The following is a 57,671-nucleotide window of genomic DNA, read 5'->3' as shown; positions in this document are numbered from 1 at the left end:
AGCCGGTGCGGACGAAGAATTCGGCGATCGGGCCGGTGAACATCACGTCATGGCTCAGCGTGTAGACCGGACGGTCGTAGCCGAACTTCTCGTAGAAGCCGGTGGCGAAGACCGGGACATCCATCGGGAACAACCCACCGGAGTGGTTGGACACCACCAGCGCCCCGCCCGGCGGGAAGGTGTCCAGTCCGCGCACCTCCGCTCGGTGATAGCCCTTGATCAGCGGGCGCAGCCAGCCGATTACCCGTTCGGTGAGGCCGGGATCCCATTTCGAGGTCTCGGTCGGTTCTTCGGTTGCAGTCACCGGTCCCCCTGAAATTGGGCGCGGATTTGGTTGTGATGGTAGCTCAATGCGGTTCGCCGAAAATTAATAGGATCGCAGCGTGCGCGACGACGTGCTGGGGATGACCGCGACGACGCTGAGCCCGATTCGCGGCAGCGGCCAGCCCGGCGAAATTCTCGTGGCCGTGCGCGGTGCTACCGAGACCTATATTGCATTTGCCGACGAACCGATCGCCAAAGATGAGACCGTACTCATTGTCAGTGTTCGTCCGGGTCGGCAAGTGGACGTGGTGCTCTGGCCGGCGGAGCCGACGACGCCAAAACTCTGAGAGGAAATCGCATGCTTGGTTACCACGTTCCCGAGCCGGACGAGGCGATGTTGATCAGCGGGGCCCGGTCGCGGGGAGACGAGCCATTCCGGGTGGTGATCGGCCACGGCAAGTGGGTGATGCCGTTCTTCCGCCGGGTCAGCTTCTTGTCGCTGGCCATGTACGAGGCCGAGATCGAGGAGCGCTGCGTCACCGGGCAGGGCATTCTGCTGGACGTCCGGGCGGTGATCGCGTTCAAGGTGGCCAACGACACCGCGTCGATTGTCAATGCGGCGCAACGGTTCTTGTCTGAGCAAGAACAGGAGATGTCGACGCTGACCGGCCGGATCTTCTCCGGACATCTGCGCTCGATCGTCGGCTCGATGACGGTCGAGGAGATCATCCGGGAACGGCAGAAGCTCGCCGACGAGGTGTTGACGGCATCCAAGATCGAGATGGGAAACATTGGGCTGCTTGTGGATTCGTTCCAGATCCAGTCGATTGACGACGGGAACCTCGGCTATATCGCCGCGCTCGCCGCACCGCACAACGCCGCCGTGCAGCGTGACGCACAGATCGCCCAAGCGCAGGCCCGTCAGGCGGCGGCCGAAGCAGAGCAGGCGTCGCTGCGCGAACAAGCGAAGTATCAGCGAGAGACCGAGATCACGCAGGCGGAGTACAAGAAGGACATCGACCGTGCGAATGCCGAAGCGGCACAGGCGGCTCCGCTGGCTCAGGCACGAGCCCAGCAAGAGGTGATGGAAGAGCAGCGCCGACTTGCACAAAAGCGAGCCGATTTGCGCGAGCAGGAGTTGCAGGCAGAGGTGGTCAAACCCGCTGAGGCCGAGGCGGAGCGGGTGCGGATCATGGCCCAGGCCGACGCCGACCGCACCAGGATCGCGGCCGAAGCGGCGGCGTCCAATAACCGGATCGCGTTGGATCAGCAACTGATCGAACAGCTTCCGCTACTGGTGTCCGAAGCCGCGAAGGGACTCGCAGGAGCGCGGCTGACCGTGCTCAACGGTCCGGAGGGGATCAGTGAGATGGTCAGCGGTGTCGTCGCGCAGGGGCTGTCGATCCTGGGCACGCTGAAGGAGAACCTAGGCTCGACCAACAACCCCGACGAGAACGGCCAGGGCGAGCTGCAGGCCAACCCGGCTCCGCCGGTGAACTGACCGCGTAACTGGGCGCGCATCGGCCGGTGGATACCATCGCTGCGGACCGTCACCGGAAAAGAAGGAGCGTCACACCGCCGTGAGCACCGACACCGACAGCAACCCCGAACCCGAAGTCCTCGTCGAACAGCGCGACCGGATCCTGATCATCACGATCAACCGCCCCAAGGCCAAGAACGCCGTCAACGCCGCGGTCAGTAATGGCCTGGCCGCTGCGATGGACCGGCTGGACGGCGATGCCGGCCTGTCGGTGGCGATCCTGACCGGGGCGGGCGGCTCCTTCTGCGCCGGCATGGATCTGAAGGCGTTCGCGCGCGGCGAGAACGTCGTCGCCGAGGGCCGCGGGCTGGGCTTTACCGAGCGGCCGCCGGCCAAGCCGCTGATCGCCGCCGTGGAAGGCTACGCGTTGGCCGGCGGGACCGAGCTGGCGTTGGCTACCGACCTGATCGTGGCGTCGAGGGACGCGGCGTTTGGGATCCCCGAGGTGAAACGCGGACTGGTCGCCGGCGGCGGCGGGCTGCTGCGGCTGCCGCGACGTATCCCGTATGCGATCGCCATGGAGCTGGCGCTGACCGGGGAGAACCTGCCGGCCGAGCGCGCGCACGCATTGGGCCTGGTCAATGTGCTGACCGAACCCGGCAAGGCGCTGGACGCGGCGATCGAGCTGGCCGAGAAGATCACCGCCAACGGCCCGCTGGCGGTGGCTGCCACCAAGCGGATCATCGTGGAGTCCCAGGGCTGGAGCCCGGACACCATGTTCGCCGAGCAGGCCAAGATCCTGATGCCGGTGTTCGCCTCCAACGATGCCAAAGAGGGTGCGATCGCGTTCGCCGAGAAGCGGCCGCCGAAGTGGACCGGGACCTGAGCCGCCACTGCCGGCATGGACCTCGCCGCGTTTCTCGCCCGCATCGACTACACCGGGCCAACCGAACCCACGCTGGAGACGCTCAGCGGACTGGTGGCCAACCACGGCCGCTGCATTCCGTTCGAGAATCTCGATCCGCTGCTCGGTGTGCCGATAACCGACCTCAGCCCGGACGGTCTGACCGACAAGCTGATCCACCGGCACCGGGGCGGCTACTGCTTCGAGCACAACAACCTGATGCGATATGTATTGGAGCACTTGGGTTTTGAGGTTGATTCACTGGCGGCAAGGGTGGTGTGGATGAGCGCCGCCGGGGTGGACGGACCACCCACCGCGCAGGATCACCAGGCGCTGGCCGTGCGCATCCCCGGCATCGAGGACGCATTCCTGGTCGACGTCGGATTCGGCGGGCAGACCCCCTCGTCGCCGCTGCGACTGGTGGCCGGGCCGAGCCAGCCGACGCGCCATGAGCCGTACCGGCTGCGCAACCACGGCGGCGGGTATGTGGTGGAGGCGCTGGTCCGTGAGGTCTGGCAACCGCTGTACACGTTCACCACCGAGCCGCGGCCGTTGATCGACCTCAAGGTGGGTAGCTGGTACGCGTCGACCTATCCCGAGTCGCCCTTCGTCAACGGGCTGGTCGCCGCGCTCGTTACCGACGATGCGCGATGGAACCTGAGTGGCCGCAAGCTGGCGATCCATTCGGACGGCAGAACTGAGCGCATCCGGTTCGAAACGGCCGCTGAGGTGGTCGACGCGTTGGCGAATCGGTTCGGAATCGACCTGTCCGGCCTCGGCGATGTCGAAGCCCGCGTGGCCGAGGTGCTCGCCGCAGAGCAATAGTTGCATCATCTAAACTGGCATGACACTTTCGGTGACATCTGTAACGGGCCGACACCTAGAACGTTCAAGGACTGAGCTTTGAGTATTTCGTTACTCCTCGAGATGGCGGTGTCGAGCAACCCCGAGCGGACGGCGGTGGTCTCGAACGACGTTCGCTTGACCACCCAGCAGCTCAGCGACCTTGCCGACGGCGGTGCCGGGGTGATTGCGGCTTCGGATGCCGCGCACGTGGTCTACGTGGGCGTCGGCGGGGCGATGTTGCCGCTGCTGATCTTCGCCTCGGCGCGTGCGGGCCGGGCGTTTACGCCGATCAACTACCGGCTGTCCGCCGAGGGCATCCAGGCGCTGATTCAGCGGCTGCCCGAACCGCTGGTGATTGCCGACGGCCGTTACCGCGAAATGCTCGGAGACTCACATGGGCGGGTGGTGGATTCCGAGGATTTCTTGGCCCAGGCTCGTGGTGCAGAACCGGCGGCGGAGTTTCCCGACCCCGAGTCGACGGCGATCGTGCTGTTCACCTCCGGTACCACGTCGGTGCCCAAGGCGGTCGAGCTCTCGCACAACAACCTGACCAGCTACGTGACGGGAACGGTGGAGTTCGAGTCGGCCGAGCCCACGGATGCGGCGCTGATCTGCGTGCCGCCCTACCACATCGCCGGGGTCAGCGCGGCGCTGTCGAATCTGTATGCGGGCCGAAAGATGGTGTACCTACCGGTCTTTGACGCCGAGGAGTGGGTGCGGCTGATCAATGCCGAGCATGTCACCACCGCAACGGTGGTGCCGACCATGCTGGACCGGATCGTCACCGTACTGGAAAGCGGCCACCATGAGCTGCCGTCGCTGCGCAACCTGGCCTACGGCGGATCGAAGGTGAGCTTGCCGCTGGTGCGCCGTGCACTGGAGCTGCTGCCCAACGTGGGCTTCGTCAACGCCTATGGCCTGACCGAAACCAGTTCGACGATCGCCGTGCTGACCCCCGACGACCATCGGGCGGCACAGGCGGCGTCGGATCCCGCGATCGCCAGGCGGCTGGGATCGGTCGGTCAGCCGGTGGAGGGGATCGAGGTGCAGATCCGCGACGAGACCGGTGCCGTGCTACCGGCGGGGGAGACCGGTGAGCTGTTCGTCCGCGGCGAGCAGGTTTCCGGGCGCTACGCCGGGATCGGCTCGGTGCTCGACGAGCAGGGCTGGTTCTGCACCAAGGACCTCGCCACGCTCGACGAAGGCGGCTACCTGTTCATCAGCGGGCGCAGCGACGACACCATCATCCGCGGCGGTGAAAACATCGCGCCGGCCGAGCTGGAGGATGTGCTGATCGAACACCCGCACGTGCGCGACGTCGCCGTCGTCGGCGTCGACGATCCGCAATGGGGCCAGGCGATCGTGGCGGTGGTCGTGCCCGCCCCCGGCGTCGCGCCGGACCCTGATGAACTGCGTGAGCATGTCCGCAAAAGCTTGCGGGGGTCTCGTACCCCCGACCGGGTGGTGTTCCGCGACGAGCTGCCCACTAACGCGACAGGCAAAGTGCTTCGTCGTGAAATCATTGAAGATCTAGAAACTTTAGGATCGAAATCATGATCAAGAACGGGACCCGTTTGGCCAGCCAGGTGTGCGACACCCAGGTCATCGTCGTCCGCAGTGCTGACAGCCTCGACGACCTGCGCTGCGGCGGCGCGCCGATGGTGCCGCTGGGCGGTGAGCGTTCCGGCGAGCTGGATCCGGCGTTCGCCGACGGCAATGTGATGGGCAAGCGTTACGTCGACGAGACGGGCGCGGAGGTGCTGGTGACGAAAGCCGGCGCGGGAACCCTGACGATCGGTCAGACCGCGCTGAGCCTCAAAGAGGCCAAGCCGCTGCCGGCCAGCGACTGAATCATGACCGGTGGCCGGGGACTCCGTCGCGGTGGACGAATTCCCTTGCCTTGACCAGGAATTCGAGTTGGTCGGCGACCTTGCGTAGCGGGTCGGTGCTGTGAGTCGACCGGCAGAGCACCACGGCGCCTTCCAGTGCGGCGATCGACATCACCGCGAGCGAATCCGCATCCGGCTCGGGTAGCCCTTCGGCGACGAACGCGCGTGCCAGCGCTGTGCGCCAGCCCGCAAAGATCTGACCGGCCTCGGCAGTGAGCCCGAGTTCGTCACCGGGACAGCCGATTGCCGCAGCCACCACGGGGCAGCCTGCACTGAAGTCGCTTTCGGCCAGCAGGCCCTCCCAGAACGCGACGAACCGCCGCAACAGCGCCATCGCGCCCCGCTCGGCGGCGTCGTTGATGTCGGCGGTGATCGCATCGCCGGCAAACCGCAGGGCTTCGGTCAGGATCTGATTGCGCCCTTCGGGGAAGTGGTAGTACACCGACCCGCGGGGGGCGCCGCTGCGGCTGAGAACCTCATCGATGGTCACCCCGGCTGCGCCGCGCTCGCGCATCACCTCGGCCGCGGCGACCAGCATCTTGGTGCGTGTTCCGCCGCGCTTGGTGTGTTTGGTGGCTGTGGCAATGGACATGCTGGCTCCCCCGGTGACTTCCCTCAGGCGGCGTCGTGCCGCCACTGCGGAATGCGCCAGTGCATGCCGCGCGGGCGGAAGCGTACCGACCGCAGCGGGGGGTGGGGCAGGTTGGGAAGTTCACGGGTGAAGCGGTGACGGGCGAAGTTCAGCTCGAGGACCCACATGATGTTCTCCTGCCTCATGCGCGTGATGCAGCCCATGATTATGCAGAAAAGCATAGAACAACATAGGGTTTCTAGCAAATTTGGCTAAGACGAGCTGCTTCAGACCGTGAAATCGCAGGTCGAATGGCCGTAAGTGATGACGTGGGCGCAAATTTTTATGTCTTATTGCATAGAACTTACGCCTGCGGTTGACTTGCGCGATGACCGACGACTCGACCTTAACAACGGTGTCGCTCGAGCGGGATGGCCACGTGCTGCTGATCGGGCTCAACCGGCCAGAAAAGCGCAACGCGTTCAACCGAGCGATGCTCGCCGACCTGGCTCGCGCCTACGCGGTGCTCGAGTCCGACGCGACCGCACGCGCAGGTGTGCTGTTCGCCCACGGCGACCACTTCACCGGCGGCTTGGACCTGGTCGACGTCGCACCGGCCATCGCCGGCGGCGAATCGCCCATCCCCGACGACGGACGCGACCCGTGGCGCCTCGACGGGCCGTGGACCACGCCGCTGGTGGCCGCCGCGCATGGTTGGTGCATGACGCTGGGCATCGAGCTGCTGCTGGCCGCGGACATTCGCGTTGCCGCGGCGGGCACCCGGTTTGCGCAACTGGAAGTGCAGCGCGGCATCTATCCGTTCGGCGGCGCGACCATCCGGCTGACCCGCGACGGCGGGTGGGGCAACGCGATGCGCTGGCTGCTCACCGGCGACGAGTTCGACGCCGCGGAGGCACACCGCATCGGTCTGGTCCAGGAAGTAGCCCCCGATGCGACCGCTGCCCTGGCCCGGGCGCGCGAGATCGCGCACACCATCGCCGATCGCGCTGCGCCGCTGGGCGTGCAGGCCACCCTGCGATCGGCGCACCTTGCGCTCCACCAAGGCGAAGCGGCCGCGATCGAGCGGCTGCGACCCGAAATGACCGCGTTGTTCGGCACCGCCGACGCCGCCGAAGGCGTGCAGTCGTTCGTCGAGCGGCGCCAGGCACGCTTTGAAGGCCGCTAGCTTCGCCAAACATCGCTGCACAGGGTTTTTGGGATTACAGTCGCCGGCAAGGACATACCCCGTCCGGTAGGAGGCTTGGCCATGACCACGAGCGCTGGAGTCACCTCACCGGTGGCAGACGACGTGCAGATCGTGCGCCGCCTCCTCGCTCACATCGACGCGGGGACGACCGATGAAGGCGAGGTATGGCGAGAACCAGTCCAAAATTACCTTGACCCAAAACGATTCGCGGACGAGCTGCGTATGCTGCGCTCGTTTCCCAGCGTGTTCATTCCCTCGGCGGCCATCCCGAACCCGGGCGACCACGTCGAACGTGTCTGCTTCAGTACGCCACTGTTCGCGGTGCGGGGGCGCGATCGGCGGGCACGGGTTTTCCGCAATGCGTGTCGTCATCGCGGGATGGCTCTCGTTGCGGGCACGGGTTGCGCTCATGCGTTGGTGTGTCGTTACCACGGCTGGACTTATCGTCTCGACGGCTCACTGGCCCACGTCCCGCACGCAGACGCATTCCCGGGTCTGGACCCCGCCACCCGGGGCCTTGTCGAAGTCACCAGCACGGAGGCCGATGGCCTCATCGTGATCGGTGCCCTGAACCCCGACGCGGCGTTGCAAGCGCATGCGCAGGATGCGATGACAGCGCTGACCGAAGGCAGTGCGTGGCGCGACAAGCTGGTGCCGGCCAACCGCCTCGTCGCCGAGGCGTCGGTGGTGCTGGCGATCAATTGGAAGGTGCTTGTCGAGCAGTTCCTGGAGGGTTACCACATCCGCTCAACGCACCACGAGACATTCTTCCCGTTGCAGTATGACGACCTCAACGTCGTGGAAATGTTCGGCTCGAACAGCCGAATCACGTTCCCGTACCGCAACATTGAACGGCTCCGTGATCGGCCGGAGTCGACGTGGACGATCGGGCGACGCGTGACATTCGTTTATCAGCTGTTTCCGAACGTGATGTTGGCGACCTTTCCGGATCGGACATTTGTGATCGTCGTCGATCCGATCGACATCGACCACTCCAGAATCACTACCTACACCGTCACCACGCCCGAGAACGCGGCCGAACAACACGACGGCGCACCGTCGGGGCCCACCCCGCTCGACCGAGGCGTGGTGGAGGACAACGAAATGTCGCTGGGCGTGCAGCTCGGCTTGCAGGCCGGCGCGAATGAGTTCGTGGAGTTCGGACGGCACGAAAGCGCCATCGGCCACTTCCACAGCACGTTAGATCAACGGCTCGCGCTGTTGACCAATTAACGCCGTACCCCTTCGCCGAGACGGGCGCGCAGATCCTTTTCGAAAGCGACGATCTCCGGGTTGAGCCTCTCTGTCCGCAGGCGCTGCAGGTTCGGATAGCCCGCGTCGCGTTCGGCGTCCCACTCGTCGGCGAACTTCCCTGACTCGATGTCGGCCAGCAGCTCGCGCATCACCGCGGGGATGTCGAGGCCGTCGTAGCGACCCGCTCGCGACATCTGACCGTACTGGCTGGTCGGCGAGTGGTAGCGCATCTGTCCGGCATAACCTTCCAGCCGCAGCAGGCGGTAGTTGCGCTCGACCTCACCCGAGAGCATGAGCTCGGTCATGATCGCCTCAATCGGGATGCCGGCCTGCGACATCAGCTCGACGAAGCTCCTCGAGACCCGGCCCAACGCCGGTGCTAACACCTGCTCCACCGCGAGGTCCAGGACGGCCTCTTGGCGCGGTGTCATCTCGATGGCACCTTGCCGCAAGCCCCCGACAGCGTGTCCGATGCCCAGCGTGCGCGCCAACGCCGTCCCGGTGTTGTCCTTGTGGATTCCAAGCGCGGTGATGAAACCGACGCCTTCGGTGTAGCACTCGCGGACCTCGCGACCGAGCATCCGGGGGGCGACCATGCCGACGTCGCAGTCGGGGTCGATCCGGTCGAACGCCGCGACGTAACCCGAGGCCAGCACCCACAGCGCATCGGGTTTGGGCGTGATCGGCAGTCCGGGGATGACGTCGTCGGGAACCAGCGTGCAGATCACGTCGCACTCGCCGGCCGCCTCGATCTCATGCGCGGCGAAACCCTCGGCCTCGGCATGGTCCCGGGAGTCGTCGGCACGGGTGAAGACCTCCACCGCGAGACCCGAATCACGCAGATTCAGCGCCCACGAGCGGCCCTGGTTGCCGTACCCGACGACGGCAACCCGCTGTCCGTCCAGCGCCGACAGGTCAGCGTCGGACTCGTAGTAGATCTTCGTCATCAGCTGTCGATGGTGTGGCCCATCGGCATCAGCACGCTCTTCTGCTGGGTGAAGTGCTCGACGCCCTCCGGACCGTTCTCCCGGCCGATGCCGGAGTTCTTGTAGCCGCCGAACGGACAGCACGGGTCGAAGGCGTACCAGTTGATGGCGTAGGTGCCGGTGCGGATCTGCTCCGAGATCTCAATGCCCCGTGGCACATTGGTGGTCCACACACTGCCCGCCAGACCGTACACCGAGTCGTTGGCGATCTTGATTGCGTCTTCCTCGGTGTCGTAGGGGATGATGGAAAGCACCGGCCCGAAGATTTCCTCCTGGGCGATCGTCATCTTGTTGTCGACGTCGGCGAACACCGTGGGTTGCACAAAGAAGCCGTTGTCCAGACCATCGGGTCGTCCGCCGCCGCACACCAGCCGGGCGCCCTCCTCGACGCCCTTGGCGATGTAGCCCTCGACCCGGGCGCGCTGCTTCTCGCTGATCAGCGACCCGATCTGGGCGGCCGGGTCCGACGGCGGCCCGACCGGCAGTGCCTTCACGAAGTTGCTTACCGCGTCGACGATCTCGTCGTACCGCGAGCGTGGAGCCAGAATGCGAGTCTGGGCCACGCAGGCCTGCCCGGTGTTCATGATCCCGGAGAACACCAACATCGGGACGGCCGACGCCAGGTCGACGTCATCGAGCACGATGGCCGCTGATTTGCCGCCGAGCTCCAAGGTGCACGGCTTTAGCATCTCTGCGGCGCGTCGGCCGATCTCCTTGCCGACGCTGGAACTGCCGGTGAAGGTGAAAAGGTCGATGTCGCGGTTGGACGTCAGCGCCTGTCCGGTCTCGACTCCGCCGGGCACTATCGACAGCACACCCTCGGGCAGGCCGACTTCGGCGAATACTTCCGCCAAAGCGTTTGCGGTCAGCGGTGTTTCGGCGGCCGGCTTCAGCACGACCGTGCAGCCGGCCAGCAGTGCCGGGCCCAGCTTGTTGACAGCCAAGAACAGCGGCACGTTCCAGGCGACGATCGCACCCACCACGCCGACGGGCTCGCGATACACGATGCTTTGCCCGTAGCCGCCGTTGCGGATGTCTCTCCACTTGACCTGCTCGACGGCGGGGCCGGCGAAGAAGTTCAGCGCCCCGATCGAGCTCATCCAGTGCATCGTTTCGATGGTGGTCGGCGGTTGACCGGTCTCGCTCGCCAGGAGCTCGGTGAACAGGTCCTTGCGCTGCTCCATCAACTTCAGTGCGTCGGCGAGCAGGGCCGCGCGCTGTTTGGGTGGCGTGGTCGGCCAGGGGCCGCTGTCGAACGCTGCGCGGGCCGCGGCGACCGCGGCGTCGACGTCGGCTGCCCCGGCCAGTGGCACCTTGCCGACGTACTCCCCGGTGGCCGGGCAGTGCACCTCGATGACTTCGGAGGTCGACGGTTCAGTCCACTTCCCGCCGATGAACAGCTTGTCGTATTCGGTCTTGATGTCGCTCATGGCAGCCGCTCCTCCTCATCGCTCCGGTTCCCGCAGGCGGGCGGTGCTCCCACGGCATCGCCGCCGGCGGTCATGGCCGCCACCCTACCCAGCTGGCGGCAAAACGAGAACACGTTTCAGTCAAGTGACGCCCGCGGTTGCAGCACCAGCACCAGATTGCTCACCAGGAACTCGCGCAGGATCGGGATCGACGTCAGCCACCAGGCCCATCGAGGGTGGTAACGCGGGAATGCGGCGATGAGTGCACCGGTGCTGGCCGCCCAGTCCAGACCATCGGCCGCGGAAACCGCGAACAACGACGAACCGTAGTTGTTCTTCGCCGGGTGGCCATGCCTGCGGGCATAGCGCGCGGCGGCGCGGGCTCCGCCCAGGTAGTGGGTGAGCCCCAGCTCATGTCCGCCGAACGGCCCCAGCCACACGGTGTACGACAACACCGCCAACCCGCCCGGCCGGGTCACCCGCAGCATCTCGGCGCCCAGTTGCCACGGCCGCGGAACATGCTCGGCGACGTTGGATGACAGGCAGATGTCGACCGAGGCGTCGGCGATCGGCAGCGCCATCCCGGAGGCCCGGATGAATGCGCCGCCACCGGGCCGGGCCGGGGCGGGCCCAACCGCGTGCAGCTCGTCGGGATCGGGTTCGACTCCGATGTAGCGAACCCCGACGTCGGTGAACGCCGTCGCGAAATACCCGGGCCCGCCGCCGACGTCGAGCAGCGTCTGACCGGCCGGTGGACGGCCATGGACGGCCTGCCACAAATCGCAGATCATCGCCGCGGTGTCGGCGGCCAGCATCCCGTAGAACCGGGCGGGCCGGGTTTGCTCGTAGCGAAACTCCGTGAGCAGCCGCACCGAGCGGGACAGCGTCGCCCGCCGGGCGAACACATCGGTCACGGCCATCGCTTAAACCCTACGGCTGGGCCCTCCGGCCGGGCTCCTTCTCATCGCCTGCGGGCGCTGCATCGTCGCCCGGCTGGGTCTTTTGGCCGGGCTCCTTCTCATCGCCTGCGGGCGCTGCATCGTCGCCCGGCTGGGTCTTTTGGCCGGGCTCCTTCTCATCGCCCTGCGGGCGCTGCATCGTCGCCCGGCTGGGTCTTTTGGCCGGGCTCCTTCTCATCGCCCTGCGGGCGCTGCATCGTCGCCCGGCTAGGCTGGACCGCGATGTCCGCTCTGCGCTCCGTCCTGCTGCTGTGCTGGCGTGACACCGGCCACCCCCAAGGGGGCGGCAGCGAGACTTATCTGCAGCGCATCGGCGCGCAACTGGCCGCATCGGGCATCGCGGTCACGTTGCGCACCGCCCGTTATCCCGGTGCGGCCCGTCGCGAAGTGATCGACGGAGTTCGGGTCAGCCGCGCCGGCGGCCGGTATTCGGTGTATGTGTGGGCGCTGTTGGCGATGGCGGCGGCCAGGCTGGGGCTGGGCCCGCTGCGCGGGGCGCGCCCCGATGTCGTGATTGATACCCAGAACGGGTTGCCGTTTTTGGCGCGGCTGCTCTACGGGCGGCGAGTAGCGCTGCTGGTACACCACTGCCACCGCGAGCAGTGGCCAGTGGCCGGCCCGATCATGGGCCGAGTGGGGTGGTTCATCGAGTCGTGGCTGTCGCCGCGGCTGCACCGGCGCAATCAGTACGTGACGGTGTCGTTGCCGTCGGCCCGCGACCTGGTCGCACTCGGCGTGGCTAACGAGCGAATCGCCGTGGTACGCAACGGCCTTGACGAGGCTCCCGCAGCGTCGCTGCGTGGGCCGCGCTCGCCCACACCGCGTGTGGTGGTGCTGTCGAGGCTGGTGCCGCACAAGCAGATCGAGGACGCATTGGACGCCGTCGCCGTGCTGCGGCCACGGATGCCAGGTGTGCATCTGGACATCGTCGGCGGCGGCTGGTGGCATCAGCGGCTGGTCGACCATGCCCTGCGGCTGGGCATCAGCGACGCGGTGACCTTCCACGGACACATCGACGATGTCGCCAAGCACCATGTGATGCAACAGTCTTGGGTGCACCTATTGCCGTCGCGCAAAGAAGGCTGGGGTCTGGCGGTGATCGAGGCGGCGCAGCACGCGGTGCCCACCGTCGGCTACCGCTCGTCGGGCGGGCTGGCCGACTCGATCATCGACGGGGTGACCGGCATCCTGGTCGACGACCTGACCGAGCTGGTGGATCGGCTCGAGCAACTGCTGTGTGATCCGGTGCTGCGCGATCAACTCGGCGGCAAGGCGCAGGCACGCAGTGCTGAATTCTCTTGGCCGCAAAGCGCCGACGCGATGCGTACCGTTTTGGAATCGGTGCTGGCCGGCGACCGGATCAGCGGCGTGGTGTAGTTCCGGAACTCGTACGCTAGCGCGCAGGATCGGGACTGAACGGACGAGAGTACCTGGCCAGCAATCCTCTCGTTAATGGACATTGATAGAGCAATGAATCTTGCGTACATCAGCGCCTTGATGCCCGGTGAACGAGGGTAAGTGCCGCAGTGAGAATGGTGTCGATGAAGCACCCAGTTTTCGGCGGAACCCAAGGCAGACTGCGGTCGCGTCACTTCTTGTCGCGAGGTAATCGGCAGCCGGTACTACCCGAAATCAGCGCAGCCTTCTGCGTTCCCAATCTTATGGATGTGCCCGTCTCATTGAAGAATTCGACATCATGATTGTCGGGGGAATCACGAAATACCTGGATGCTGTTAGCGCCAAGCTTGGCGGCAGCATCGCGTGCGATCTCAAACACAGGTTTCCAACTGTTTTCGGGAATGGGGATGTCGGATACATAGTTCGGCATGAGCACCAGTTGACCGTCGGACTGCTCGTAGGGGGGGGTACAGCCTGCACGGCTAGGCTCGCGATGCCATGTCCATACTAGCGACGGTACAAGCGATGAAGCTTTCGCGCCGATTTGCTCGATGGTTTCCTTGAGTTGCGCCTCTGTCTCCTCTAGCGACGGCATCATTTTTAGTCTGGCAGTCGCGTTGGCGGCTTCGGCAGGATCTGTTGGCTGATAAGGGTTTTTCATGTGACATCCTGTTATAACAAGTGCGATGAGGACAATCGCAGCCTGTAGAAGGCTGGGGACGCGGCGGGGATGTTTTTTCATCGGTTAGTAATTAGTTTCCGCTAATCGGCGTGAGCCCGGCGATGACCGCCGCGATGTTGTATCCGCTGGTCCGGGGCTGGTGGTTTTCGCCTTGCTGGGGATATTGGCTGTGTGCGTGCGGGCCGCTCACACCTTCCAAGTTGCGGCCGTCGGGCACAGTGGTAGGACCAGTGGCCAGGTGAATGAAGTTGGGGTTGGTGGCCGGGTTGGGACCGAAGTTGCCGAATTCAGCGTCCGCGTAGGACCCGAGAATCGGGATGCCCTGGGCGATGGCCCTGACGTCATACACCTTTTGGATGGGATCGTCGGGGGCTTCCATGGCATAAACGTGGCCAGGTTGCAGGTGCAGCTGGGCTGGCGTGGAGGCTTCGATGCCGGGCGAGCCATAGAAAAGGGCGTCGCTGACCCCGTGGTCTCCAGGCTCTTGAAGGGCTAGCCCGGTCGTTAATGAGCCATATGAATGCCCGATCGCGGTCAGATGCGCTGGCGCACCCTGATGGGTGGCTGCCAACCCGTCATAGAAGCGGGCCAAGTCGTGCGCCCCAGCACGGGCCAGGTCGTCGTGGCTGACATCCCATACGCCCGCGGCCGATGCGCCGAGGTGATCCCAGCCTGGGACCTGCGGTGTGTCATAGCCGATCCAGGCAATTGTCGCGACAGACTCGTCGCCTCGACCCGCCAAGTCAAGCTGCTTGCCGGCTTCAGCTCGAGCGTGCGCTGCTTCATCCGCCATGGTGTTGATGCCCCCGTGCACGGTGGTGTTGAGGCCGGGTGTGGTGACCGAGACGTGGGTGGCGGTGTCGGGGTTGCCGACCGCAATCGCTGCGTGCACCTGGCGCCCGCTTTCAGTGTCCAGCAGCATTAGTTTGCGATCGGGGCTAGCTTTGATGGCTTTGTCGACTGCTTGCAGGTCGGGAAGGCATCTTGCACCGTTTTGGGCGGCGTCGTATTGGCGTTGCCAGGCCTCATAGGCTTGCCGATCGGCGAAAATCGCGCCCGGCTCGTTCGGGTGTGGAATGTTTTTGCCCTGCGCCCAGTCGGGGTGCTGGTTTCTCAGCGCATCGGCTTGCGCGGCAGCAACCTTAGCGCGGCCCAACTGGTCAGCGAGGTTGAGCCGATTGTAGTGGTCGTAGCCCAGATGGTCCGGCGGGTCGCACGGCATCCCAGGGTGGTTGCCGATGTTGTGGTTTCGGCTATACAGCCAGTCCTTTTCTTCCTTGCTGAGTTTGTCCCACAAGTCATGGAATTGAGTGGGATCGTCCGGAAGCGGTCCCGACAAAACCGCCCGCACATCGGGACGGTCCTCGAATGGTCCGGTCGCGTCGTGGCCGGCCGTACTGATTGCGCGGGCCAGATCCGCGTCGGCAGTGTTGGCGTCGGCGAGCACTTTTGTGATCCGCGTTTCCAGTTCGGCCTGATGCTGTTGGTTGGTGGGGTGGTCCATGTCCAGCGAGTCACCGGGGGTGACGGTCCCGGTGGCCCGGTCGATCTTGAACCCCCACGCGTCAGCGTCGCGGTCGATACCGCTCAAGGTGTCTTTAACGCTTTGGATTTCATCGGCAGATTTGCCGATCGCCGCGCCGACGGCCTGCATCTCATCGGCGTGCGCCGCAAGATGGGTGCTCAGCTTGTCCAGCGACGCCCGCGCGGCGTCCCCGCTGCTGCCCTGCCAGCTGGCAATAAGGGGCAACCGGCTCAGGCCGGTCTTGACCTCATGAGCACTGGCGCCGCGTTTGCCCAAGGCGGTCGACACCTGGCGAAGACACCCCACGTCCCAACGGTCAACATCGGCGAGGCTGACCGTCATCAGAGTTGGTCGTTGATAATGTCCGCGCTATGGCCATCGACCGCCTGGTACCGGTTCCTGGCCGCCCGAAAGGTCTGCTCGTGACCGGCGATGCTGTCGCATAGCTGCTCGGTCGTGGATTGCCATTCAGCGAGTTTGGCTTGCAGCGCGGCAGCAGAGGCACCGACCCAACCGGTTTGCGCGGCTTCAATGTCGCTATCCGCCTCGGCGTGGGCCGCCCGCAGATCGGCGTGATGCACACTCATGTGATCGGCCGATACGTGCAGATCAAGCGGATCAACTTTCAACGGTTCAGGCACGCTGCACCTTCCTTTGTTTGCCCAGGACAGCATAACTGCACCTAAAGCAGCGACGATGCACAAAATTGGTCGGCTCAATGCGTTCAGCGGCGCCAGTGATAGCAATAACGACAGGCATGGCCGACCACTGCGAAGTGTGCGAATTGTGACCGGCACTTTGGCTGCTCTGTTTGTTCCATATCGACGTGGACGCTTGCGCGAAGCGCTCAAACTCGAACAGGTTGTCGCGGTGGCGCAATCAATCCGGGGCGGTGATGCGCTTGCGGATCCACTTGGGCCCCTCATAAATCGCAAGGTGTCCCACATCTAGTGATGAGAACCCTCGTCAACGATCGGTGCCGGTGCGCACATTCTCACCGGTACGTCGACTCCAACCGGCGACCACCGCCCCCGCCGCAGCGCCGACGAGCATCGCCAGCCACACCAGATGCGCGACCAGCACGCTGCGCCGATGACCGGCAGCGGCGGTGCCGCCTTGCCCGCCGACGCGATAGAGAATGAGATCGGTGCCGTGGTGCACAACCGGAAGTCTCGTGAGAGTCTTTGCAGCAGAATCAAACTCGCCGGGCGTGCCGCGCTCGACCACCAGCCAGCCAACCCCGGCATCGGCCAGCGCGCGGGCATCTGCTCCCGACAGCAGCAACCGCTGCACGGCACGACCATGCGCGCCTTCGCCCGGAACGGTCACCCCGGAAACGGTGAGGTCGCCGGTGGTCAGCACGTCGGCGCGCAGCCAGCGCGGCAGCGGATCCAGCACCGGCTGTTCTCCCGACCACCAAAAGCGGCGCATGGTCCCCGCGGGCAGAACCGCCACGGTCGCCGGGCGTTGGTTGATCGCCGCCGCGACCGCCGGCCAATCGCTCGGATAGTGCACCGGATGGACCTTTCCCCAGACACCCCAGGCCAAATCCGGCAGCGTGAGCATCACTGCGGCGCAGCAGATCAGCGCCGCGGCCACCGGGCGCAACCAACGCCGCAGCGCCGGCACCGCGCTCGCGCCCGCCAGCACATAACCGGGCATCGCCAGCGCCACCCACTTCTGCGCGTCGCGGACGATGCCCAGTCCCGGTACCGCGTCGAGCACACTGTGCAGCACCGACTGACCCACCCCGGTGGCCAGCAACGCCGGCACCACAATCGACACCGCCGCCAGCACCAGCAGTGGCCTGGCCATCGGGCGCCGCAGCGCGGTGGCCAGCCCAGCTACCACGATGCCGAGCAGCACCACCGTGCCAACGAGCGCGAAAAGCGTTGTCCGGGATGGCGGTACCGCGTCGGCATTCCAGATGCCGCCCAGCCCGGCCAGGCTGCCCAGCGTGCCCAGTTCGGGCTCGGCGCGGGCGGCGAACGCGGCGATCGCCGGCGCCTGAGCCCAGTTCTGGGCGGTCAGCGACGAGCCCAGCGCCGCGGCGACCAGCCACGGCAGCGCGGACAGGACCGCGCATCCCAGCGCGGCGGCGGCGCACAGCCAGCGCGGGCGAGGCCACAGCGCGCAGGCCAGCGCCACCGTCGCCGCCAGCAGCAGGCCGCTGGGCGTCAGGCCGGCCAACGCGATCCAGAATGCCAACGCGAAAAGCCGCCGCCAACACCATGCCGACCGCAATGACAGCATCGTCGTCGCCACCCACGGCAGACAGCCGTATCCGACCAGCAGGCTCCAATGCCCCTGCAGCAACCGTTCAGCGACATACGGATTCCAGATCGCCACCGTGGTCGCGACGAACTGGCCACCCGCCCCGGCTTCCGGCACCACGAGGGCGGCTAACCGCGTCGCACCCCAGCCCGCCAGCCAAAGACCAACTACCAGCAGTGTTTTCACCACGACGCCACCGTCGATGACATGAGAGGCCAGCGCCACGGCGAAGTCTTGCGGTGTCGCCCGCGGCGCCGATTCCGATAGACCCAGCGCGCTATCGGACAGATAGGAGCGCGGTGTGGACACCGCGTCGCGCAGCAGCAGATAGCCGGGGCGCAGCAGCGGCGCCACCACCAACACCGCCAGCAGCAGCGCGTACCCCGGGCGGGACCACCGCAGCACCCGGCGGCCTGGGCCGGCCACAGCTGGGCGAACTAGACGGACGGCCCCGACTCAGGCGGACCTGATTCGGGTGGACCAGCTTGCGGCGGACCGGTATCCGTGCCGAGGTTGGGCGGCGGGGTGGGCAATTTCTCGGTTTTCGCTTCGGCACCGGGCACCGGCTCTGTCGGCGGCTCGCGGCCACCGAAGATGCCGTGATCGGCGGTGTCGCCGGGGCCGAGCACCGCCGCCTCGGTGCGCAGGCTGAACGATCCCAACAGCACCCCACTGAGCAAAGCGATCAAACCGGCCGCGGTGAAGGTGATCGGCAGCACCCGCGACCACAGCGCCAACCGGTCGCGCTCGTCACGCGCGGCGTTCACCTGCTCTTCGATCGTCTCTTCGGTGGAGGTCACCTTGTAGTCGGCCAGCGTAACCTCGGGCTTCAGCGGGTCGCGGGCGAAGTAATGATTGGCGTGCTCTTCTTCTTTGACGATGGTGCCCGACTCCGGGTCCACCCAGAAGGTCCGCTGCGCCGCGTAGTAACGGGTCAGGGTGATCTTCTCGTCGGGATCGCCTTCCAGTCCCCACCTTCCGGCGGTCTCGGTGGCTTTGCTGTCCTCGTCATGGGCGTACAGCGAGGGGTATTTCACCGGGTCGGACAACTTGCCGTCGTTGTCATAGCCGACGTTTTGGGTGAACTTGTACGTGGTCAAGCCGTTGACGTCTTCTTCGCCGACGTAATTGGCGTCAAAAGCCTTTTGCGCGATCGGGTCGAAATACGGATAAGTTTGCTTTTCGGTGTGGAAAGGGAAGCGGTAGGACAACCCGTCGTGCGGCAGCGCGATGTTGGTGGGCGGGCTGTCGTCGTTGATGGTGCGCGGCTTTTGCACGGCGCCACCGGGATGGGTGTCGTCGGAGACGGCCATCGCGGTTTTGCGGTTGAGCGTCACGGTGTCGACGATCGCCAGCAGCAGCCCACTGTCCTTTTGCATGTCGGTGCGCCGCACCGAGCTGCCGACCTGCAGGGTGACGACGTCAGCATTGGCCGGTGATTCGACGCTGACCTGCTTCTGGGACACCAGCGGCACGTTCTTGTTGACGACGATGCGATCGCTGGACAACGAGCCGGCGTCGACGGCCGATCCGCTGCCTTCGCTGACCAGAGAGGTGTCGACGTCGAGCGGAATTTTGGCGATCCTGCTGGTGGTGTACGTCCACAGCAGTAGCGCGGCGATCAGCAGCGCGGCCCCGAGACCCATGATCCCGCATGCAGCGATCCGCAACATGACTGCTCGGTTCACGTGCTCGTGACCTCCTTCTGGTCCCATCAGGATCTTGGCCGCCGAACCCGGCCCAACCGGTAGCAAAGCAAACCCGTCTGACCCTAACAGCAGAATTTAAGGTGCCGGCTTATGTCTGCGCGGCCCGCAAATCCGGTGTACCCGATTCGTCCGGGCAACCCGTCACGGGCAGACTGTCGGCTATGACGCGCGGCAACGACGGTGATGCCCTTGATGCCGGCGAAGCCGCGATCGAGGAGTGGCGCCATGACCCCTAACCAGCAGGTGGGTGGGACCCGGTCCTTCCTGCCCGCCGTCGAGGGCATGCGCGCATGCGCGGCCATGGGCGTGGTCGTCACGCACGTCGCATTCCAGACCGGGCATTCCCACGGGGTCGACGGGCGGCTGTTCGGGCGCTTCGATCTGGCGGTCGCGGTGTTCTTCACGCTGTCGGGATTCTTGTTGTGGCGCGGGCATGCCGCAGCCGCCCGAGACCTGGGACCCAGCCCGTCGACCGGTCACTATCTGCGCTCGCGGGTGGTGCGCATCATGCCGGCATATGTAGTGGCCGTCGTGGTGATCTTGACCCTGCTGCCCGACGCTTCGCACGCGAGCCTGACGGTGTGGCTGGCCAATCTGTCGCTGACCCAGGTCTATGTGCCGCTGACGCTGACCGCCGGGCTGACGCAGATGTGGAGCCTGTCGGTGGAGGTCACGTTCTATCTGGCCCTGCCTGTCCTTGCGCTGCTGGCCGTCCGGTTGCCGGTTCGGGCGCGGGTGCCGGTGATCGCCGGCCTGGCAATTGCCAGCCTGTTTTGGGGATGGATCCCATTCCACGCGCCATCCGGGCTCAACCCGTTGAACTGGCCGCCGGCGTTCTTCTCCTGGTTCGCAGCCGGGATGCTGCTCGCCGAGTGGGTGCACAGCCCGCTCGGGTGGCCGCATCGACTGGCGCGCCACCGCGTGCTGATGGCGGTTGTCGCCGTGGCCGCCTACCTGGTGGCCGCTTCGCCGCTCGCCGGTCCGCCGGGGCTGACACCGAGCACCGCCGCAGAGTTCACCGTCAAGGCGGCCATGGGCGCGCTGGTCGCCGTCGCGCTGGTCGCGCCGTTGGTGTTGGACCGGCCGGACACCCCCCATCGGCTGCTGGGCAGCGCCCCGATGGTGACCCTGGGACGCTGGTCCTACGGCATCTTCATCTGGCACCTTGCGGCGCTGACCATGGTGTTTCCGGTGATCGGCGAGTTCTCGTTCCAGGGCCACATGCCGCAGGTGTTGCTGCTGACGTTGTTTTTCGCCATCGCGATCGCCGCCGTGAGCTACGCGCTGGTCGAGTCACCGTGCCGAGAAGCGTTGCGACGCTGGGAGACCCGCAGGCGGGAGCCTCGCGAGGTCAGCCAGCGCCAAGCGGACGCAATCGCGCCATGATCTCGTCGCGTACCGCCGAGCGGCGTGCCTTGCCGGCGTCGTCGCGTAACGGGGTGTCCACGAACTCGACCATGTGCGGCACCTTGTAGCCGGCAATGCGTTCCGCCAGAAACGCCTTCACCGCCTCTTCGTCGAGGGATGATCCGGCGATCGGCTGGACGAGAGCGTACGGCACTTGACCCAGGTCATCGTGCGGCACGCCAACCGCCAAGCAGGACAACACTTCTGGATGCGCCGACAGAGCGTTCTCGATCTCGGCGGGGTAGACGTTGCGGCCGCCCACGGTGAACATGTCGACGCGACGGTCCGACAGGTAAAGGAAACCGTCTTCGTCGAAATATCCCAAATCGCCGAGCGAGTCCCATCCGTCGCGGTTTTTCGCGGTGACCCCGACATATCGGTAGGTCGGTGGGCTGCCCGGGCTGGGCCGCATGTAAATCTCGCCGACCACCCCCGGCGGGCGCTCCCGGCCGTCGTCGTCGAGCACCTTCATCTCCCCGGTGACCACCACTCCGACCGACCCGCGGTGGGTCAGCCATTGGTCGCCCGAGATGAACGTCAATGCCTGAAGTTCGGTGCCGCCGTAGAGCTCCCACACTTTCTCCGGACCGAGCAGATCGATCCACGCCTCCTTGACCGCCGGCGGGCACGGTGCCGCCAGGTGCCAGAACCGTCGGATGGACGACAGGTCGTACGACTGCGGGTCGGCGTGGTAGACCGGCAGCACCCGTTGCATGATCGTCGGCACCGTCATCAGGAACGTGACGCGATGGTCGGTGATCAGCCGCAGGAATTGCTCGGGGTCGAACCGGCTCATCAGCACCAGATGGTGGCGCATCAGCAAAGCCAGTGTCGCGGTGGTGAATCCGGTGTTGTGTGACAGCGGCACCGGGACCAGCGTGGTGTCACCTTCCTGCGCGCCCAGCGGATAACCGATGGCCGGCGGTATCCGGCTGTCGCCGCCGGCTTCGATCAGCTTGGGCCGCCCGGTGCTGCCGCCCGATCCCATCGCCTTCCACACCGGCGACACCGCTTCCGGTAACGCACCATCCGACAGCGCCGGTTCGGGAGTGAAACCTGCTGGTACGTTCGCTATTTCGGGGTGATCGCCGCCCACTAGCAGAGCGGGCTGTCGCAAGTCCAGCAGGCCCTGTAATTCCGCGTGCGGCAACCGCGCCGACAGTGGTTGGGGCACCGCACCCAATTTCCAGCACGCCACGGCGGCCTGAATGCACTCAATGGAGTTCGGCAGCACGATGGTCACATAGTCGCCGATGCCCACACCTCGTTCGGCGTACGCACGGGCCAGCCGGTTCGTCGAGGCGTCGAGCTCAGCGCGGGTGAGGGTCATGCCGTCACAGGTGACCGCGGGCTCGTCGGGAGCGATGGCTGCAAGCTGCGAGATCTGAGTCCCGATGGGCGGGATCGGCTCAGCCTGGGTCATTCGTAGGCACCCGTCCTTTCGAAGATGCGCCGTGGGTTGTCGACGAGCATCGTGTGCAACTGCTCGTCGGTGACGCCGCGCTCCTTCAGCGCCGGGATCACGTCGTTGTGGATGTGCAGGTAATGCCAGTTGGGCGCGACCACCGGCAACAGCTCCTCGGGCAGCGCGTCGAAATAGCAGTTGGCGTCATGGGATAACACCATCTTGTCGGCGTGACCGCGCTCGCACATCTGCGCCACGATGTTGACCCGGTCCTCGAACGGCGAGATCACGTCGATACCGAACCGGTCCATGCCGAGGTAGGAGCCGGCGGCGATGAGCTCCTCGAGGTAGCCGACGTCGGTGCTGTCACCGGAATGGCCGATGATCACCCGGCTCAGGTCGACGCCCTCCTCTTCGAAGATGCGCTGCTGTTCCAGGCCGCGCCGCAGACCTGCGTGGGTGTGCGTCGAGATCGGCACCCCGGTACGTTTGTGCGCCTGCGCGACGGCACGCAGCACCCGCTCCACCCCGGGAGTGATACCGGGTTCATCGGTGGCGCACTTGAGGATTGCCGCCTTGATACCGGTATCGGCGATGCCCTGTTCGATATCGCGGACGAACATGTCGGTCATGATCTCCGGGCCGTCCAGCTGGGTTCCCGGTCCCTGGTAGTGGAACCGGAACGGCACATCGTTGTAGGTGTAGAGCCCGGTTGCCACCACGATGTTGAGTTCGGTGGCGGCCGCGACACGCGCGATGCGCGGGATGTAGCGGCCCAGCCCGATGACGGTGAGGTCGACGATGGTGTCCACCCCGCGCGCCTTGAGTTCGTTGAGCCTGGTGATGGCGTCGGCCACGCGTTGTTCCTCGTCGCCCCAGGCTTCGGGATAGTTCTGGGCGACCTCGGTGGTCATGATGAACACGTGTTCGTGCATCAGCGTGACCCCGAGATCGGCCGTATCGATTGGTCCACGTGCGGTATTCAGTTGCGACACGCACCCGATGCTAAGGGGCGGACTCGATTACCGACAGGGTGTTGTCACTGTTAGTGGTGTAGGCGGTGTGAGTGCTGGGATCGACGGCCACCCGCTCCGGCTGTTCGCCGACGGTGATCGTGGTGGCGACCGCGCGGCGGGTGGTGTCGATGACCGACACCGTGTTGTCGTCGCTGTTGATGGTGTACGCGGTGTCGGCGCCGGGGTCGACGGCCACCCCGCGCGGACCGTTGCCGACTTTGATCGTGCCGGTGACCGCGCGACTGGTGGTGTCGATGACGAACACGGCGTTGTCGCTGTTGGCCACGTAAGCGGTGTGGATCCGGGGGTCGACGGCGACCCCGCGATTGCCGGAGCCGACTTTGATCGTGGTGGCGACGACACGCCGGGGACCGTCGATGACCGATACGGCGTTGTCGCTGTTGGCCACGTAGGCGGTGTGGGTGGTCGGATCGACCGCCATGCCGTAGGGGTTGATGCCGACCGGGATGGTGGCGACCACGGTGTTGGTGGTCAGGTCGATCACCGAAACGCTGTTGTCCCAGTTGTTGGCCACGTATGCGGTGTGGGTGGTCGAATCGATAGCCACGCCCCACGGGTTGGTGCCGACCGGGATCGTGGCCCGCACAGTGCCGTTGGTGGCGTCGACGACCGATACCGTGTCGTCGCGGTTGTTGGTGACGCAGACGGTGTGCGTGGTCGGGTCGACGGCCACGCCCTGCGGGTGTTGCCCGACGGGGATGGCGCCGGTCACGGTGCGGTTGGCGGTGTCGACCACCGACAGCGTGTTGTCGCCGTAGTTGGCCACGTAGGCGGTGTGCGTGGTCGGATCGACCGCTACTCCCTGCGGGTGTTTGCCGACCGGAATGGTGGCGGTGATGGTGCTCGAGATGGTGGCAACGGGCGGCTCGCCGTGCCGGTGGTGGATCCAATACGCGCCCCCGGCGACGGCCGCCAGCGTGACGACGCCGGCCGTGGCGACCAGCGCGGTCCTGCCGCGTCGCGCGGTTCGCGGCGGTGCCGGTGCCGCGCCGGCGGCGGGGCTTGCCGTGACGGGGCGCGGTGCCGGAGCCAACGCCTGGCGGGCGGCCTCGGCGAGCTCAGCGGCACTGGCGTAGCGGTCCTCGGGAGATTTCGCCAAGCCGCGGGACATGACGTCGTCGAATCGGGGCCGGACATCGGAGCCCTGTTGGCTGGGCCGGGGAATCGGGGCGGTCAGGTGGGCGGCGATCAGGGCGGTCCGGTCGTCAGTCGGGTACGGCGGTGCACCGGTGAGGCATTCGTAAAGCACGCAGGCCAGCGCGTAAATGTCGGCGCGGTGGTCGCTCTCTTCGTCGGTGAACCGTTCGGGCGCCATGTAGGCGAACGTGCCGACGGTGGTGCCGGCCGTCGTGATTTTGGCGTCGGTGGCGGCGTTGGCCAGCCCGAAGTCGGTCAGGCAGGCGAAATCCTTTGGCGTGAGCAAGATGTTGGCGGGTTTGACGTCGCGGTGGACGATCTGTTCGGCGTGCGCGGCATCGAGGGCCGAAGCGATTTGGCCGACGATCGATACCGCCCGCTGCGGCTCCAGTGGACCACTCTCGTCGATCACGGTGCGCAGGTCGGTGCCGCGGATCAGCCGCATGTCGATGAACAGTTGGCCGTCGATCTCCCCGTAGTCGTGGATCGGCACCACGTGCGGGTCGCTGAGCCTGCCGGCGGTGCTGGCCTCCCGAAACAACCGCTGCCGGAACACCGGGTCGGCGGAAAAGGACTGCGGCAACAGTTTGAGCGCTACGGTCCGATTCTTGTTGGTGTCGAAGGCCTCGTATACCTCACCGAACCCGCCGCGGCTCAGCAGGCGCTTCAGCAGGTACGGGCCGAACTGCGATGCGGCGTGGGGTCCCTCAGCCGTGCCGCCGGCTGGCGGCTCCTCCACCAACAGCACCTCCCCGGCGATCGCGAGCTCCTCGCGGTTGGAGTCTAGGCGTCGAGCGCTACGCAGGCGTCAGTATTGGCCCGCGACTGGAAACGGTCTTGAGAAGTGAGCTGGCTCACACTAGAGTGACCAGTGGTCATCGCAGCGAGGAGGCGGTATGCCGACGGTTACCTGGTCGCGCGTCGACCCGGCTCGACGGGCGGCCGTGGTGGAAGCCGCCGAGGCCGAGTTCGGCGCGCACGGTTTCTCCGGCGGCAGCCTGAACGTCATCGCCCGCCGCGCCGGAGTCGCCAAGGGCAGCCTGTTTCAGTACTTCGCCGACAAGCGCGACCTGTATGCGTTCATCGCCGACGTCGGCAGCCAGCGCGTGCGCTCCTACATGGAGAACCGCATCCGTGAACTCGACCCCAGCAGACCGTTTTTCGATTTCCTCACCGACCTGCTCGACGATTGGGTCGCCTACTTCGCCGATCACCCCCGGGAACGTTCGCTACATGCGGCGGCCAGCCTCGAAGTCGACACCGATGCCCGTATCAGCGTGCGGTCCGTCATTCACCGCCATTACCTGGAAGTGCTGCGCCCGTTGGTGCGTGACGCGCATACCCGCGGCGATCTGCGGGCGGATTGTGATATCGACGCGCTGTTGTCGCTGCTGCTGTTGATCTTTCCGCATCTCGCGCTGGCGCCGTACGTGCGCGGCATGGATCCGGTCCTCGGGCTCGATGACCCCACCCCAGAGCAGCCTGCGCTGGCCGTGCGCAGGCTCGTCGCCGTCTTGGCAGCCGCATTCGCCGGATTGCCGCAAACGCACCGCAATGATCAAAAGGAGGTCACCGCGCCATGACACGCACGAGTTCAGGTTCAATGGTCAAAGGCGGACTCAACTGGGACAGCTTGCCGCTCAAGCTGTTCGCCGGCGGCAACGCGAAGTTCTGGAATCCGGCCGACATCGACTTCTCCCGCGACCGCGCGGACTGGGAAAAGCTGACCGACGTCGAACGCCACTACGCCACCAGGCTGTGCGCCGAATTCATCGCCGGCGAGGAAGCGGTGACCGAGGACATTCAGCCGTTCATGAGCGCAATGCGCGCCGAAGGACGGCTGGGCGACGAAATGTATTTGACCCAGTTCGCATTCGAGGAAGCCAAGCACGTGCAGGTGTTCCGGATGTGGCTCGACGCGGTCGGCGTCACCGAAGACCTGCATCCCTTCTTGGACGACATCCCCACCTACCGCACGATCTTCTACGAGGAATTGCCGGACTGCCTCAACGCGTTGTCGGTCGATCCGTCACCGGCGGCCCAGGTCCGCGCGTCGGTCACCTACAACCACATGGTCGAGGGCATGTTGGCGCTGACCGGCTACTTCGGCTGGCACAAGATCTGTGTGGAGCGCGGCATCCTTCCCGGCATGCAGGAGCTGGTCCGCCGCATCGGTGACGACGAGCGGCGCCACATGGCGTGGGGCACCTTCACCTGCCGGCGCCACGTCGCCGCCGACGACGCCAACTGGGACGTCTTCGAAACCCGCATGAACGAGTTGATGCCGCTCGGGTTGCGCCTGATCGAAGAAGGCTTCTCCCTTTACGACCCGATGCCGTTCGACCTTTCCACCGAAGAGTTCATGCAGTACGCCAGCGACAAGGGGATGCGGCGTTTCGGCACGATCTCCAGTGCGCGCGGACGCCCGGTCGAGGAGATCGACCTCGACTACTCGCCGGTGCAGCTGGAAGACACCTTCGCCGACGAGGACCAGAAGGCGCTGGCCGGGGTCTCCGCGTAGCGCACCTCCCGCACCCCGCGCCGAGCGTGGGCCTTAAGTACGGGAATGGCGTGAAATTCGTGCATAAGGCCCACACTCGGCGGGTCCGACGTCGGCTACTTGCCGCCGTCGGCAGAGCCCACCCACACCGTCTTGGCGTTGCAGAATTCGCGAATGCCGTGGCCGGCCAGCTCGCGGCCGTAGCCGGACCGTTTGATGCCGCCGAACGGCAGCTCGGGGTAAGACACCGTCATCCCGTTGATGAAGACCTGTCCGGCCTCGATGTCGTCGATGAAGCGCTGCTGCTCCGCCTCGTCGCGGGTCCAGGCGTTGGAGCCCAGCCCGAAGGTGGTGGCGTTGGCGATCTCGATGGCCTCGTCGATGTCGGCGACGCGGTACACCGAGGCGACCGGGCCGAACACCTCCTCGTAGAAGATCGGCATGTCCCGGCTGATGTCGGTGATCACCGTCGGTGGGTAGAACCAGCCGGGACGGTCGAGACGCTTTCCGCCGCACCGGATCACCGCACCGGCGGCGACGGCCTCGTCGACCAGCTTCTCGACGTCGGCGCGGCCGGATTCGGTGGCCAGCGGGCCGACGTCGGTGTCCGGGTCGGTCGGGTCGCCGACCCGCAGCGCGGCCATCTTGTCGACGAACTTGGCCAAGAACTCGTCGTAGACGTCGGCGTGCACGATGAATCGCTTCGCCGCGATGCACGACTGGCCGTTGTTTTGCACCCGCGCGGTCACCGCGGTCGACACCGCCGCGTCGAGGTCCGCCGACGGCATCACGATGAACGGGTCGCTACCGCCGAGTTCGAGCACGGTGGGCTTGATCTCATCGCCGGCGATCGCAGCGACCGACTGTCCGGCCGGCTCGCTTCCGGTCAGCGTGGCCGCGGCCACCCGGGGATCGCGCAGGATGGTCTCCACCGCGCTGGACGGGACCAGCAGCGTCTGGAAGCAGCCGTCGGGGAAACCGCCGCGACGGATCACGTCGGACAGGTACAAGGCGGTCTGCGGCACGTTGGAGGCGTGCTTGAGAATTCCGACGTTGCCGGCCATCAGCGCGGGCGCGGCGAACCGCACGGCCTGCCACAGCGGGAAGTTCCACGGCATCACCGCAAGCACCACGCCCAGCGGCTGATAGCGGGTGTAGGCCTTTTTCGCGCCGACCTTGCCCGCGTCAGCCGGCTCGTCGGCCAGCAGCTTCTCGGCATGCTCGGCGTAGAACCGAAAACCCTTGGCGCACTTCAAGACTTCTGCCTTCGCCGACGCCAGCGTCTTGCCCATCTCCAGCGTCATCATCGCCGCGACGTCGTCGGCTTCGGCCTCCAGCAGGTCAGCGGTCGCGTTGGTCCACTCCGCGCGCTGGGCGTAGCTGGTGCGGCGGTAGTCGGCGAACCGGTCGTGCGCGCGGGCGATCGCGGCGTCGATTTCCTCGTCCGTCGCCGCGGTGAAGGTCTTGACCGTCTCTCCGGTAGCCGGGTTGATCGTGGCGATGGGCACGCTGCCCTCCTTTTGCTGCGCGGGGTGTCGCATTCCAGACTGCCACTATGGTGGCCAGTGTGAGCACAGCCGCCGAGTTGATGGTGAAATGCCTGGAAAACGAGGGTGTCTCCGTTGTCTTCGGGCTACCCGGTGAGGAGAACATCCGATTCGTGCAGGCGCTCGCCGGCTCCGATATCCGCTATGTGCTCACCCGCCACGAGCAGGCGGCGGCGTTCATGGCCGAGATGTATGGGCGGGTCACCGGCCGGGCCGCGGTGGTGTCGGCCACGCTGGGCCCCGGCGCCATCAACATGCAGCTCGGGGTCGCCGACGCCACCACCAACAGCACGCCGCTGGTCGCGATCTCCGCCCAGGTGGGCCACGATCGTGAATACAAGGAATCGCACCAATACGTCGACCTGGTGTCGATGTTCGCGCCGATCACCCGCTGGGCCGACGGCGTTCCCACCGCCCGCGCCATCCCGGAGATGTTCCGTAAGGCCTTCAAGCTGGCCGAAACCGAGCGGCCGGCTGCCGTTTACCTCGCGGTGCCAGAACACATCGACGCTGACGAAACCGACTACGACTTGGCGCCGCTGCCGCGCAATGTGGTGCGCGCCGAGTCGCCCTCGCCCAGCCAGGTCCAGCGGGCGGTCGAGATCTTGCGCGCCGCGAAGCGGCCGGTGCTGCTGAGCGGGCACGGCGCTGCCCGCAACGACGCGACCGCGGCCCTGGTCCGGTTCTCCGAGACGCTCGGCATCCCGGTCGCCAACACCTTCCACGGCAAGGGCGTGATGCCCGACGATCACCCCAACACCATCGGGACGATCGGGTTCATGCGGCACGACTATGTCAACTTCGGGTTCGACAACGCAGATGTCGTGATCGCGGTCGGCTATGAGCTGCAGGAGTTCGATCCGGTCCAGATCAATCCCAACGCCGACAAGAAGATCATCCACGTTCACCGGTTTCCAGCCGAGGTGGACATGCACTATTCGGTCGACGTAGGCATCATCGGTGACATCAGCGCATCGTTGGACGCGCTCACCGACGCGTTGGCGGGCCAGCACTTCGCCAGTGACGGCGCCGCTCCGGGACGTCATCTGCTGGCCGAGGAATGCGCCCGCGGACAACAGGATTCGCGTTTTCCGCTGGCGCCGCAGCGGTTGGTGGCCGATATCCGCGCCGCGTTGGGCCGCGACGACGTCGTGCTAATGGACACCGGCGCCACCAAGATGTGGATGGCGCGGTTGTACCCGACGTATCAACGCAACACCTGTCTGATCTCAAATGGATTGTCCACCATGTCTTTTGCGCTTCCCGGAGCGCTGGGGGTCAAGCTGGCCCGGCCGGAGGCCAAGGTATTGGCGGTGGTCGGCGACGGCGCGTTTTTGATGAACTCTCAGGAGATCGAGACCGCTGTGCGGGAGCGAATCCCGCTGGTGGTGCTTATCTGGGATGACGGCGGTTACGGCCTGATCGAGTGGAAGATGGATCTCGAACTCGGCGACCATTACTACGTCAAGTTCAACAATCCAGATGTGGTCAGTTACGCCGAAAGCTTCGGCGCCAAGGGATACCGCATCACCAGCGCCGACGAACTGCTGCCGACGCTGAAAGCCGCGCTCGACGACGACGGTGTCTCGCTGATCTCCTGCCCGGTGGACTACTCGGAGAACCTGCGACTGACTGAGCGGCTGGGCCAACTGGACGGCACGCTGTAGCGGTACCACCTAAAACACACAGAAAGACAACATCATGACCACCACACTCAGTGACACCACGGTCCTATTGGACGAGCTGGCCGGCCGGGTCGACGCCGCCAACCCGGATTCCCGCCTCGAGGTGACCAACGCGATGACGGGACAACTCCTGGGCAGCGTCCCGCGCTGCACCAGCGATGACGTGATCGCCGCGGCCGAACGTGGTCGCGCCGTTCAGCGCGACTGGGCCAATCGGCCGATCCGCGAACGTGCGGCCGTGCTGCGGCGCTTCCACGATCTGGTGTTGCAACACCAAGACGAGGTTCTCGATCTCATTCAACTCGAGAACGGCAAGGCGCGCCGGCACGCGTTCGAGGAGGTCATGGACGTCTGCGTGACCGCCCGCTACTACGCCAACACCGCCGAAGGCTACCTGCGTCCCAAGCGCCGCCAAGGGGTGCAGCTGGTGCTGACGCAGGTGACCGAACTGCACCACCCCAAGGGGCTGGTCGGCATCATCTCGCCGTGGAACTACCCGCTGACTCTGGGGATCAGTGACGCGATCCCGGCGATCGTCGCCGGCAACGCCGTATTGGCCAAACCCGATCAGCAGACCCCGTTTTCGGCGCTGTGGGCGGTCCGAATGCTCGAGAAGGCCGGCATGCCAGCGGGTTTGGTGCAGGTGGTCACAGGTTCTGGTGCCGAGTTGGGCACGCCGATCATCGAGCAGTCCGATTACCTGATGTTCACCGGCTCAACCGCGACGGGCCGCACCGTCGCTGCGCAGGCCGGTCAGCAGCTGATCGACTGCTCGATGGAGTTGGGCGGCAAGAATGCGTTGCTGGTGCTCGACGACGCCGATGTCGACAAGACGGTGTCCGGCGCTGTGCGGGCCGCGTTCTCCAACGCCGGGCAGCTGTGTATCTCGGTGGAGCGGATCTATGTGCCCGGTTCGTTGTGGGATGATTTCGCGAAACGCTACGCGGAAGCTGCTAAAGCACTGAAACTGTCTGCGGAACTTGACTATTCGGCCGACATGGGGTCGTTGATCTCGGAGAAGCAACTCGAGACGGTTCGTCGTCACGTCGACGACGCGGTGAGCAAGGGTGCCGAGGTGCTGGCCGGTGGCCGGGCCCGTCCCGACATCGGCCCGTATTTTTACGAGCCGACAATCCTGTCCGGGGTGCGCGAAGGCATGACCGCGTTCGCTGACGAGACGTTCGGGCCGGTGGTTTCGCTCTACCGCGTCGACAGCGAGGAGGAGGCCATCGCGAAGGCCAACGACAGTGACTACGGCCTCAACTTCAGCGTCTGGACGTCGAATGCCAAGCGCGGCCGGGACGTCGCGGCCCGGCTACAAGCCGGCACCGTCAACGTCAACGAGGCCTATGCGGCGGCCTGGGGGTCGGTGGACGCCCCGATGGGTGGCATGAAGGCATCTGGTCTGGGGCGCCGGCACGGCGAGCACGGCATTCTCAAATACACTGAGTCCCAGACGATTGCGGTCGAGCGACTGCTGCCTGTCGGAGTGCCGCCGGGGCTGCATCCCCGCCGCTATGCGCGGATCATGTCCCGCGGCCTGCGCTTGTTGAAGCACATGCCGGGAGTCAAGTGACCTCAGTGTTGTTTGACGACGGAACGTGGTGCCGTCCGCCACAGGCGCCGACCGTCGGGTTGCGGCTTGGGCGGCTCGAGTAACAGCACTGCGCGGTTGTCGAGTAATACCGGGCGGACCCAGTCACCGAGTTCGATGAGCTCGCCCGGCTTGGGCTGTTGACGTGCTCCGTCGCGGGCGAGGTCGATGGGTGTCAGCGCATGTAGGTCGTCGATGGTGGCCTCGTAGGGGAGCTCTTCGATGCCCGGCAGGGTGATGAACAGCCCGTCGTTGCCCGACAGTTGCAGCCCGATCGCCGCTAGCGCGCCGAGTACCCCGTCCTGGGTGCCGCCGTGTCCGGATAGATGCACGCCGAGCTCGGCGGCAAGTTCACGGGCTTGTCCGGCGTGCAGCACTTCTTGCTTCGCGCGATATCCGAACTCCACTAGCATCTCGGCGTTTTCGCCGAGCAGCCCGGGGATGGCCACGGCGAGACCGGGATCGGCGTCCGCTGGACAGACTCGTTCGAGGAACTGACCGGCCAGCTCGATGATCTGTGCCGCGACGGCGTCGGGATTGTCCTCGGGGCTGCGCCAGGCCAGGCATGCGCTGGAATTGTGTGAAGTATAGGGGATTCGGTCGTCGACCAGGAGCTGATGCCGAGTAGCTCCGGCGGCTGTACCGAGGTTTGCCGCGGCGAGTTCGCGCAGCAGGGCACGGGCGCGCCGCCCCGTTCCGGGGCTCCACTGGTTGTCGGTGTCGTCGATACCGATCAGCACGTCGACGCCCGACAGGGCGGAGCAGCTATGCGCCATGGGTTCCTTCATATCAACTCAAGTACATTCGGTTGCATGACCGAGCGCCCCGAAGTCCCATGGGCCGAGTAACAACGCGCCGGCGCGTCAGTCACCTCACGTCGGGTCGTGCTGCCGAGCGACCCGAAACCCTTGCGGTCGAGGAACCACTGGAGATCCGGCTCAACGGCAGCCCGTTGACGGTTACGATGCGCACGCCAGGATCGGATTTCGAACTGGCGCAAGGGTTTTTGCTTTCTGAGGGCGTGATCGCACGTCGTGACGACTTGCTGACCGTGCGGTATTGTCGCGGTGCAGAAGCGGGCAACCTCAACACCTACAACGTGCTCGACGTCACATTGGCCCCCGGCGTGCCGATGCCCGAGGTGGGTGTCGCCCGTAACTTCTACACCACATCCTCGTGTGGTGTCTGCGGTAAGGGCTCGTTGGAAGCGGTGGAATTGGTCAGCCGGTACTGTCCGGGTGACGATCCGGTGCACGTCGATGCCGCGGCGCTGACGGGCATGCCCGAGAAGTTGCGCACGGCCCAGGATGTCTTCGCCAGTACGGGCGGTCTGCACGCAGCCGCGTTGTTCGACGCGGACGCGACCATGCTGGTGGTCCGCGAGGACATCGGCCGTCACAACGCGGTGGACAAGGTGATCGGCTGGGCGGTCGAGCAGGACCGGATACCGCTGACCGGCACGGTGCTGTTGGTCAGCGGACGCGCCTCGTTCGAGTTGACCCAGAAGGCCGTCATGGCTGGAATCCCGGTGCTGGCAGCCGTTTCGGCGCCGTCGTCGCTCGCAGTCGATCTCGCCGGCCAGTCCGGCCTGACGCTGGTGGCTTTCCTGCGGGGGGATTCCATGAACGTCTACAGCCGCCCCGACCGTATCGGCTAACAGTTGCCGGTCCCGCTGCCCGGGCCACCCGGACCTCCCACACCGGGTCCGCCGCCGCAGCCGCCGCCCCCGCTGCCGGGTGTGATACCGTCGGTGCCGTTGGCGCCGCCGTTACCCGATCCCAGCGCGGCGCTGCCGCCGTGGCCGCCCCCGCCGCCGGCTCCGCCGGCCGAGTCGGCCACGTCGGTCGTCCCGTTACCGCCGGCCCCGCCGTCGCCGCCGTTGCCGCCGTCGCCGCCCGCGAAACCGTCTCCGCCGTGCCCGCCGGACACCACCGCCGCCGCGCCGTCCCCGCCGTCGCCGAACAGGAATCCGCCGTCGCCGAGGTCGCCGAACAGCCCGGTGCTGCCGAACACCGACGTGTTGGAACCGGTGAAGTCGTCGAGGCCGTTGCCGATCAGCTCGCGGCCGAACCACTCGACGAACGGCTGGTTGATGCCGGCAAGGAATTCCGCGTTCGCCGGATCCTCGATAAAGCTCTGGCCGGCGGCGTGAATCTGGGTCCACAGGTCCGTCATCGAATCTGCCGGCAGCGCCGCGGCCAGCAGCGGCTCCGGTGAACCGGCCGAACTGTCGAGCAGGCTGTCCGGAACGGTGAACGTGCCCGACATCAAATCCACGATGGGATCGACGATCAGGTCGAACAGGTCCGCATCGGCGGTGGCCGGCGGCGAGACGCCGAACGCCAGGAACGCGCCGGCGGCCGCGCCGACAGCGACCCCGCGGCGGGCCGCCTTGGTCGCGGTCGATCGACGACGCTGCCGGGTGCGGCCACGACGGGGCATTTCGCTGTCTCCTTATCGGCGCGCGAGTACTCCTCGGTGCCCGTCAAGGTACTAGCTCTGATTCTGACCCGCGGATGCTATCCCGAATTTCCTCCGCTTCTGCGGAGAATTTAACCATCTAGCGTCCGGATTGTAGCTTTTCGAGCGCAACCGGGCGCAGGTAGGCGCCTTCGAGGGTGCGATGCCACCACGCCCGATCGCGCAGCAGTTCTCGCCAGGTGGTGAAGCGGTAGCGGTAGAGCTGGGCCCGCACGAATTTCGGCGGCGACTCGCCGAAGGGGTTGTGCTTGAGCAGCCGCAGCGTCGCCGGGTCGTTTTCCAGCAATCGCACCAGCAGCGCGCGCAACCATGGGTAGGCGTAGTGCGGGGAGATCGCCGCGAACCACATCAGCCAGTCCAGCCTCAGGTGATACGGCGCCCATTGCGGCGGCAGCCGACGTACCGATCCCGGCTTGCCTTTGAACTCGTATTCCTTCCACACCGTGTGCTCGGTGATCGTCGGCTCGTCGGTGCCTTCGAGCACCACCTCCCGGCGAACGCGGCTGATGCTGCCGAAGGCGCCGTAGGTGTTGATCAGGTGATAAGGGTTGAACGACATGTTCATTCGCTGCCGACGAGACAGCATGTTGCGCGCCGGCCAATAGCTCAGGAACAGCGACAGCGCGGCGAACGCAATCACCAACCCGGCGAACCAGTTCGGCGCGTCCGTCATCGCGGGCGGTTGCGGGATCGGCACTACCGCTGCCCACCAGGACGTGTCGATCACGCTGGCGCCCAACACAATTGTCAGCCAGTTGAGCCAGGCGAAATTACCGGAGGCGACCAGCCACAGCTGGGTGATGACGATGATCGTCCCCGCCACGCTTGCCACCGGCTGCGGGGCGAACAACCCGAACGGCACCACGAGCTGCGCGAAATGGTTGCCGGCCACCTCAATTCGGTGCAGCGGTTTGGGCAGGTGGTGGAAGAACCAGCTCAGCGGTCCCGGCATCGGTTGCGTCTCGTGGTGGTAATACAGGCACGTCAGGTCGCGCCAGCAGCGATCCCCGCGCAGCTTGATCAGGCCCGCGCCGAACTCGAGCCGGAACAGCAGCAGCCGCGCCAGCCACATCGTCAACACCGGCGGTGTGATGTGCTCGTTGCCCAGAAAGATCGCCAGGAACCCGGCCTCCAGCAGCAGCGACTCCCATCCGAACGAATACCAGGTCTGCCCGACGTTGACGATCGAGAGGTAAAGGACCCACAGCAGCAGCCACATCAGCATTGCGGCCCATAACGGCACCAGACCCGTAACGCCGGCCACGATCGCCGCGGCCAATGCCGCGCCGAACCACGCGACGGCGGCGAAAAACCGGTCGGAGTAGTGCGCGTGAAAGATGCTGGGCGCTCGCCGAAAAGAGACTCCGGCCAAGTACTTCGGCACCGGCATCATGCCGTGCTCACCGATCAGTGCGCGGAATTGCCGCGCCGCGGCGATGAACGCGACCACATAGATGGCTGCGATGCCGCGCTCGAGTATTAGCCTGCCCAGCCAATATTCAGGTGCGCCGAACCATTCCATGTTCGCACTCCCGGCGACGGTGGACGTCTATTCTCGCGCTTCGCCTGGTTGCAATACCACCACCGACGCTACTAGCGCGGCCAACGAGATCAGTGCAAGCAGCTGCACCACGGCAGAGTGTCCGGCATATCCGCCGACCGATCGCCACGGGTGCCGCGACAACGCGGCCCCAGCGGCAATCAGCCCGCCGGCGCTGAGCGCGACGGACACCATGTCGCGTCGCCTGGCCCACTGCAGGGCGAATGCGGCGCCGAACGCCACGACACCCGCCGCGCCGGCGATCACCGCGCCGGCCGCCAGCACCGGCACCACCGCCCACCGGCCGGGCGTCCAGGGCGGAGCCGGTGCATCCTGGCGCGGTTTTCGCCTGGCCGGCCACAGCGCCAGCAACGCCAGCAGCGGCAGCAGCGCCAGACCCCCGGCCAGCGCGACCCGGTAGGCAAAGTTGGGCGCGAACGTCAGCGTGATGACGCCCGAGGTCCCGGCCGGTACCACCCAGCCCTGTTGCCAGCCGTTGACGGCAACCGGCTCGAGTCGGTCGCCGGCGCTGGTGCGCGCCACCCAGCCGCGGTTGATGCTTTCCGGCACCACCAACACCCGCGAGGCTGATGCCGGGGCCACCCGCACCTGCCGATGCGCCGGCCCCCATTCGCCGGTATCGACGGGAACCGTTGTGGCACCGGATATTTCGGATTCCGACAATTCGGCGCCGTCGACAATGAACTGTTCGCCGGGGCTGATCAACAGTTCCTGCTGACCGGCCGGCAGCTCGATCGGCCGGTCCTCGCAGGGCTGGGCGATCACCGGGTCGCCGTTCAGCAGCGCGGCCACCGTGGTGGTGATCGCGGTGTGCACAAACCGGCCGGCGATCGCGACGACCGGGCCGCGCTCGCAGCCCACGGTGACCTCCCGCGCGCCGTTGCGGGCGGCGTCGGCGGGCGCAATCGGGTGGCCGTCGCTGTCGAGCACAGCGATCTCGGCCAGCCCCGGTGGCTTGAGCTGATCGAACCCCAGCGCGGTGCGATCGATGACGTCGTCCCAGTCGAGCAAACTGACGGTGAGGGTGTCGGTGACTCTCGGGTGCAGCCGCACCGTTTGTGCGGACCCGTCGTTCGAGCTGAGTTCCCGCACCTGCGGGCCGTCGCCGAGGTCTATGGCGACCAGGGTCGGGTGCGCGGGCACCGCCGACCCGCTGGGCACCAGCCGCAGCCCGGCCACCTCGGCCGGTCGGGGCAGCGTCAAGGTCAACGTGGGTGGCGTCTTGTGCTGCACCACCCGCTGCGGCGCCGTCCAGGCGGTGCCCGGATCGCCGTCGGTGGCCGCATACGCCGAGCCCAGGACATCGATCAGATCCGAGTCGCCGCGGGCCCGGGTGGTGTCCGGCTCGGCGACCAGGTCGGCCAGCTTGGGGCCCTGCCGAGCCCGCACCCACACCGTCGGCGTCACCGACACCGGCCGCGGCACGCTCAGGGTGCGGCTGAAGGTGGCCGGGGTTTCCGGGGCGAGCGCCATCGACGCCGCGCACCGGACGTCGTGCGGGCCGCGGGCGCAGCCGGGCCGGCCCAGCATCTCCGGTCCCAGGTCCCAGCCCGCCACCGCGCCGCCGGGAGGCGCGGGAACCAGCGCGCTGTGCCGCAGGTCGATCGGGTGAGCGAAGCCGGACGCGTCGTACTGGGTGAACGACAGGTCGGTGATGCCGAACTGCACACCGGCCGACCCGTCGCTGGTGCCGACCGCGGTGATTCGCACCCACGGTGTTTCGCCGTAGGGCAGCGCCGCGGTGAGGGGCTTGCCGGCCTCGTCGAACCGCAGCGTGGTGGTGCCGTTGACGGTCGATATCTCGATGCGGCGAACCTGCGCGCCGACGGCGGTGGCGCTGGGCGTCAGCGTGATGGCGGCGTTGGTCACCGGATGGTCGAAATCCACCTGGAGCCACTGCCCGACGGCCGACTGCAGCCCGTTGGAGACCCACGCGGTCGATGAGTCGCCGTCGATCGCGGCGGCGGGTGAGCTCCCCGGCGCGACGTCGGGCAGCGCGGTCGCATCGGACGACGAGCTGGAGGCGGTGAGCCGCCCGCCGATCCAGCCGCCGTAGACGGTTTCGGCGCCCGGGGTGGGGTAGTCGGGCACCCGGTTGAAGGTGTGCCGGGCGTCGCCGGCGGCGCGGATGGCCGAGGAATGGTTGTCGACGCGGCCGTAGTCGGTTTCCCGCGCGACCGGGGTGTCGCTGACGGTGACCTCGGGCGTGGGCAGCCCGGCGCGCTCGGCGTCGGCGGCCAGCAGCACCGGGCCCAGCGCCGGGCGGCCCTGCAGTCGCCGTCGCTCGTCGAGGCGCAGCAACACCTCGGGCCCGCCGGCGACGCGGGGCAGCCGGTCGAGGTCGGCCAGGTACGGCGTGCCCGGATCCGCGGCGTTCACCCGGTAGATCTCGACCGCCGGATATCTCGGTCGCAGTTCACTGTCGCTGACAAACCCCGCCACCGGGCCGGGGCCGACCGGCGCACCGAACTGCGCCACCTTTTCCAGCCGCGGCGACCCCGCGATGGCGCGGCGCACCAGAATCGGGCGGGCCGAGCGCGACGTCTCCGGGTCCAGATCGTTGCGCAACGCGATGTATGAAATCCCTTGGCGGGCAAGGGTATCGGCTAGGCCCGCGGATGGCCGGCCGGCAGCGAGCAGGCGTTGCACCGAATCGAGCGCCCGGATGGCCGGCGGCGGGATCAGCGGGATCGAGTCACGCACCCCCCATGGGCGCTCGCCCAATACCTGCAAGGGTTCGTCGTGGCTGGTACCCCACACCTGGGTGGCGAACGGCGCGCCGGGGACCACCAGCACCCGCCCACCGGTGTTGTGCTGGTCGAGCCAGCTCGCGGCGTCGTGCCAATACTGCGGGATGGCGCGGAACGTGCCGGGCGGGGTGAGCCGACCAGTCCATGCCAGCGACGTGCCGACGATCAACGCGGTCAGCACGACGATCCCGGCGGCGACGCGTCTGTCGCGTTCCGGGTGCGCGAACGCCTGGATCCATTCCCGGGCCGGGGCACTACCGGGCAGCGGGATCCGGCTCAGCAGCTGCGCCAGACCGAGCACCAGCGGGATGCGGATCAGTGATTCCAGCTTGTGCACATTGCGCAGCGGCGCGCCGGCGGCGTCCAAAAACGCCTGTACCTGATGGGCCACCGGCGACCCCAGCCGACCCGAATAACCGGCGGCGATCAACACCACCCCGACCAGCAGCATGCTCACCAGCCGGCCCCGGGCGGGCATCGCGCGCATGGCCAGACCTGCCAGACCCGCCGCGGCCACCAGGCTGGTGGCCAGGATGGCCACCGTGCCGGTGACCAGCGGCGCGCCCGCGGTCGCGGTCGGTGCGACGAACGGTGTCCAGCTGTCGGTGCCGCGCAGCACCTCCACCAGCGACGACCATTGTGTTGTGACGCCCGAGGATTCGATGAAATCCAGAAACGGCGGGCTGATCCGGGCCATCAGGATCAGCGCGGCGAGCCACCACGTCATGGCCAACACCAGCGCGACCAACCACCAGGCGGTGTAGCGCCACCACATCCGGGTCGGCCGGTGACAGGCCCACCAGATCACGGCGGGCAGGCAGCCTGCCAGCGTCGCAATCGCGTTGACCGCGCCCATCAGCGCCACCGCCAGCCCGGCCTGCCCGGCCAGCCGCCGCACCGACCTGCCGGGTTCGGCGCGCAGCGCCAGGATCGTCGGCAACAACACCCACGGCGCCAGCATGATCGGCAGGGTTTCCGACGAAATCGAGCCCAGGGTGGTGAGCACCCGCGGCGACAGCGCGAACGCGGTCGCGGCAACCACCCGCGACGCCGGTGTGCCGATTCTGAGCGCCTCGGCGACCCGCAGCAGCCCCCAGAATCCGACGGTGAGCAGCAGCGCCCACCACAGCCGCTGGGTCACCCAGCCCGGCAGCCCCAGCAGGTGGCCGCCCAGGAAGAACGTGCCGTGCGGGAACAGGTAGCCGTAGGCCTGGTTTTGCGCCTGCCCGAACGGCAGTTCGCTGTTCCACAGGTTGGTGGCGCGCGCCAGAAAGCGCAGCGGGTTGGCGGTGAGGTCGAGCTTGGTGTCGGGGGAGATCTGCCCGGGTGACTGGGCGAAGCTCAAAACCAGCGCGAGCGCCCCGACCAACCACAGCCACCGCCGCGACAACGGCGCCGCTTGCGGTGCCGCGGCCGCTTCGGCAGCGGGCGCGCTCGGGTTAGGCGCGGTTGCCGTACTCAACCCGGTTGAGCACCGACGACTGGGGATCCCCGCCCGGAAGTGGTGGCTTGCTGTCCTGCTGCACCATCAGGGTGATCCCGAAGATCGCGGCAGCGCCGAGCAGCAGGCCGACCACGATGCTGGCGGCAGCGGGCGCAACGAACCGGTTCATCGGGTGGCTCCTCAGCGTTGGGAAATCTGCGGCGATGCTTGTCGCCAAACCTAGCAGGCTGCATCCGCCCGGGAGCGCCGTGACAGCATGGCCCGATGGCTTTCCCCCGCGTCCCGGCTGTCCTCATCACTGTGGCGGTCACTGTGGCGGCGCTGATCACGGCGTGTGGCACCGCCAAACCGCCCGCGTCGTCGTCTTCGGCGGCCCCGGCTCCGGCCGGCCGACCACCGACCTGTGGCAATCCGGAGGCCATCGTGGCCGGGCTGTCGGCCCGCGACAAGCTGGCGCAGCTGCTGATGGTGGGCGTGCGTGACGCCGCGGATGCCAAGACCGTGGTGGCCGACCATCATGTCGGCGGGATCTTCATCGGCAGCTGGACCGACCTGTCGATGCTGAGCGACGGCTCGTTGCGTGCCATCACCGGCAGCGCGGGCCCACTACCGCTGGCGGTCAGCGTCGACGAGGAAGGCGGCCGGGTGTCGCGGCTGTCGTCGCTGATCGGGCCGGCGCCGTCCTCGCGGGTGCTGGCCCAAACCCAAAGCGTCGACGAGGTTTACGGCCTGGCGTTGGATCGCGGCCACAAGATGCGCGGTGTGGGGATCACCATCGACTTCGCGCCGGTCGTCGATGTCACCGACGCGCCGGACGGCACCGTGATCGGCGACCGGTCATTCGGTTCGGATCCGGCGCTGGTCACCGACTATGCCGGGGCGTATGCGCGCGGGCTGCGCGACGCCGGGCTGTTGCCGGTCCTCAAGCACTTCCCCGGTCACGGGCACGGCTCGGGCGACTCGCATACCGGCGGCGTGAGCACCCCGCCACTGGACCAGCTGCAAGCCGACGACCTGGTTCCGTACCGCACACTGACCACCGCGTCGCCGGTCGGGGTGATGATCGGTCACCTGGTGGTGCCCGGCCTCACCGACGGTCAGCCGGCCAGCCTGAGCCCGGCCGCGATAGGACTGCTGCGCGACGGCGGTTACGGGGGTCCGCCCTTCAACGGGCCGGTGTTCAGCGACGACCTGTCCAGCATGGCCGCGATCAACGAGCATTACGCGGTACCGGATGCGGTATTGCTTGCCCTGCGCGCCGGCAGCGACGTCGCGCTGTGGGTCACCACCGACGAGGTTCCCGCGGTGCTGGACCGGCTGGAGAAGGCGTTGGCCGCGGGGGAGTTGACGCAGCTGGCGATCGACGCCTCGGTGCTGCGGATGGCGACCATCAAGGAGCAGCAAGCCGGCTGCCGCGGCTAGCCGGGATGTGTCCCGGTGGCGCATTGCTTACGCTGGAGTCAGTGGCTTTCGGCGCGACGACGAAGGACAACACATGGCAAGTGGTACCAAGCGGCTGCCCCGTGCCGTCCGTGAGCAGCAAATGCTCGACGCCGCCGTGGAGATGTTCTCGATCAACGGCTACCACGAAACGTCGATGGATGCGATCGCGGCGAAAGCGCAGATCTCCAAGCCGATGCTGTATCTGTATTACGGCTCCAAGGAGGAGTTGTTCGGCGCCTGCCTGAACCGTGAACTGGCTCGCTTCATCGACACCGTCCGCTCAGAGATCGACTTCGAGCAACGCCCGAAGGACCTGCTGCGCAACGCCATCGTGTCGTTCATGCGCTACATCGACACCAACCGGGCATCGTGGCTGGTGATGTACACCCAGGCCACCAGCTCGCAGGCGTTTGCTCATACCGTGCGCGAGGGACGCGAGCAGATCATCGACTTGGTGGCTCGTCTGCTCGAAGCCGGAACCCGAAATCCGGATCTGAACAGCGATTTCGAGATGATGGCCGTCGCACTGGTGGGAGCCGGCGAGGCGGTGGCCACCAGGCTCAGTACCGGTGACACCGGCGTCGACGAAGCCGCCGAGCTGATGATCAACCTGTTCTGGCGGGGCCTGCGGGGGACACCGAGCGAAACCACCACCAGCTCCGGCTAGAGCGCGCAGGATTCACAGCGGTCGCACTGTCCCGGTGAGATACGGGTAGCGCTTGGTGATGTTGCGCAGGTTGATGTCCCAGCCGTTGTCCGCCTGTTCGATGTAGAGCCCGGCGCTGGCGGGCAGCACCAGCGGCTTACCGAATCGCACCGAGTAGCTCACCGCATCGGGCAGCTTGCCCTCTAGATTCACCAGAACCGCTGCAGCACTGAACATCCCATGCGCGATGACAGTCGGGAACCCGAACAGCCTGGCGCCGACCGGATTGGTGTGAATCGGGTTGTGGTCCCCGCTGACGGCGGCGTAGCGGCGAATCTGGCTGGGTGTTACTCGCAGGATTGCGTTGGGTGGCGGCAGTTTTGGCTGTTTCTGCGGTGGCGGTTTGGGCTCGTCGGATAAGCTGGTGCGTTGCTGATGCAGAAACGTCGTCACCTGATGCCAAGCAGGCTCGTTGCCGACGCTGACGTCGGTCACCAGGTCGACCAGCAGACCCCGGCGATGTTCGCGGAGGTTCTCCGCATGCACCCGGACGTTGACGGTGTCGGTCACCGCGATCGGCCGGTACTGAGTGATGTGGTTCTCGATATGAACCGATCCCATTGCGGGGAAAGGGAAATCGAAGCCGGTGACCAACGACATCATGGTCGGGAAGGTCAGTGCGAAGGGGTACGTCAGCGGCACGTTGTCGCCGTAGCGCAGCCCGGTGACCGCCGCATAGGCAGCAACGTTGGTGCGGTCGATGGGCAGGTCTTTGACTGTCAACGTCCGGTCGGGCGGCCGGTCGCCTCGCGGCACGAACGGCAGTGCCCCGGCCGCCGCGCGCACCAGATTCTTCAGGCCACTGGGTTGGGTCATGGTTGTCACGCCCCCAACATCGCCTGGCCGCACACCCGAATCACGTTGCCGGTCACCGCATTCGACGCCGGGCTGGCGAAATAGGCGATCGTCTCGGCCACGTCGATGGGCTGGCCGCCCTGATACAACGAGTTCAGCCGGCGCCCCACCTCGCGGGTGGCCAGTGGGATCGCCGCGGTCATCTGGGTTTCGATGAATCCCGGCGCGACGGCGTTGATGGTGATGCCTTTCTCGGCGAGTTCCGGTGCCAGCGCCTGGGTCAGGCCGATCATGCCGGCCTTGGTGGTGGCGTAGTTGGTCTGGCCGCGGTTGCCGGCGATACCGGCCATCGACGACAGCCCAATCACCCGGCCGCCTTCACCGATGCTGCCATTGCCGACCAGCCCCTGAGTAAGCCGAAGTGGCGCAAGCAGATTGACCGCGAGCACTGCGTTCCACCGGTCAGCGTCCATGTTGGCGAGCAGCTTGTCGCGGGTGATGCCGGCATTGTTGACCAAGATGTCGGCCCGGCCGTTGTAGTGATCGCGCAGATGCTCGGTGATCTTGTCGACGGCATCCTGCGCGGTGACGTCGAGTGTCAGCGCGGTGCCGCCGGTCCGGCTTGCGGTCTTCTCCAGAGCCTCGGCGGCGCCCTCGACGTCGATCGCGACCACCCGTGCACCGTCGCGGGCGAACACCTCGGCGATCGTCGCGCCGATGCCTCGGGCCGCGCCGGTCACGATGCCGACCTTGCCGTCCAGCGGCCGGTCCCAGTCCGCCGGCGGGGTGGCATCCTCGGCGCCGACGTAGAACACCTGGCCGTCGACGTAGGCCGACTTGGCCGACAGGATGAACCGCATCGTCGACTCCAGGCCGGTCGCGGCCGGTTTGGCGTCGGGCGCGAGGTAGACCAGCGCGACGGTGGCGCCCCGGCGCAGCTCCTTGCCCAGCGAGCGGGTGAAGCCTTCCAGCGCCCGCTGGGCGATTCGCTCGTCGGTGCTGCCGGCCGCCTCGGGGGTGGTGCCGACCACGACGACGCGACCGCAGGCGCCGAGGTTGCGCAGCAGCGGGGTGAAGAACTCATACAGCGCCGTCAGCTCGGCGGGGGCGGTGATGCCGGTGGCGTCGAAAACCAGCCCGCCGAACGAGTCGGCCCAGCGGCCGCCGAGGTTCGCGCCCACCACGTCGTAGTCGGCGTCCAATGCCGCGCGCAGCGGCTCAACCACCCGGCCTTGGCCGCCGATCAGCAGCGAGCCGGCCAGCGGCGGATCACCGACGCGGTAGCGGCGCAACGGCTCGGGCTGGGGGATGCCGAGTTGCTTGGCCAGAAACGATCCGGGGGCCGAGTTGACGACTTGGGAGAATAGGTCTGGTGGAAGCTTGCGGGCCACTGATGTTGCCTTCCGTGTCGAGCGTTCCTGCTATCGAAAACGGTATCGGAGTCCTAACTTACTCCAGAGTAAGAACGGTGGGTACTATGGGTCCCAGACCGCGAATAACCCTCAACCGACGGAGATAACCGTGGCTACTGCAAGTTCTTCGACCAAGACGAGCACTCAGCGCCGGGTCGCCGTCCTGGGCGGCAACCGCATCCCGTTCGCGCGTTCCGACCGCGCCTACGCCGAGGCGTCCAACCAAGACATGTTCACCGCGGCGCTGGCCGGATTGGTCGACCGGTTCAATCTGGCCGGCGAGCAACTGGGCGCGGTGATCGGTGGCGCGGTGCTCAAGCACAGCCGTGATTTCAACCTGATGCGCGAATGCGTGCTGGGGTCGGCGCTGTCGTCCTACACGCCGGCATTCGACATTCAGCAGGCGTGCGGCACCGGTCTGCAGGCGGCGATCGCCGCGGCCGACGGCATCGCCGCCGGCCGCTACGAGGTCGCCGCCGCCGGTGGGGTGGACACCACCTCCGATGCGCCGATCGGTCTGGGCGACAACCTGCGCCGTACGTTGCTGGGGCTGCGTCGGTCCAAATCCAACGTCGAGCGGCTCAAGCTGGCCGGCAAGTTACCGGCCAGCCTTGGCGTGGAGATCCCGGTGAACAGCGAGCCGCGCACCGGGCTGTCAATGGGCGAACACCAGGCCATCACCACCAAGCAGATGGGCATCACGCGACGCGACCAGGACGAGCTCGCTGCGGCCAGCCATCGCAACATGGCCGCGGCCTACGACCGGGGTTTCTTCGACGACCTGGTTACGCCGTTTCTGGGCCTCTACCGTGACGACAACCTGCGACCCGACGCGTCGGTGGAGAAGCTGGCGCAGCTCAAGCCGGTGTTCGGGGTGAAATCCGGTGACGCCACGATGACGGCGGGCAACTCGACGCCGTTGACCGACGGCGCTTCGGTGGCGTTGCTGTCCAGCGAAGACTGGGCCGAAAAGCACGGGCTGACTCCGTTGGCGTATTTCGTCGACGCGGAAACGGGCGCAGTGGACTATGTCAACGGCGCGGACGGGCTGCTGATGGCCCCGACCTATGTGGTGCCGCGACTGCTGGCGAGAAATGGACTGCAACTGCAGGATTTCGATTTCTACGAGATCCACGAGGCGTTTGCTTCGGTGGTGCTCGCGCACCTGCAGGCGTGGGAATCCGAGGAATACTGCAAGCAGAAACTGGGCTTGGACGCCCCGCTGGGGTCCATCGATCGGGCCAAGCTCAACGTCAACGGTTCGTCGTTGGCGGCCGGGCACCCGTTCGCCGCGACCGGCGGGCGGATTCTCGCGCAGACCGCCAAGCAACTGGCGGAGAAGAAGGCCAAGCAAAAGGGTGCCGGCAAGCCGCTGCGCGCGCTGATCTCCATCTGTGCCGCCGGCGGCCAGGGAGTGGCCGCCATCCTGGAAGCCTGACACCCGCCCGCGGGAAATTTCGCGGGCAGCAGTCGGGCAATGGTCGGGAAATGGTTTAGCGACCCGACGCCGCGGTTATCCGATTTGCGGATTGCTCCGTGTTGTCGTCCGACCCCCCGACCCGATGACAGCGCGGAGCATCCCTGTGATTTGGCCGCAAGACGGCGGCCAGCTAGAGGGGGCCACCGCTCGGAAGAGGGGATTCAGCGGTGGCCCCCCGTATAGGAATTGTGGCGCTGCCCAAGACACAAATTCCCCCATTCCGCAATGAAATGGGGGAACGTGCGTTGGCGGTGCTTGGTGGAGGGGCTAGAAGGCCGCCTCGTCAAGCTCCATGATGTCGTTGTCGAGCGTCTCGAGCACCTGACGAGTGCCGGTCAGCAGCGGCAGGAAGTTCTTGGCAAAGAACGACGCCACCGCGATCTTGCCCTCGTAGAAGGCCCGGTCGGTGTCGCTGACCCCGGCGTCGAGCTTCTCGATGGCCACCGCGGCCTGACGCTGCAGCAGCCAGCCGATAATCAGGTCGCCGACGCTCATCAGGAACCGCACGGAGCCCAGGCCCACCTTGTAGATGCTGCTGATGTCCTCCTGCGCGGCCATCAGGTAGCCGGTCATCGCCGCGGCCATCGCCTGCACGTCGGCCAACGCGGTAGCCAGCAGCGCCCGCTCGGCCTTCAACCGGCCATTGCCCGCCTCGTTCTTGACGAACTCCTCGATCTGGCTCGACACGTGGGCCAGCGCCACACCTTTGTCGCGGACGATCTTGCGGAAGAAGAAGTCCTGCGCCTGGATGGCCGTGGTGCCCTCGTAGAGGGAGTCGATCTTGGCGTCCCGGATGTACTGCTCGATCGGGTAGTCCTGCAGGAAGCCGGAGCCACCGAAGGTCTGCAGGCTCTCGGTGAGCTTGGCGTAGGCCTGCTCCGAGCCGACACCCTTGACCACCGGCAGCATCAGGTCGTTGACCCTGACGGCCAGGTCGGCGTCCACGCCCTGCACGGCCTTGGCCACCTCGGCGTCCTGGTAGGTCGCGGTGTAGAGGTACAGCGCACGCAGACCCTCGGCGTAGGCCTTCTGGGTCATCAGCGAGCGGCGCACGTCGGGGTGATGGGTGATGGTCACCCGCGGCGCGGTCTTGTCGGTCATCTGGGTCAGATCCGCACCCTGCACACGCTCCTTGGCGTAGGCCAGCGCGTTGAGGTAGCCGGTCGACAGCGTCGCAATCGCCTTGGTGCCGACCATCATCCGGGCCTGCTCGATGACCTCGAACATCTGCGCGATGCCGTTGTGCACCTCGCCGACCAGCCAACCTTTGGCGGGCACGCCGTGCTGGCCGAAGGCCAGCTCGCAGGTCGCGGAGACCTTCAGACCCATCTTGTGCTCGACGTTGGTGACGAACACGCCGTTGCGCTCGCCCAGTTCACCGGTCTCGAAGTCGAACAGGAACTTGGGCACGAAGAACAGCGACAGACCCTTGGTGCCGGGGCCGGCGCCCTCGGGGCGGGCCAGCACCAAATGGAAGATGTTCTCGAACAGGTCGCCGGAGTCACCGGACGTGATGAAGCGCTTCACGCCCTCGATGTGCCAGGAACCATCGTCCTGCTTGATCGCCTTGGTCCGGCCGGCGCCGACGTCCGAGCCGGCGTCCGGTTCGGTGAGCACCATGGTGGCGCCCCAGCCGCGCTCGGCGGCCAGCACGGCCCACTTCTTCTGCTCTTCGGTAGCGAGGTGATAGAAGATCGCCGCGAACCCGGCGCCACCGCCGTACATCCACACCGCCGGGTTGGCGCCCAGCAGATGCTCATGCAGGGCCCACACCAATGCCTTGGGCATCGGCATGCCGCCGAGCTCCTCGTCGATACCGACTTTGTCCCAGCCGGCCTCGAGCACAGCGCGCACCGACTTCTTGAACCCCTCCGGAAGCGTCACGGAGTGCGTCTCCGGGTCGAAGACGGGAGGATTACGGTCGCCCTCGACAAACGACTCGGCGATGGGGCCTTCAGCCAGTCGGCTGATCTCCGCGAGCATCTCGCTGGCGGTGTCGGCATCTAGGTCGCTGTAAGCACCCTCCCCGAGAGCCTTGTCGACTCCGAAGACTTCGAACAGATTGAATACCTGGTCGCGAACATTGCTTTTGTAGTGGCTCACGTGTCCTCCTCGATGAGACTGCCACTCGTGGTTGGGTACTAGGGCTAAGTTACCCACCAGTAACAGCGATAAGCATACCCATCGGTAACTTGAACGCAACACAGTGTGAGCTAAATTTCATCGGCTAAACAACCAACCGGTTGGGTTCTCGTTGATCGCGACCGTGGCGCGCCGTCTCACCAGCGGTGATGATGGGCAGGTGGCATCTGTGTCGAGCATCACTACCCTGCCTGTGGTCGATCTGAGCGCGCGCCCCGGCACACTGCGCAGGCAGCTGCGCGAGGCGGGCCACGACGTCGGCTTCTGCTATCTGACAGGCCATGGTGTGCCACAGCGGCTCACCCGCGAGCTGCTGGCGGCGGCGCGGCGGCTGTTCGCGCTGCCGCAGGCCGACAAGGACGCCATCGCCATGGTGCACAGTCCGCATTTCCGCGGCTACACCCGGATGGGCGGCGAGCTGACCGGTGGCCGGGTGGACTGGCGTGAGCAGCTCGACATCGGGCCGGAGCTGCCCCCGATCGGCGGTCCGGGCAGGCCGGATTACTTGTGGTTGCAGGGCCCCAACCAGTGGCCCGCCGGGTTGCCCGAGTTGCCCGAAATCATCAGGTCGTGGGACGCGGCAATGTCCCGGGTCGCCCGCACCCTGTTGCGGCACTGGGCGGCCGCGTTGGGCAGCCCCGGCGACATCTTCGATGCGGCCTTCGCCGAGACACCGGCCACCCTGATCAAGATCGTGCACTATCCGGCCGGTGCGCCCACCTCGCAGGGAGTGGGCGCACATCGCGACGCCGGGGTGCTCACGCTGTTGGCGGCCGAGCCGGGCACCCGGGGACTACAGGTGCGCCCGCCGCGCAGCGCCGCGGGCGACTGGATCGACGTCCCGGCGCGCGACGACGCGTTCGTCGTCAACATCGGCGAGCTGTTGGAGGTTGCCACCGGGGGGTATCTGCGGGCTACCGAGCACCGGGTGAATCTGCGCGAGGCGGCCGACCGGATCTCGGTGCCCTATTTCTTCAATCCGCGATTAGATGCGCACCTGCCCGTGCTGTCGCTGCCCGATCACCTCTCAGCCGATAGCGGCTTCCGCGCGGACCCGTCGGATCCGATTTTCTCGGTGTATGGGCGCAACGCCTGGAAAAGCAGATTGCGGTCGCATCCCGATGTTGCCGCAGCGCACGGCTACTCGGGTAGTGTCAGGATGCGAAAACCCCACCAGACGAATGAAGCCCGGTGAATCAATCCGACAAGCTGACACCGTCGTCGCTGCGTGACGCCTTCGGTCACTTTCCGACCGGGGTGGTCGCGATCGCGGCCGAAGTCGACGGGGTGCGTGAGGGCTTGGCGGCGAGCACATTCGTTCCGGTATCGCTGGATCCGCCGCTGGTGTCGTTCTGCGTGCAGAACACCTCGACGACATGGCCCAAGCTCAAAGGCGTGCCCGCGCTGGGGATCAGCGTTTTGGGCGAAGCGCACGACGACGCCGTGCGCACGCTGGCCGCCAAGACCGGCGACCGTTTCGCCGGGCTGGAAACCGTGGTCAACCGCAGCGGCGCCGTGTTCATCCAGGGGACCAGCGTGTGGTTGGAAAGCAGCATCGAACAGCTGGTCCCGGCCGGTGATCACACGATCGTCGTCTTACGGGTGAGCGACGTCCGGGTGAACCCCGACGTGGCACCAATCGTGTTTCACCGCAGCGTTTTCCGACGACTCGGCGTCTGATCGTTCAGCGGCGGAACAGTTTATTGCCCAGCCACACCAGCGGGTCGTACCGGTGGCCGGCCACCCGCTCTTTCATCGGGATGATGGCGTTGTCGGTGATCTTGATGTTCTCGGGGCACACCTCGGTGCAGCACTTGGTGATGTTGCACAATCCCAGGCCGGCCTCGTCCTGTGCCAGATCGCGCCGGTCCGCGGTATCGAGCGGATGCATCTCCAGCTCAGCGAGGCGGATGAAGAAACGCGGGCCGGCGAAGGCCTCTTTGTTCTCCTCGTGATCACGGATCACGTGGCACACGTTCTGGCACAGGAAGCATTCGATGCACTTACGGAATTCCTGCGACCGCTGGACGTCGACCTGCGCCATGCGGTACTCGCCGGGCTGCAAATCCTTGGGCGGGGCGAATGACGGGATCTCACGCGCTTTTTCGTAGTTGAACGACACGTCGGTGACCAGGTCGCGGATCACCGGGAACGTCCGCAGCGGCGTCACGGTGACCACCTCGTCTTCGGCGAAGGTCGACATGCGGGTCATGCACATCAACCGCGGTTTGCCGTTGATCTCCGCCGAGCACGATCCACACTTGCCCGCCTTGCAGTTCCAGCGCACCGCAAGATCGGGTGTTTGGGTCTGCTGCAGGCGATGGATGACGTCGAGCACCACCTCACCCTCGTTGACTTCGATGGTGAAGTTCTGCAGTGCGCCGCCGGTGTCATCGCCGCGCCACACCCGCATGGTGGCGTTGTACGTCATTAGCTTCTCCGTCCCGGGTGCTCGGCCAGCTCGCCGTCGGTGTAATACTTTTCCAACTCGGAAATCTCGAAGAGTTCCAGCAGGTCGGGTCGCATCGGCACTTGCGTCTGGCGGCTGACGCTGATGTGGGGGAGGCTGCGGTCACCTTCGGCCCGGCACACCAACAGCGTGTTGCGCCACTCGGCTTCCATCGCGGGATGGTCGTCACGGGTGTGCCCGCCCCGGCTCTCGGTACGTTCCAGCGCCGCCCGGGCCACGCATTCGCTGACCATAAGCATGTTGCGCAGGTCGATGGCCAAATGCCACCCCGGGTTGTATTGACGGTGCCCCTCAACCTGCAGCCTGGTGAACCGCTCCCGCAGCTCATCGAGCCGCGACAACGCCTGGGTGATCTCGTCGGCCCTGCGGATGATGCCGACCAGCTCGTTCATCGTGTCCTGCAGGTCCATCTGCAGCTTGTACGGATTCTCTGGAGAACCGTCTTTGGGCCCGTCGAACGGTGACAGCGCCAGCTTGGCCGCGGCGTCGATGGCCTCCTGGGAAACCGCCGGGCGGCTGTGCAGAGCCCGCACGTAGTCGGCGGCGCCCAACCCGGCGCGGCGGCCGAACACCAGCAGGTCCGACAGCGAGTTGCCGCCGAGCCGGTTGGAGCCGTGCATCCCGCCGGAGCACTCGCCGGCGGCGAACAGCCCGGGGACGATGGCCGCGCCGGTATCCGGGTCGACCTCGACACCGCCCATCACGTAGTGACAGGTCGGCCCCACCTCCATGGGTTCCTTGGTGATGTCGACCCCGGCCAGCTCCATGAACTGGTGATACATCGACGGCAGCCGCCGCTTGATCTCCTCGGCCGTCAGGCGTGAGGCGATGTCGAGGTAGACCCCGCCGTGCGGGGTACCACGCCCGGCCTTGACTTCCGAGTTGATTGCGCGGGCGACCTCATCGCGCGGCAGCAGGTCCGGCGTGCGCCGGGCCGAGTCGTTGTCCTTGAGCCACTGGTCGGCCTCTTGCTCGGTCTCGGCGTACTGGCCTTTGAACACCGGGGGGATGTAGCCGAACATGAACCGCTTGCCCTCGGAATTCTTCAGCACCCCGCCGTCGCCGCGGACGCCTTCGGTGACCAGAATCCCCTTCACGCTGGGTGGCCACACCATGCCGGTCGGGTGGAACTGGACGAACTCCATGTTGATCAGCGTCGCGCCGGCCCGTAGCGCCAGCGCGTGCCCGTCACCGGTGTACTCCCAGGAGTTCGACGTCACTTTGAACGACTTGCCGATCCCGCCGGTGGCCAACACCACAGCGGGTGCCTCGAACAACACGAACCGGCCGGTCTCGCGCCAGTAGCCGAACGCGCCCGATATCCGGTCGCCGTCTTTGAGCAGCTCGGTGATCGTGCACTCGGCGAATACCTTGATCCGCGCCTCGTAGTCGCCCAGTTCGGCGTGATCCTCCTGCTGCAGTGAGACGATCTTCTGCTGCAACGTGCGGATGAGTTCCAGGCCGGTGCGGTCGCCGACGTGGGCCAGCCGCGGATAGGTGTGCCCGCCGAAGTTGCGCTGGCTGATCCGGCCGTCTTTGGTGCGGTCGAACAGCGCGCCGTAGGTCTCCAACTCCCAAACCCGGTCCGGCGCCTCCTTGGCGTGCAGTTCGGCCATGCGCCAGTTGTTGAGGAACTTGCCGCCGCGCATGGTGTCGCAGAAATGGACTTGCCAGTTGTCTTTGGAGTTGACGTTGCCCATCGCCGCTGCCGCGCCGCCTTCGGCCATCACTGTGTGCGCCTTGCCGAACAGGGACTTGCACACCACGGCAACTTTCAGGCCCCGTTCGCGCGCCTCGATGACCGCACGCAAACCTGCGCCGCCGGCACCGATCACGACTACGTCGTAGGCGTGCCGCTCGACCTCAACCATGAATCCTCGCTTGTCTTGTCAGCCAATAAACCTGAGGTCATTGATGGTGCCGCTGGCCACCAGCATGATGTAGAAGTCGGTTATTACCAGCGTGCCCAACGTGATCCAGGCGAACTCCATGTGGCGGGTGTTGATCGCACTGACTTTCGTCCACAGCCAGTACCGGATTGGATGCTTCGAGAAGTGCTTGAGCCGGCCGCCGGTGACATGACGGCAGGAGTGACACGACAGCGTGTAGATCCAGAGCAGGGTCACGTTGCCGACGAGAATGACGTTGCCTAAACCGAATCCGAATCCGGACGGCGAGTGGAAGGCCTTGATGGCATCGTAGGTATTGATCACCGACACGACCAGCGCGATGTAAAAGAAGTACCGGTGGCTGTTCTGAATGATCAGCGGGAGCCGCGTTTCTCCGGTGTAGGTCGAATGCGGTTCGGCGACAGCGCATCCCGGCGGTGACTGCCACACCGATCGGTAGTAGGCCCGTCGGTAGTAGTAGCAGGTGATCCGGAAGCCCAGTAGGAATGGCAGCACCAGACTTCCCAACGGCATCCACCACGGGAAGTGGCCGAACCACACGCCCAGGTGGCTGGCCCCGGGTACACACGATGCACTGACGCACGGCGAGTAGAACGGCGTCAGGTAGTGGTAGTCGTCAACCCAGTAGGCGCTGCCCCACATCGCCCGGACAAAACCGTAGATCAAAAACGCAGCAAGCCCGAGGTCTGTTAGCAGTGGTGCCTTCCACCACCGGTCGGTGCGCAGCGTGCGCTGCGGCAGCTGCGCGCGGTTGGGTGAGAAGACGCCGGTAGCAGGACGGTTCGCCGTGGGTGCGCTCATCTACTGTGATCCTCTTCGGTGGGGCTCGTTGGAGGGTACTAAGTCACATATGAGCGCCCCGAATGCGGGGGTGGTCAGAGCCTGCTGTGACCACCTACCCCCTCGTCATCGACGTCGCGCCAGAACTCGGCGTCGTATTCGGTGTCCGGGATCGCGATCTTCTCGCCCGAATAGGGCGGGGTGACCGAGGTCAACTCCAATTCGCTGGCGTCGATGTCGAGCAGTTCGACATCGTTGAGGATCCGCTCGGCGTCGTTGACGATGCGGCGCATCGCGGGGGTATCGCCGTATCGCGACTTCAACGAGGTAACGCACCGCCGCAGACCACCGATGAGGTTGTGCAGTTCGGCGAGTTCAGTAGTGCTCGACAACGGATCTCCCTGCGCAGATGGTGTCATGGATCACAGTACGTTCGCTGTCGATACTATCCACTTCAGGCAGCGGAGGTGAGCCAAGTCACGTCCGCGCGACGAAAGGTCGCGATGGCAACCGACAGGACTCTGGCCGACCGGGCAACGGCGTTGCTGGCGCTGCATCAGCCCGGCAACCCGGTAATTCTGCCGACGGTGTGGGACGCGTGGTCCGCGCAGCTGGCAGCCGGCGCCGGGTTCGCCGCGCTCACCGTGGGCAGCCACCCGGTCGCCGACTCGGTGGGCAAGCCGGACGGCGAGGGCATGTCCTTCGACGACCTGCTGGGCCGGGTCGCCCAGATCACCGCCGCGGTGCAGGCGCCGGTGTCGGTGGACATCGAATCGGGTTACGGGCTGCCGGCGGCGCAACTGATCGACGGGTTGATCGGGGCGGGCGCGGTGGGGCTCAACATCGAGGACACCGTGCACAGCGAGGGCAAACGACTGCGCTCGGCGGGTGAGCACGCCGAGTTGGTCGCTGCCCTGCGCGCGGCTGCCGATTCGGCCGGTGTGCACGTCGTGATCAACGCCCGCACCGATCTGTTCTTGCGTAACGACGGTGACGACTCGGATCGGGTCGATCGCGCGGTGGCGCGGCTGAAACAGGCCGCGGCGGCCGGTGCCGACGCGTTGTACCCGGTGGGTCGCCACCAGCCGGAAACATTGCGGCGCTTCTGTGCTGAGCTGCCGCTTCCGGTCAACGCGATCGCCCTGCCCGACCAGGACGACCCGGCATCGTTCGGTCCGTTGGGTGTCGGGCGGATCAGCTTCGGCCCGTTCCTGCAGGGCGCGCTGTCGGCGCGGGCCAACGAGATTCTTCGCCGCTGGGCATGACAAATCCGGTGGAGCCGTTGGGCCCCACCGGATTTGGTGTCACGAACCTTACTTGGTGATCGCGATGCGCTTTGCGCCCTTGCCGGCTTGGTCTTTGTAAGCCCCCGCTACTCGAACGGTGAGCACACCGGCGTCGTAGGACGCGCTGAGCGCGTCGTCGGTGATGTGCGCCGGCAGCTGGAACGAGCGGTGGAACGAGCCGTAGCGGACTTCGCGCAGCATGCGCCCGTCCTTCTCCTCAGCGTGCTCGTCGCGGCGCTCGCCGCGGATGACCAGCTGTCCGTCGACGAGTTCGACGTTCACGTCCTTGTCGACATCGACACCGGGCAGCTCCAGGCGCACCACCGCGTCGTCGCCTTCCCGGACGATCTCCGCGGCCGGGCTGAAGCCATCAACTCCGAAAACCGGCTTGAACCAGTCGGTCACCGCCGCAGGCCCGAAGAAATCTTGCAGCCACCGGTCGGTGTCCCATCGCAGCCATCGGTCGAGGTCCCATGCAGGACGCGACCACAGTGTGATGTTGCTCATTGCTCTCTCCTCGTCGTGATGCGACCGACACCGCGTCGGTCTGCTATCCGGTAAAACCTGAGTCGCCTACGCTTAAGTTCCACCTGGATGTTCGCTCATAGTGAACGTGAGCCAGGCCGACTTGTTTCAGTGTGAGATCACCGTCACGACGAGGGCACATCATGTGAAACATCCCGGAAATATCGCATTCCTAGCCTCGTGAACATGGCTCCGGTCGGAAATCCCTGCGCCACGCGCGATGTCGTCGTGGTCGGACATGGCATGGTGGGCCACCGGTTCGTTGAAGCGCTGCGCGCCCGAGACACCGACGGTCGCTGGCGAATCACTGTGCTGGCCGAGGAATCCGACCCCGCATACGACCGGGTGGGTCTGACCGGCTACACCCAACACTGGCAACGCGACCAGCTCGCCTTGCCCGGCAACGAGTACACCGGCGACGAGCATGTCAGGCTGCTGCTGAACTCCCGGGTCGCCGATATCGATCGGGCCGCCAGGCAGGTGGTCACCAGCAGCGGTAAGCAATTCGGCTACGACAAACTGGTGCTGGCCACCGGGTCTTACGCCTTCGTGCCCCCAGTTCCGGGCCACGACCTGCCCGGCTGCCACGTGTACCGCACGCTCGACGACCTGGACGCCATCCGTGCCGATGCCCAGCGCACCCTCGACGCCGGCCACATCAGCACCGCCGTGGTCATCGGCGGTGGCCTGTTGGGGTTGGAGGCCGCGAACGCGCTGCGCGGGTTCGGGTTGCAGACCCACATCGTCGAGTTGGCGCCGCGACTGATGGTCCAACAGCTCGACGAGGCCGGCGGCGCGCTGCTGGGCAGGATGATCGCCGACCTCGGGATCTCGGTGCACCTCGATGTGAAAACCGATTGGATCGAATCCTTCGAGCATCTGGATGGCTGGCGATCGCTGCGCGTACACCTGTCGGACTGCGAGGTCATCGACGCCGGCCTGGTCATCTTCGCCGCAGGCGTGCGGCCACGGGACGAATTGGCGAGCGCGGCGGGCCTGGCGATCGCCGACCGTGGTGGCGTGCTCACCGACTTATCCTGCCGGACAAGTGATTTCAATATTTATGCGATCGGAGAGGTGGCGGCCATCGAGGGCCGCTGCTATGGCCTGGTCGGGCCGGGGTACACCAGCGCCGAGGTGGTCGCCGACAGGCTGCTGGACGGTGCGGCTGAGTTTCCCGAACCCGACATGTCGACGAAGCTCAAGCTGCTCGGTGTCGACGTCGCCAGTTTCGGCGACGCGATGGGCACGACCGAGAACTGCCTGCAGGTCGTCGTCAACGACGCGGTCAAGCAGACCTACGCCAAGCTGGTCCTCTCCGACGACGCGAAAACTCTGCTGGGGGGGATTCTCGTCGGCGACGCCAGCGCTTACGGGGTGCTGCGGCCGATGGTCGGCTCCGCGCTTCCCGGCGACCCGCTCGCGCTGATTTCACCGGCCCCAGGCAGCGGTGCCACGGGGCTGGGAGTGGGCGCGCTGCCCGGTTCGGCGCAGATCTGCTCGTGCAACAACGTCACCAAGGCCGAGCTGACCGACGCGATCGCCGGCGGCTGCACCGATGTGGCGGGCCTGAAATCCTGCACGGCGGCGGGTACGTCGTGTGGTTCGTGTGTGCCGCTGCTCAAGCAGTTGTTGGAGGCTGAGGGGGTCGAGCAGTCCAAGGCGTTGTGTGAGCACTTCGGTCAGTCCCGCGCCGAGCTGTTCGAGATCATCACCGCCACCTCGATCCGCACCTTCTCCGAGTTGTTGGAGCGCTTCGGCACCGGAAAAGGCTGCGACATCTGCAAACCCGTCGTCGCCTCGATATTGGCGTCCACCGGATCAGAACACATCCTCGACGGCGAACAGGCGTCCCTGCAGGACTCCAACGACCATTTCTTGGCCAACATCCAACGCAACGGCAGCTATTCGGTGGTGCCGCGGGTTCCCGGTGGGGACATCAAACCCGAACATTTGATCCTGATCGGCCAGATCGCGCAGGACTTCGGCCTGTACACCAAGATCACCGGCGGCCAGCGCATCGATCTTCTCGGCGCCCGCGTCGATCAACTGCCGGCGATCTGGAAGCGGCTGGTCGACGCCGGGATGGAATCCGGGCACGCGTACGGCAAGGCGGTGCGCACCGTGAAAAGCTGCGTGGGCAGCGACTGGTGCCGCTACGGACAACAGGATTCGGTGCAACTGGCCATCGACTTGGAGCTGCGCTACCGGGGGCTGCGCGCCCCGCACAAGATCAAGCTGGGTGTGTCGGGCTGCGCCCGCGAATGCGCCGAGGCCCGCAGCAAGGACGTCGGGGTGATCGCCACCGAGAAAGGCTGGAACCTCTACGTGGGCGGCAACGGCGGCATGACCCCCAAACACGCCCAGCTGCTGGCCAGCGACCTCGACACGGCGACACTGATCCGCTACATCGACCGGTTCCTGATGTTCTACGTGCGCACCGCCGACCGGCTGCAGCGCACCGCGCCGTGGATCGAATCGCTCGACGGCGGACTCGATCACGTCCGCGAAGTGGTGTGCGAGGACTCGCTGGGGCTGGCCGCAGAGTTCGAAGCCGCAATGGCCCGCCACGTGGCCAACTACAAATGCGAATGGAAAGGCGTGCTGGAAGACCCCGACAAACTGTCGCGGTTCGTCTCCTTTGTCAACGCCCCCGACGCCGTCGATTCGACGGTGGCCTTCACCGAGCACAACGGCCGCAAAAGGCCCGCGCCGGTATCCATCGGTATGCCTTCGATGCCGCAGGCATCGGATAGTCAATGTCAGGAGATCTCATGACGCTGTTAGACGACATGACCGACGTGGCGACATTCGCTG

General features: G+C 66.2%; 51 protein-coding genes (2 of these 51 cut by a window edge). 23 read left to right on the top strand and 28 right to left on the bottom strand.

From position 1 onward, the window contains the following. A protein-coding gene (locus MSP7336_RS04185; protein WP_069394270.1) for a 1-acyl-sn-glycerol-3-phosphate acyltransferase crosses the window boundary here: on the bottom strand, positions 1-304 show its beginning. It extends 500 nt beyond the left edge of the window; the window shows 304 of its 804 coding nt (coding positions 1-304); it begins with the start codon at positions 302-304; its stop codon lies beyond the left edge, outside the window. 79 nt (positions 305-383) lie between these two features. Between MSP7336_RS04185 and MSP7336_RS04180 the strand changes: the two genes are divergently transcribed. The 6 genes from MSP7336_RS04180 (at position 384) to MSP7336_RS04155 (ending at position 5,344) form a co-directional block, all read left to right on the top strand. Continuing rightward, a complete protein-coding gene (locus MSP7336_RS04180; RefSeq protein WP_084226279.1) occupies positions 384-611 on the top strand; it encodes a hypothetical protein in 228 nt (75 codons plus the stop codon). Between the two features lie 11 nt (positions 612-622). After that, positions 623-1,765: an SPFH domain-containing protein gene (locus tag MSP7336_RS04175; protein ID WP_113963109.1), complete on the top strand. Its 1,143-nt coding sequence runs from the start codon at positions 623-625 to the stop codon at positions 1,763-1,765. Positions 1,766-1,844: 79 nt separating this feature from the next. Next, complete coding sequence (locus MSP7336_RS04170; RefSeq protein ID WP_069394272.1) at positions 1,845-2,630, top strand: crotonase/enoyl-CoA hydratase family protein; 786 nt, start codon at positions 1,845-1,847, stop codon at positions 2,628-2,630. 15 nt (positions 2,631-2,645) lie between these two features. Next, on the top strand, positions 2,646-3,473 hold the full coding sequence (locus MSP7336_RS04165; protein WP_069394273.1) for an arylamine N-acetyltransferase family protein: 828 nt from the start codon (positions 2,646-2,648) through the stop codon (positions 3,471-3,473). 78 nt (positions 3,474-3,551) lie between these two features. Next, a complete protein-coding gene (locus MSP7336_RS04160; RefSeq protein WP_069394274.1) occupies positions 3,552-5,051 on the top strand; it encodes a class I adenylate-forming enzyme family protein in 1,500 nt (499 codons plus the stop codon). Further along, a complete protein-coding gene (locus MSP7336_RS04155) occupies positions 5,048-5,344 on the top strand; it encodes a hypothetical protein (RefSeq protein ID WP_069394275.1) in 297 nt (98 codons plus the stop codon). The genes MSP7336_RS04160 and MSP7336_RS04155 overlap by 4 nt, the downstream gene beginning before the upstream one ends. Position 5,345: 1 nt before the next feature. Here the strand turns inward: MSP7336_RS04155 and MSP7336_RS04150 are convergent, their stop codons facing one another. Beyond that, positions 5,346-5,975 (bottom strand): TetR/AcrR family transcriptional regulator, encoded by a 630-nt coding sequence (locus MSP7336_RS04150; protein ID WP_113963108.1) that lies wholly within the window; start codon positions 5,973-5,975, stop codon positions 5,346-5,348. A gap of 23 nt (positions 5,976-5,998) precedes the next feature. Continuing rightward, entirely contained in the window at positions 5,999-6,160 is a 162-nt protein-coding gene (locus MSP7336_RS23675) for a hypothetical protein (protein ID WP_181787032.1), read from the bottom strand. A gap of 182 nt (positions 6,161-6,342) precedes the next feature. On the opposite strand from MSP7336_RS23675, the gene MSP7336_RS04140 reads away from it, so the two are divergent. Both MSP7336_RS04140 and MSP7336_RS04135 read left to right on the top strand, forming a co-directional pair. Beyond that, positions 6,343-7,140, top strand: a complete 798-nt coding sequence (locus tag MSP7336_RS04140) for a crotonase/enoyl-CoA hydratase family protein (protein ID WP_113963106.1) — start codon at positions 6,343-6,345, stop codon at positions 7,138-7,140. Between the two features lie 81 nt (positions 7,141-7,221). Then, a complete protein-coding gene (locus MSP7336_RS04135; RefSeq protein WP_113963105.1) occupies positions 7,222-8,394 on the top strand; it encodes an aromatic ring-hydroxylating oxygenase subunit alpha in 1,173 nt (390 codons plus the stop codon). On the opposite strand, the gene MSP7336_RS04130 is transcribed toward MSP7336_RS04135, so the two are convergent. The 3 genes from MSP7336_RS04130 to MSP7336_RS04115 all read right to left on the bottom strand — a co-directional run bounded on the left by MSP7336_RS04130 (position 8,391) and on the right by MSP7336_RS04115 (position 11,730). Next, positions 8,391-9,362 carry an NAD(P)-binding domain-containing protein gene (locus tag MSP7336_RS04130; protein WP_069394279.1) on the bottom strand — a complete coding sequence of 324 codons (972 nt, stop codon included), beginning with the start codon at positions 9,360-9,362 and terminating at the stop codon, positions 8,391-8,393. The genes MSP7336_RS04135 and MSP7336_RS04130 overlap by 4 nt on opposite strands. Further along, on the bottom strand, positions 9,362-10,831 hold the full coding sequence (locus MSP7336_RS04125; RefSeq protein ID WP_069394280.1) for an aldehyde dehydrogenase: 1,470 nt from the start codon (positions 10,829-10,831) through the stop codon (positions 9,362-9,364). The genes MSP7336_RS04130 and MSP7336_RS04125 overlap by 1 nt, the downstream gene beginning before the upstream one ends. A gap of 116 nt (positions 10,832-10,947) precedes the next feature. Next, the gene (locus MSP7336_RS04115) at positions 10,948-11,730 is read right to left on the bottom strand and encodes a class I SAM-dependent methyltransferase (RefSeq protein ID WP_069394281.1); all 783 of its coding nucleotides are present in this window, start codon (positions 11,728-11,730) and stop codon (positions 10,948-10,950) included. Positions 11,731-11,991: 261 nt separating this feature from the next. Between MSP7336_RS04115 and MSP7336_RS04110 the strand changes: the two genes are divergently transcribed. Then, on the top strand, positions 11,992-13,146 hold the full coding sequence (locus MSP7336_RS04110) for a glycosyltransferase family 4 protein (RefSeq protein WP_113963104.1): 1,155 nt from the start codon (positions 11,992-11,994) through the stop codon (positions 13,144-13,146). Between the two features lie 211 nt (positions 13,147-13,357). Here the strand turns inward: MSP7336_RS04110 and MSP7336_RS04105 are convergent, their stop codons facing one another. The 5 genes from MSP7336_RS04105 to pgfA all read right to left on the bottom strand — a co-directional run bounded on the left by MSP7336_RS04105 (position 13,358) and on the right by pgfA (position 19,336). Beyond that, complete coding sequence (locus MSP7336_RS04105) at positions 13,358-13,828, bottom strand: LppA family lipoprotein (protein ID WP_084226539.1); 471 nt, start codon at positions 13,826-13,828, stop codon at positions 13,358-13,360. 91 nt (positions 13,829-13,919) lie between these two features. Further along, entirely contained in the window at positions 13,920-15,716 is a 1,797-nt protein-coding gene (locus tag MSP7336_RS04100; RefSeq protein ID WP_113963103.1) for an alpha/beta hydrolase, read from the bottom strand. Beyond that, positions 15,716-16,048 carry a WXG100 family type VII secretion target gene (locus MSP7336_RS04095; RefSeq protein WP_069397151.1) on the bottom strand — a complete coding sequence of 111 codons (333 nt, stop codon included), beginning with the start codon at positions 16,046-16,048 and terminating at the stop codon, positions 15,716-15,718. The genes MSP7336_RS04100 and MSP7336_RS04095 overlap by 1 nt, the downstream gene beginning before the upstream one ends. A gap of 292 nt (positions 16,049-16,340) precedes the next feature. Then, the gene (locus MSP7336_RS04090; RefSeq protein WP_113964766.1) at positions 16,341-18,050 is read right to left on the bottom strand and encodes an MmpA family trehalose lipid delivery protein; all 1,710 of its coding nucleotides are present in this window, start codon (positions 18,048-18,050) and stop codon (positions 16,341-16,343) included. Positions 18,051-18,085: 35 nt separating this feature from the next. Continuing rightward, positions 18,086-19,336, bottom strand: a complete 1,251-nt coding sequence (gene pgfA, locus MSP7336_RS04085) for a cell envelope lipid trafficking protein PgfA (RefSeq protein WP_181786547.1) — start codon at positions 19,334-19,336, stop codon at positions 18,086-18,088. Between the two features lie 246 nt (positions 19,337-19,582). Here pgfA and MSP7336_RS04080 point away from each other — a divergent pair, with 246 nt between their 5' ends. Beyond that, entirely contained in the window at positions 19,583-20,743 is a 1,161-nt protein-coding gene (locus MSP7336_RS04080; RefSeq protein ID WP_232321080.1) for an acyltransferase family protein, read from the top strand. Here MSP7336_RS04080 and MSP7336_RS04075 read toward each other — a convergent pair. The 3 genes from MSP7336_RS04075 to MSP7336_RS24425 are packed head-to-tail and all read right to left on the bottom strand — an operon-like array spanning position 20,709 to position 25,082. Next, on the bottom strand, positions 20,709-22,187 hold the full coding sequence (locus tag MSP7336_RS04075; protein WP_113963100.1) for an AMP-binding protein: 1,479 nt from the start codon (positions 22,185-22,187) through the stop codon (positions 20,709-20,711). The genes MSP7336_RS04080 and MSP7336_RS04075 overlap by 35 nt on opposite strands. Continuing rightward, complete coding sequence (locus MSP7336_RS04070) at positions 22,184-23,164, bottom strand: phosphotriesterase family protein (protein WP_113963099.1); 981 nt, start codon at positions 23,162-23,164, stop codon at positions 22,184-22,186. Before MSP7336_RS04070 ends, MSP7336_RS04075 begins: the two co-directional genes overlap by 4 nt. A gap of 10 nt (positions 23,165-23,174) precedes the next feature. Continuing rightward, on the bottom strand, positions 23,175-25,082 hold the full coding sequence (locus MSP7336_RS24425; protein ID WP_142706729.1) for a serine/threonine-protein kinase: 1,908 nt from the start codon (positions 25,080-25,082) through the stop codon (positions 23,175-23,177). A 157-nt stretch (positions 25,083-25,239) separates the two neighbouring features. Between MSP7336_RS24425 and MSP7336_RS04060 the strand changes: the two genes are divergently transcribed. Further along, positions 25,240-25,926: a TetR/AcrR family transcriptional regulator gene (locus tag MSP7336_RS04060; protein ID WP_069397145.1), complete on the top strand. Its 687-nt coding sequence runs from the start codon at positions 25,240-25,242 to the stop codon at positions 25,924-25,926. Continuing rightward, the gene (locus MSP7336_RS04055; RefSeq protein ID WP_069397144.1) at positions 25,923-26,864 is read left to right on the top strand and encodes a R2-like ligand-binding oxidase; all 942 of its coding nucleotides are present in this window, start codon (positions 25,923-25,925) and stop codon (positions 26,862-26,864) included. The genes MSP7336_RS04060 and MSP7336_RS04055 overlap by 4 nt, the downstream gene beginning before the upstream one ends. Positions 26,865-26,959: 95 nt before the next feature. Here MSP7336_RS04055 and MSP7336_RS04050 read toward each other — a convergent pair whose 3' ends face one another. Continuing rightward, positions 26,960-28,351 (bottom strand): NADP-dependent succinic semialdehyde dehydrogenase, encoded by a 1,392-nt coding sequence (locus MSP7336_RS04050; RefSeq protein ID WP_069397162.1) that lies wholly within the window; start codon positions 28,349-28,351, stop codon positions 26,960-26,962. 47 nt (positions 28,352-28,398) lie between these two features. On the opposite strand from MSP7336_RS04050, the gene MSP7336_RS04045 reads away from it, so the two are divergent. Continuing rightward, the gene (locus MSP7336_RS04045; RefSeq protein WP_280524354.1) at positions 28,399-30,057 is read left to right on the top strand and encodes an acetolactate synthase large subunit; all 1,659 of its coding nucleotides are present in this window, start codon (positions 28,399-28,401) and stop codon (positions 30,055-30,057) included. Positions 30,058-30,091: 34 nt separating this feature from the next. After that, entirely contained in the window at positions 30,092-31,651 is a 1,560-nt protein-coding gene (locus tag MSP7336_RS04040; RefSeq protein ID WP_069397143.1) for a succinic semialdehyde dehydrogenase, read from the top strand. Between the two features lie 2 nt (positions 31,652-31,653). Here MSP7336_RS04040 and MSP7336_RS04035 read toward each other — a convergent pair whose 3' ends face one another. Then, a complete protein-coding gene (locus tag MSP7336_RS04035) occupies positions 31,654-32,445 on the bottom strand; it encodes a hypothetical protein (protein WP_069397161.1) in 792 nt (263 codons plus the stop codon). A gap of 59 nt (positions 32,446-32,504) precedes the next feature. On the opposite strand from MSP7336_RS04035, the gene fdhD reads away from it, so the two are divergent. After that, positions 32,505-33,326, top strand: coding sequence for a formate dehydrogenase accessory sulfurtransferase FdhD (gene fdhD / locus MSP7336_RS04030; protein WP_113963097.1), 822 nt, complete (start codon positions 32,505-32,507; stop codon positions 33,324-33,326). Here the strand turns inward: fdhD and MSP7336_RS04025 are convergent. From MSP7336_RS04025 to MSP7336_RS04010, 4 genes are all read right to left on the bottom strand, one after another. Further along, positions 33,323-34,111, bottom strand: coding sequence for a hypothetical protein (locus tag MSP7336_RS04025; RefSeq protein ID WP_113963096.1), 789 nt, complete (start codon positions 34,109-34,111; stop codon positions 33,323-33,325). The two genes, fdhD and MSP7336_RS04025, sit on opposite strands and share 4 nt — an antisense overlap. Before the next feature lie 118 nt (positions 34,112-34,229). Beyond that, entirely contained in the window at positions 34,230-35,672 is a 1,443-nt protein-coding gene (locus MSP7336_RS04020) for a lipase maturation factor family protein (RefSeq protein ID WP_113963095.1), read from the bottom strand. A 27-nt stretch (positions 35,673-35,699) separates the two neighbouring features. Beyond that, entirely contained in the window at positions 35,700-39,851 is a 4,152-nt protein-coding gene (locus tag MSP7336_RS04015; RefSeq protein WP_113963094.1) for an alpha-(1->3)-arabinofuranosyltransferase, read from the bottom strand. Between the two features lie 49 nt (positions 39,852-39,900). Beyond that, complete coding sequence (locus MSP7336_RS04010) at positions 39,901-40,074, bottom strand: DUF2613 domain-containing protein (protein WP_069397138.1); 174 nt, start codon at positions 40,072-40,074, stop codon at positions 39,901-39,903. A 95-nt stretch (positions 40,075-40,169) separates the two neighbouring features. Between MSP7336_RS04010 and MSP7336_RS04005 the strand changes: the two genes are divergently transcribed. Further along, positions 40,170-41,327, top strand: coding sequence for a glycoside hydrolase family 3 N-terminal domain-containing protein (locus MSP7336_RS04005; RefSeq protein ID WP_113963093.1), 1,158 nt, complete (start codon positions 40,170-40,172; stop codon positions 41,325-41,327). A gap of 73 nt (positions 41,328-41,400) precedes the next feature. Continuing rightward, on the top strand, positions 41,401-42,015 hold the full coding sequence (locus MSP7336_RS04000) for a TetR/AcrR family transcriptional regulator (protein ID WP_069397136.1): 615 nt from the start codon (positions 41,401-41,403) through the stop codon (positions 42,013-42,015). Between the two features lie 12 nt (positions 42,016-42,027). Here the strand turns inward: MSP7336_RS04000 and MSP7336_RS03995 are convergent, their stop codons facing one another. Together MSP7336_RS03995 and MSP7336_RS03990 are read right to left on the bottom strand one after the other, a co-directional pair. Next, positions 42,028-42,870, bottom strand: a complete 843-nt coding sequence (locus MSP7336_RS03995; RefSeq protein ID WP_113964764.1) for a MaoC/PaaZ C-terminal domain-containing protein — start codon at positions 42,868-42,870, stop codon at positions 42,028-42,030. Positions 42,871-42,875: 5 nt separating this feature from the next. Continuing rightward, positions 42,876-44,240, bottom strand: coding sequence for a 3-oxoacyl-ACP reductase (locus MSP7336_RS03990; RefSeq protein ID WP_113963092.1), 1,365 nt, complete (start codon positions 44,238-44,240; stop codon positions 42,876-42,878). A gap of 130 nt (positions 44,241-44,370) precedes the next feature. On the opposite strand from MSP7336_RS03990, the gene MSP7336_RS03985 reads away from it, so the two are divergent. Continuing rightward, entirely contained in the window at positions 44,371-45,699 is a 1,329-nt protein-coding gene (locus MSP7336_RS03985) for an acetyl-CoA C-acetyltransferase (RefSeq protein WP_113963091.1), read from the top strand. Between the two features lie 309 nt (positions 45,700-46,008). Here MSP7336_RS03985 and MSP7336_RS03980 read toward each other — a convergent pair whose 3' ends face one another. Further along, entirely contained in the window at positions 46,009-47,844 is a 1,836-nt protein-coding gene (locus tag MSP7336_RS03980) for an acyl-CoA dehydrogenase (RefSeq protein WP_069397133.1), read from the bottom strand. Between the two features lie 199 nt (positions 47,845-48,043). Between MSP7336_RS03980 and MSP7336_RS03975 the strand changes: the two genes are divergently transcribed. Together MSP7336_RS03975 and MSP7336_RS03970 are read left to right on the top strand one after the other, a co-directional pair. Beyond that, positions 48,044-49,078, top strand: a complete 1,035-nt coding sequence (locus MSP7336_RS03975; RefSeq protein ID WP_372507641.1) for an isopenicillin N synthase family dioxygenase — start codon at positions 48,044-48,046, stop codon at positions 49,076-49,078. Next, a complete protein-coding gene (locus tag MSP7336_RS03970; RefSeq protein WP_069397132.1) occupies positions 49,075-49,563 on the top strand; it encodes a flavin reductase family protein in 489 nt (162 codons plus the stop codon). Before MSP7336_RS03975 ends, MSP7336_RS03970 begins: the two co-directional genes overlap by 4 nt. Positions 49,564-49,567: 4 nt before the next feature. Here MSP7336_RS03970 and MSP7336_RS03965 read toward each other — a convergent pair whose 3' ends face one another. The 4 genes from MSP7336_RS03965 to MSP7336_RS03950 all read right to left on the bottom strand — a co-directional run bounded on the left by MSP7336_RS03965 (position 49,568) and on the right by MSP7336_RS03950 (position 53,435). After that, on the bottom strand, positions 49,568-50,314 hold the full coding sequence (locus MSP7336_RS03965) for a succinate dehydrogenase/fumarate reductase iron-sulfur subunit (protein WP_069397131.1): 747 nt from the start codon (positions 50,312-50,314) through the stop codon (positions 49,568-49,570). After that, complete coding sequence (locus MSP7336_RS03960) at positions 50,314-52,224, bottom strand: fumarate reductase/succinate dehydrogenase flavoprotein subunit (RefSeq protein ID WP_069397130.1); 1,911 nt, start codon at positions 52,222-52,224, stop codon at positions 50,314-50,316. The genes MSP7336_RS03965 and MSP7336_RS03960 overlap by 1 nt, the downstream gene beginning before the upstream one ends. Before the next feature lie 18 nt (positions 52,225-52,242). Further along, positions 52,243-53,064: a hypothetical protein gene (locus tag MSP7336_RS03955; RefSeq protein ID WP_069397129.1), complete on the bottom strand. Its 822-nt coding sequence runs from the start codon at positions 53,062-53,064 to the stop codon at positions 52,243-52,245. A gap of 74 nt (positions 53,065-53,138) precedes the next feature. Beyond that, positions 53,139-53,435: a hypothetical protein gene (locus tag MSP7336_RS03950; protein ID WP_069397158.1), complete on the bottom strand. Its 297-nt coding sequence runs from the start codon at positions 53,433-53,435 to the stop codon at positions 53,139-53,141. A gap of 111 nt (positions 53,436-53,546) precedes the next feature. On the opposite strand from MSP7336_RS03950, the gene MSP7336_RS03945 reads away from it, so the two are divergent. Next, on the top strand, positions 53,547-54,308 hold the full coding sequence (locus MSP7336_RS03945) for an isocitrate lyase/PEP mutase family protein (RefSeq protein ID WP_069397157.1): 762 nt from the start codon (positions 53,547-53,549) through the stop codon (positions 54,306-54,308). A gap of 48 nt (positions 54,309-54,356) precedes the next feature. Here MSP7336_RS03945 and MSP7336_RS03940 read toward each other — a convergent pair whose 3' ends face one another. After that, a complete protein-coding gene (locus MSP7336_RS03940) occupies positions 54,357-54,836 on the bottom strand; it encodes an Hsp20/alpha crystallin family protein (RefSeq protein ID WP_069397128.1) in 480 nt (159 codons plus the stop codon). A gap of 204 nt (positions 54,837-55,040) precedes the next feature. On the opposite strand from MSP7336_RS03940, the gene nirB reads away from it, so the two are divergent. Both nirB and nirD read left to right on the top strand, forming a co-directional pair. Then, entirely contained in the window at positions 55,041-57,632 is a 2,592-nt protein-coding gene (gene nirB, locus MSP7336_RS03935; protein WP_113963090.1) for a nitrite reductase large subunit NirB, read from the top strand. Beyond that, on the top strand, positions 57,629-57,671 hold the 5' portion of the coding sequence (nirD, locus tag MSP7336_RS03930; protein WP_069397127.1) for a nitrite reductase small subunit NirD. 365 nt of this gene lie beyond the right edge of the window; the window shows 43 of its 408 coding nt (coding positions 1-43); the start codon lies at positions 57,629-57,631; its stop codon lies beyond the right edge, outside the window. Before nirB ends, nirD begins: the two co-directional genes overlap by 4 nt.

It is taken from the genome of Mycobacterium shimoidei (assembly GCF_900417275.1).
GTDB classification, from domain to species: Bacteria; Actinomycetota; Actinomycetes; order Mycobacteriales; family Mycobacteriaceae; genus Mycobacterium; species Mycobacterium shimoidei.
The sequence above is the reverse complement of the archived record's forward strand: the minus strand, read 5'-3'. Positions and strand labels throughout refer to the sequence as shown.

Bases quoted from the DNA above. Each gene is read 5' to 3' on its own strand.
- MSP7336_RS04135 (WP_113963105.1), top strand. From the start codon at position 7,222: ATGACCACGAGCGCTGGAGTCACCTCACCGGTGGCAGACGACGTGCAG.
- MSP7336_RS04025 (WP_113963096.1), bottom strand. From the start codon at position 34,111: ATGCCCCGTCGTGGCCGCACCCGGCAGCGTCGTCGATCGACCGCGACC.
- MSP7336_RS03965 (WP_069397131.1), bottom strand. From the start codon at position 50,314: ATGACGTACAACGCCACCATGCGGGTGTGGCGCGGCGATGACACCGGC.
- fdhD (WP_113963097.1), top strand. From the start codon at position 32,505: ATGGGCCGAGTAACAACGCGCCGGCGCGTCAGTCACCTCACGTCGGGT.
- MSP7336_RS04140 (WP_113963106.1), top strand. From the start codon at position 6,343: ATGACCGACGACTCGACCTTAACAACGGTGTCGCTCGAGCGGGATGGC.
- MSP7336_RS04155 (WP_069394275.1), top strand. From the start codon at position 5,048: ATGATCAAGAACGGGACCCGTTTGGCCAGCCAGGTGTGCGACACCCAG.
- MSP7336_RS04100 (WP_113963103.1), bottom strand. From the start codon at position 15,716: ATGACGGTCAGCCTCGCCGATGTTGACCGTTGGGACGTGGGGTGTCTT.
- MSP7336_RS04005 (WP_113963093.1), top strand. From the start codon at position 40,170: ATGGCTTTCCCCCGCGTCCCGGCTGTCCTCATCACTGTGGCGGTCACT.
- MSP7336_RS03995 (WP_113964764.1), bottom strand. From the start codon at position 42,870: ATGACCCAACCCAGTGGCCTGAAGAATCTGGTGCGCGCGGCGGCCGGG.
- MSP7336_RS04020 (WP_113963095.1), bottom strand. From the start codon at position 35,672: ATGGAATGGTTCGGCGCACCTGAATATTGGCTGGGCAGGCTAATACTC.
- MSP7336_RS04080 (WP_232321080.1), top strand. From the start codon at position 19,583: ATGACCCCTAACCAGCAGGTGGGTGGGACCCGGTCCTTCCTGCCCGCC.
- MSP7336_RS03945 (WP_069397157.1), top strand. From the start codon at position 53,547: ATGGCAACCGACAGGACTCTGGCCGACCGGGCAACGGCGTTGCTGGCG.
- MSP7336_RS04040 (WP_069397143.1), top strand. From the start codon at position 30,092: ATGACCACCACACTCAGTGACACCACGGTCCTATTGGACGAGCTGGCC.
- MSP7336_RS04130 (WP_069394279.1), bottom strand. From the start codon at position 9,362: ATGACGAAGATCTACTACGAGTCCGACGCTGACCTGTCGGCGCTGGAC.
- MSP7336_RS04165 (WP_069394273.1), top strand. From the start codon at position 2,646: ATGGACCTCGCCGCGTTTCTCGCCCGCATCGACTACACCGGGCCAACC.
- MSP7336_RS04055 (WP_069397144.1), top strand. From the start codon at position 25,923: ATGACACGCACGAGTTCAGGTTCAATGGTCAAAGGCGGACTCAACTGG.
- MSP7336_RS04125 (WP_069394280.1), bottom strand. From the start codon at position 10,831: ATGAGCGACATCAAGACCGAATACGACAAGCTGTTCATCGGCGGGAAG.
- MSP7336_RS04110 (WP_113963104.1), top strand. From the start codon at position 11,992: ATGTCCGCTCTGCGCTCCGTCCTGCTGCTGTGCTGGCGTGACACCGGC.
- MSP7336_RS04060 (WP_069397145.1), top strand. From the start codon at position 25,240: ATGCCGACGGTTACCTGGTCGCGCGTCGACCCGGCTCGACGGGCGGCC.
- MSP7336_RS04175 (WP_113963109.1), top strand. From the start codon at position 623: ATGCTTGGTTACCACGTTCCCGAGCCGGACGAGGCGATGTTGATCAGC.
- MSP7336_RS04045 (WP_280524354.1), top strand. From the start codon at position 28,399: ATGGTGGCCAGTGTGAGCACAGCCGCCGAGTTGATGGTGAAATGCCTG.
- MSP7336_RS04115 (WP_069394281.1), bottom strand. From the start codon at position 11,730: ATGGCCGTGACCGATGTGTTCGCCCGGCGGGCGACGCTGTCCCGCTCG.
- MSP7336_RS04105 (WP_084226539.1), bottom strand. From the start codon at position 13,828: ATGAAAAACCCTTATCAGCCAACAGATCCTGCCGAAGCCGCCAACGCG.
- MSP7336_RS23675 (WP_181787032.1), bottom strand. From the start codon at position 6,160: ATGAGGCAGGAGAACATCATGTGGGTCCTCGAGCTGAACTTCGCCCGT.
- MSP7336_RS04150 (WP_113963108.1), bottom strand. From the start codon at position 5,975: ATGTCCATTGCCACAGCCACCAAACACACCAAGCGCGGCGGAACACGC.
- MSP7336_RS04010 (WP_069397138.1), bottom strand. From the start codon at position 40,074: ATGAACCGGTTCGTTGCGCCCGCTGCCGCCAGCATCGTGGTCGGCCTG.
- MSP7336_RS04075 (WP_113963100.1), bottom strand. From the start codon at position 22,187: ATGACCCAGGCTGAGCCGATCCCGCCCATCGGGACTCAGATCTCGCAG.
- MSP7336_RS04035 (WP_069397161.1), bottom strand. From the start codon at position 32,445: ATGGCGCATAGCTGCTCCGCCCTGTCGGGCGTCGACGTGCTGATCGGT.
- MSP7336_RS03960 (WP_069397130.1), bottom strand. From the start codon at position 52,224: ATGGTTGAGGTCGAGCGGCACGCCTACGACGTAGTCGTGATCGGTGCC.
- MSP7336_RS03940 (WP_069397128.1), bottom strand. From the start codon at position 54,836: ATGAGCAACATCACACTGTGGTCGCGTCCTGCATGGGACCTCGACCGA.
- MSP7336_RS04000 (WP_069397136.1), top strand. From the start codon at position 41,401: ATGGCAAGTGGTACCAAGCGGCTGCCCCGTGCCGTCCGTGAGCAGCAA.
- MSP7336_RS04095 (WP_069397151.1), bottom strand. From the start codon at position 16,048: ATGCTGTCCTGGGCAAACAAAGGAAGGTGCAGCGTGCCTGAACCGTTG.
- nirB (WP_113963090.1), top strand. From the start codon at position 55,041: ATGGCTCCGGTCGGAAATCCCTGCGCCACGCGCGATGTCGTCGTGGTC.
- MSP7336_RS03955 (WP_069397129.1), bottom strand. From the start codon at position 53,064: ATGAGCGCACCCACGGCGAACCGTCCTGCTACCGGCGTCTTCTCACCC.